Raw genomic sequence first — 57671 nt, forward strand, 5'->3', positions numbered from 1 at the left:
CTATCGCGTTTATACGCATCAACTCGAAGTGCTTTAAATAACCCATAAATAGAGGCCAATAACACCATCGCAAACGGTAGCGCACTGGCTATTGTCAGTGTTTGCAAGGCTTGCAAACCACCGGCTAACAGCATGGTAATGGCAACGACACCCATTAACCCAGCCCAAAAAATACGCTGCCAAATTGGGGTATTTGAGTCACCACCAGATGCTAGCGTATCAACCACCATAGCGCCTGAATCTGCTGAAGTAACAAAGAATACAATTACCATCAACATAGCAAAAAAGGAGAGCACAGAAGAAAATGGGAAGTAATTAAGAAACTCAAATAAAGCGAGAGACACATCAGCTTGTACCGTATCTGCTAATAGTGTTGCGCCTTTATTTTTGATTAAATCTATCGCCGTGTTACCAAAGAACGTCATCCACATCAATGTGAACCCTGCAGGGACGAATAATACGCCCATGACAAATTCACGGATGGTGCGGCCGCGGGAGATACGTGCAATAAACATCCCGACAAATGGTGACCATGATAACCACCAACCCCAATACAGTAAGGTCCAACCCCCTAACCAGCCACTGGACTTAGGTTCATACGCATATAAATTAAAGGTTTTAGTGACGATCTCTGATAGATAACCCCCCGTATTTTCAACGAAAGATTTAAGCAGAAGCACTGTTGGCCCTAAAGCAACAATAAGTACCAGTAATAAGAAAGCAAGGCCAAGGTTGAGTTCAGATAAAATACGGATACCTTTATCAAGGCCTGAAACCACAGAAAGTGTCGCTAAACCCGTAAAGGTGATAATTAAGATCACCTGTACAGTTTCATTCACAGGCCAACCAAACAAATGATTTAAACCTGCGTTTACTTGTAGCACACCGAACCCGAGAGAAGTGGCAACACCAAATACCGTACCTACCACAGCAAAGACATCAACCGCATGACCAATAGGGCCATAAATTCGCTCACCAATAATGGGGTAAAGGGCTGAACGTAATGTCAGAGGGAGGCCATGACGATAGCTAAAAAACGCTAAAATTAACGCGACAATGGCGTAAATCGCCCAAGCATGTAACCCCCAGTGGAAGAATGTTAAGCGCATAGCTTCTTTAGCGGCTTCAACCGTTTGTGCTTCACCGACCGGCGGGTTGAGGTAGTGCATGACAGGCTCAGCAACCCCAAAGAACATTAAGCCGATCCCCATACCCGCGGAGAACAACATCGCAAACCATGATACATAGCTAAAATTTGGCAGGGCATGGTCTGGTCCCAATTTTATTTGCCCGTAACGGGAGAGTCCCAGATAAGTCACACTCAAAAGAATAATAGCGACAGCAAGAATGTAGAACCAACTTGCGTTATTAAATAAATTTTGTTGAAGATGACTTAGATGAGATTCTGCGACTTCTGGCATCAAAGCGGCAAAGCCAACGATAACCAAAATAATAATGGCAGAGCTATAAAACACAGGGGGACTAATTTTAGAACGAACTTTTTTAGAATCAGTAGCAATTTGACTCATAACAACCTTCTTTTGTTTTATTTTATTTTTGGCATACCGAAATTGACAAAGTATGCAACGCGCTGTCCTTCTTAATGAAACAATGAATAATTGCGAAAAGGTTCCCTAAGGAAACAAGATAGAAAGAACAATAATATGGTGTTGATGACAGGCTAAACTGCCTAAAGTAGTAATGAAATCCGAGTCTTTGCCACCTTCATAAGTTAAAAAATAGGCGGTTATACTGCCATGATATAGATGAATGATCAACAAAAGTGGGAAATAAGATTAAATAAGGGATGAAAATATCATGTTAATTATCATTAAATTAATAGTTAATGATGCACTATTTACATGTTTTACCAATAAGTTAACGCAAATACGTGAAAGTAAGTGCTAGATAAGTAAAAAGCACAGATAAATTGGGATGAAAATGTAACTAACGTAATTGGCTATCCTTACTGCCACGTCGATTATAACCACTAAATGCAGATTGTTTTTTATCTAATTCATTTTGGCAGTTAATACAGAATTTAACGCCGGGCAATGCTAAGCGGCGGGCTTCAGGAATGGCTTCACCACACTCCTCACAAAACTCGGCGCTTTCACCGGAGTGTAATTGCCGTCGCGCTTTCGCTACCGCATCATCAAGAGTGGCATCAATTTGTTCTTGAACGGCATCTTCATTTGCCCAACCATTTGCCATTATTCACCTCTATTTGATTAAATCTTGACCTTCTATCAATATAGGGACGAGAGAATTTAATTCAAGGGCAATTATTACTCTAAAGATAATGTCATGTAAATGTGGTCCATTCCGTCCTCATCATACATTTCGCCTTCAGTTTGATACCCAAGGGTATGGTAAAAATCAATGGCCGTATGTTGTGCTGAAAGAGCAATTCTAGGGTAATGGTGGGAGCGACCATATTGTTCTACAAATTTCATTAGTTCACGTCCAAGCCCTTTGCCGCGGTGTGGCTTTTGTACTGCGACACGACCAACTTTGATGAGAGTGTCTTCAAGTAGTACGCAGCGTAATACAGCTGCTGGCTGATCATTTAAATACAAAACTACATGTAATGCGGATTCATCATATTCATCGACATCGATATCAGCGGGGAACCCCTGCTCTTGAGTAAAAACTTGTTGGCGCAGGCTGAAAGCATCGGTAAGGAGTTCTGGGTTTGCGTACCCAATACTGTGTTTAATTTGCATTAGTTTTCCTAGTTGCTAATGAATAAGAAGTATAATTATATCGTGGAATGGCGAACTAGTTAGGCGGGTTTTGTTGTTTTTTTTGGCACCAAATAAGAATGCAGGCATTTAAAGCCCACATTCTTGAAGAGAACTGAGGAGGAAATTATTTTTTATCAGTTTCAGCGTCATTTTCTGCTTTGAGCGATTCCGTTTTTTCTTTCATATCGGTTGCCACTTCATCGGCTTTATTAATCGCATCTGTTTTGACTTCTTGGCTTAGCTCTGACGCGTTTTGTTTCAACTCTTCAGCTTTATTTTGCGCATCTTTAGTTAGCTCATTGGCTTTTTGTTCACCATCTTCTTTTAATTGCTGGGCTTTTTCTTCTGCTTGTTTAACGGTATCACTTGGTTTGGATGAGTCATCACAACCAGCGATAACAGTAACAAGACCCGCGAAAAGAAGTGAAGTGATGAGTTTTATATTCATAAACATATCCTTAGCACGATGTAGGTAAAAACATTATTAAAGCCCGATATTGGCATGATTGCCAATGTGTATATTTAACTATAGTTGAAATTAAGAGTATTATAAAACAAATATATAACATGATGAAATATAAAGATATTTTTCGAATTTGGATTTGGGTTGAAACCTATTTTTTGGGAAAATAATCGTTTGTTCCATGCTATAGCGTTATAAAAAGTAGATAATCAAGCTAAACTGTTCGAAACTTAATAGTTAAATAAATAATGAAAACAAATGTATGTTTTAGATAACAAAGGAATAGCAATATGGCGTACTATTATTCGTTGATTATTTTAAAGTTTATTATCGGTTTTGCCATTGTTATCACTCATATGAACCTATCGGGAAAAACGCAGCTTTCTCAAATGACTCCTATTGATTTCATTGGTAATTTCGTCTTAGGGGGCATTATTGGCGGGGTGATTTACAGTGATACTATCCCATTGTACCAGTATGTGACTATTTTAATTATTGGTGTTTTGTTTATTAGCTTTTTAAACTTTTTAACAAAAAGATTTAATTTTTTTCGTAATGTGGCGATTGGTAATCCCATACCCATTATTAAAAAAGGCCAATTTATAATGGAAAACATTTTAGAGAAATCCAATAAGATAGACCTTATCAATATTTCATCTCGAATTCATGCGCAAGGAATCCACTCTTTTCAAGAAATTTATTATGCACAAATAGAGCCCGATGGGCAGTTAACTATTATTTGCGATGAAAAAAATATGCCATCAGTGATCCTGATAAAAGAAGGGGTTATTAGAAGCTATGGTTTGGAGTCCATCGAAAGAGATGAAAGCTGGTTAATGCAGCAAATTGAATTACAAGGCATTGAATCAATAAATGATATTTTCTTGGCTGAATTTTGGCGCGGTGAAGTCACGTTTATTTTGCGAGATGGTAAAATAAACCGCAAAAATGCACAGCATCTAAAAGTCATTGCTTAAATGAATAGGTCGGTGAAATACAAAAAATATTTCACCGACAGGGGCTTAATTACTTTTTCAAATCATCATAGAGCATTAATGAAGATTTATTATCTGGGTCACCAATATAACGAGGCTGAGGCTTAAATGACTCATTAAACAGGCTTTTTTCAGGTTCAAATCCAGTATAATTTAAACCTGCTAAATCAGACCATGCATAGATAAAGTCCATATTACTGAACGGTCGAGTTGTTTTATCATTCAAATCAAATTGATGAGTTGATAACCACTCGGGTGATTGCCAAACTAGGAAAGGCACATTATAAATGACCTTACTCGGCTTACCTTCACTACGCCCTAACATTTCATGAGGTGGGGTATCATAAACATCTTCACCGTGGTCCGAGAAAAATACCAAAAAACCATTTTCTTTTGAAGAATCAAAGTCTTTGATTAATGTTGAAACAACATAGTCATTATAATGTTGTGCGTTATCATACGCATTATAATCTTTTACTTCATCCTCATTTAAATTAGCGGGAACTACGCTATCTTTGTCTTTGAAAATAGCTTTATCTTCAGGATAGCGGAATTCATAGCGCATATGAGTCCCTAACAGATGAACAACGATAAATTTCTTTTCAGCAGGGTCTGCAAGTGCTTCTTTGAATGGAGAAAAAACCACGTCATCATAAATACGTGAGCTTTGAGCCATATCATTATTCAAATAATATTGCTTATCTGTTTGGCGAGAAAATGCGGTTAATAAGGTATTACGTTCAGTCATTGTCTGCTGGTTGGTGATCCAAAACGTTTTAAAGCCCGCTTGCTTCATCATATTCATGATAGAAGGGCGTGAATTGAACAATTCAGGTTCAGTTTGTGTCGCAAACGTCAGAATTTGCTGTAGCGCTTCAATGGTATAAGGTCGTGATGTCACAACATCATTGAATACTGATAAGTTGTTAGGATAATCCCTTGCAAGTTCTTCTAACTCAGGCGTGGTTGGGCGTGAATAACCATACAGGCTCATTCTATCGCGGCTGGTGGATTCACCAATCACTAATACAAATGTACGTGGAGTATCACCGTTTGCATCGACGAAGTTTTCTAGTGGCGGAATTTTACTGTTGTCACGGATTAGCTCTTCCATGTTTGCCAACTGGTTTTTATATAAAAAGTAACCGCTAACAAATTGCCATGGTGCAGCATAGGCGAGTTTACTATTCAAATAAGACGCAACATTAGCCATTGGTCGGTCTTGTTTTATCCCTTTGTTATAATAAGGAATTCCGAATAAAATAACTAAAATCAGTAATGAAATACCAATTCTCCCTGATTTGGGTAATGTGACAGGTTTTAGACGCGTCCAAAGGAAAATTGCCACGACAGTATAGGCGAGTATGACGCCTAGGACTTTGAAGCTAAAATATTGCTTAAGAAATTCACCAGCTTCATTGGTATTAGTTTCAAACATGACGAACATGACACTTTGCGATATTTGGTGGCCATAAACCACAAAATAGGCGAGTGCGACAACAGAGGATAGCCAAAGAACAATACCTATCACCCCAGCAACTAATTTGATTCTTTTTGGGAACAATAAAGCAGGAATTAGCCAAAGGGAGCTATAAAGTAGTGAGTCTCTAAGGCCAATGGAGTTACTTTGCCCTGTTACGAGCACATACAGCTGTAATAACGATGAAAAATACCAAAAGTAGATTAGTAACCAGAACAGAGAGGTCCAGCTAAACTTTTCCGAGTGTGTAGTGTTACTCATAGGTTTTTAAACTCTTGTTTTCTATTATTGTTAAGTCGAATTGAAAAATAATTGAGAAATCGATTTTTAGATATGAAGATGTAATTTAAGTTCCCCATACTCGTCATCTTTCAAGATGCAGGGGTGTTAACTGTACTCCGCTCGCCAAGTCACATAGTTTACCTATGCTCCTTGCCTATCGTCATTTGTCGCCTACCTGCCTCTCGAAATATTTAGAGTATGAATCGGCATCTTTCAAGATGCAGGGGGTTAACTGCACTTCTGAGCCAAGTTACAGCTCGAAACTGTTTCTATGATATTGCATTATAGACAATGTTTTATACGTTGATACTAAAACAGTAAAATCTTGAATTATTGTTTAATAATATTTCATTCAGTTGATATTATCTTTTAACCTATTTATGGTGTATAAAAATTTGACCAACATTATCAATAAAGGGTGAGAGCAACTTATGTTAGACAACTCATTTGTGGCTTTTTTGAAATCATCCTTATCAATCAGGGTGCTGCTCTCATTATTAATTATTATTGATGGCACAATGATTCTAAAGCCTGTGTTAAGTGCTTATACCGACTATATTGATTGGCGTGAGTCTGGGCTGACACAGTGGTTGAAATCACTCGGTTTTATGAAACTGCTGGATATTCCTCGTTTTCTATTGGGGATTTCGCTTATCTTCCTATCGCTATTTATGGTTAATGGAGCCCGTATCGCATGGGTGTTCTCATTATTTTTACTTGGAATTATTTCATTTGTTGATTTGAGGTTAGCGCAAGAAAACATTCACCAAGGTTATTTCTCGCTCTTCTTATTAATTGCATTGTGTGTGTTTTGGAAGCTATATCATCATCATAGCTTAACTAGTGCAGGGTTTGTGGCGATCACGTGTATTATCGCATTGTTGCTTTACTCCATTTTTGGCACTTTATACATTGGTAATGAATTTTCGCCAGTGGTTAAAGATGGCACTACGGCCTTTTATTTTGCTTTAGTATGCATGACGACGGTCGGGTTTGGTGACATTGTACCGGTCACCGTGGATGCGCGTGTGTTCACGGTGACAGTGATTATTTTAGGGATCACAATTTTTACCACTTCAGTGGTTTATATTGTTGGGGTGTTAGCAAAAGGCACGAAAGAAATTGTGCGTAAGAGGTTTTCTTATATGAAAAATCATTATGTGGTGATTGGTAGCACACCGATGGCCGTCAATGTTTATCAAGGGCTGAAAAAACGAGAGCTACCTGTAGCCGTGATTTGCCAAGAAAACCATCGTAGCCATTATCCAGAAAAAGATAACATTGTAACGGGCGACCCCACCAGTTCGGAATTGCTAGCAGCAGCAAACGTAAAACATGCTAAGTGCGTACTGGTGATGACGGATAGCGATTCGCTCAGCACTTTTGCCCTATTGGGCGTGAAAGAACAAGCGGGTGTTGAGGGCACGGTGAAAACCGTGGTATTAATTAATCAAGAAAGTAATATGGATAAAGTTCGCTTACTTAAACCTGATATGTTGTTTTCATTATCGACCTTAGGTTCAGAGGTTTTGATGCAAGTGCTTTGCGGTGAAGCAATATCGAGTGACTCTATTAGTGATATGCTGTTGAACAAAGTTGCAAAAAGCTAACCTCAAAATAAAAACAACAGGAATTGTGCTTCATGCTAAGTGCTCAACAAGTGAGTTGCCATCGGCAAAATAGGGTGTTATTCCATCAACTTGATTTTATTGTGCAGCCCAGTGAAATCTTACAAGTTGAAGGGCCTAATGGAGCGGGAAAAACAACCCTGCTACGTATGATGGCTGGGTTATTAAAACCTGATGAAGGTGCGGTCTGTTGGAATAATCAATCGATTGATAAGCTAAAAGAAGAATTCACTCGCCATTTACTTTATTTAGGCCACAAACCTGCGGTTAAATCGTTACTGACACCTTATGAAAACCTCAAGTTTTATTATCAAATGCACCATAAAGGGCATGAAGGCGAGCGGATTTGGTCTGCTTTAGAGGAAGTTTCATTAATCGGTTATGAAGATATTCCTGTTAGCCAACTTTCTGCAGGGCAACAACGGCGCGTTAATTTAGCCAGGCTATGGCTAAGCGAAGCCCCTCTGTGGATACTTGATGAGCCTTTCACCGCAATTGATGTGGCGGGAGTCGCTCGTTTAACAGAACGTTTTCATCAGCATGCAGAGCAGGGGGGGATTATTTTGTTTACCTCTCACCAAGCGATGTCAGGGCAATTTGGTTCACTAAAACTGACGGGTGGGGTTGAATCATGTTTTGGTTATTAATTAAACGGGAGCTTAAAATTGCTTTCCGAGGTTTTTCTGAGCTCGTTAACCCGTTGTGGTTTTTCTTAATTGTTATCACATTATTTCCGCTTAGTATCGGTCCTGAGCCTCAATTATTAGCGCGTATTGCCGTTGGGGTATTTTGGGTCGCGGCTATTTTGTCTTCACTATTATCACTAGAGCGTTTATTTAAGGATGACTATCTTGATGGCTCCCTTGAGCAATTGTTACTTGCGCCACATCCTTTATTTATAACCGTATTTGCTAAGGTGATCGCCCACTGGCTAGTAACTGGGTTGCCATTGATCTTGTTATCTCCGGTTGCGGCATTAATGTTGTCTTTTAGTGCAGACACGCTATTGGTGTTGGCGGGTACTTTATTACTAGGGACGCCGGTATTAAGTTTTATTGGCGCGATTGGTGCGGCATTAACGGTTTCCTTAAAAAAAGGCGGGGTTTTAGTTAGTCTGCTCGTTTTGCCGCTTTATATTCCAGTGCTTATTTATGCAACGGGTACGATGGAGGCACATAGCTTTAAAATGCCTCTCGATGGCTATTTTGCCATTCTTGCCGCGTTATTTGCAGCGAGCATTACCTTTTCTCCTCTCGCTATCGCCGCTGCATTGAAACTGAATATAAGTAATAGTTAGATATTTTTCCTTTCACAGAATATAAGGGCAAAGTAAAACTGCCCTTGAGGTTGTTGACAAAGCGGGATAAAGCGTATTTTTTCCCGCTTTGTGTTATCAGCCGAAAATCAATAAATTGTTTTTCCTTGTTTATTTTCTAGTCTTGGCGAACTGGCTTTAAACACAACGACCGTTATTAATCAACTTTCAGGTGAGATCAGTGGACAAAATACCCGGATAACTGCCAAAAATGATATTAACCTGACCAGTGCGACGAATACGCAAACGGTGGGTGGCAAAAATGAAAGTAAAGGTGGCTCAATCGGTGCGGGTATCAGTACAGGCGGTTGGAATGTCAATGCGAGTGTGAATAAAGGCAGCGGATTTGAAAAGAGTGACAGCCAGTTTTATACCGACACAGAAGTGACCGCTGGCATTCACGCCCAGCTCGATGGTGCGGTCATTAGCAGTTAGGCAAACAAATCACGGATATTGCGGGACGGATGCAAGTCTTAGAAAATACTGGGACTTGCATTAATAAACTTATCTCTCACCAGCCAAATAGCAAATTAGAAATTTGGGTGTTAAGTGATTTTGTAATAAATTTCTAGTTAAAATAAAATCTGTTTGGATATTATTAAAAATAAAGGAAAAAATTTATTCTTTTATATGCTTTATTTTAAAATAATTATTTTCGTAGGTTCTTATTATTATCTATTACATGGCTTATTAAAGACTCACCAGGAAAATCAGCCATAATTATCCCGACAGAGCGTTTCATATTTAGGCTATTATAATATTTTAATTTATCTCGAGTTAGAATATTTGTACCTTCAAAGGAAATTGTACAAATACCAGCACAAGATGTTCTAGGGAAATCCGGATAACTGTCTTTCCATCCTGGAGTGGTTAAGCCGGTAGAAAGACGGGGTGCTGAGGTACCTGGAGATGAATGCCCGCTTGCAACAAAATAAGGAAACGAACCGCCAGAGCCACTCAAGTAATTGATATAGATTCTATTATTATTTCCATTACTTGCACGGTCTAATTGTGTTTTTACTGCCTCCCATTTTGAATATAAATGCCAATTGGTTTTTAAATGGAAATTATCTTGTATACTTGTAAGTTCGTAAGCTAAACCATAATTATGAAAAGCAGCATTATTGCTAAGTATCATATATTTTCCCCTAACATCACCTAATTTTGTATCCATAGACTGTAAATTAAAATATTTATCTTTATATAATTAAATGTAATACTCTAATGTTTTATTCATGGGGCGAGTGTTATTATTGTCAGGGGCTATTTCTTGTTTTAACCTAAAAATAATGGTTTCAGAAGGGTTTTTTGATAAAAAAATATTAATGGAATTCATAAAATCACCAAACATAACATCAAGAAATATACTACCATGATGTAGGGCAAATGCATTACTCGTATGCCTCACCCTGATATCAAATACTCTAATACCATATTCTAATTGTTGGTCAAAATTTAATGCTTGTGTTGACACACTATCCACAAAATTTTTATATGCAGCACTATCATGAGTCCCAGGTAATGCTATTTCGGAAAGCATTATATCATCTCTAAGAGTATCCATCCATTTAGGCTTCGCCGTAAATCCATCAGAAGCGCTTCTGTAATAAGCAGAATCTAAATGAGCAAAAATTGAAGGCTAAATATTAATAAGAGTAAAAGATATAGTCTATTTTTCATTATGAACACCTTTAAGTTATATTAAACGACGTCGTTACTATAACGACAAGAATATTCACAAACAAAAAATTAATGCATAATAAAAAATAAAAGTAGCGTATATATATTGTATGGTTATTTTTTGTTAAATGAATACAGATTTTATTTTAACTACTTATTATTTTTCACACGTGTATTTTTTTATGATTAAATTTAACTCAACCAATTGATTTTTAGGTAATATTTAATTTATCAATAATATTGAACAACTAATGGATAAGAGGTGATATATTATCTGAAGCATCACTTCAGTATGTTAGTTCAAGAAAAAATGTATAAAAAGGTAGCGTATAATGCCTCATATCTTACAGTTAGATAGTGATAATTTCTCAAGCACACTTTACCCTCTAGGTCAGGAAGAGCATCAAACGGTAGTTGTTTATTTTTCGGCGTCTTGGTGTTTGCCTTGTAAAAGCATGCACCCTATTTTCATTAAACTTTCTGAGCATTTTCAACAAAATAATATTGTTTTTGGTCTTGTGGATATTGCTCAGTCACCCACTTTGGCTCCTAAATATGGTATAAAATCAGTGCCGACAATTGCGATTTTCCAAGATACTCGTTTAATCGATATTATTGCTGGAGAAGTGTCATTTAATTGTGCATTAATGGTATTGAATAAAGCACTTGGGAAGCGTTAATGCTCAGCGAATATATTTGAAAATAATGATAAGTCATTCACAATGCTAATACTGATATTAGAAGGGTTATTGATAGGTTGCCTACTTGGTTTAACGGGAGCCGGTGGTGGTATTCTTGCTGTTCCAGCGTTAATGGCAAGCCAAAATTGGAGTGTGGCATTAGCGGCACCCGTTGGTCTTTTAGCGGTTACAATTGCTGCATTTATTGGTGTTGTTCAGGGCCTTATAAAAAATAACATTCGCTATAAAGCGGCTATTTGGATAGCATTATTGAGCATTCCTTCCGCTAAATATGGTGTTTATCTTGCCCATGTTACCCCACCAATTTGGTTAACGCTTGCTTTTAGTTTCGTTATGATTTACGTCGGATGCCGTATATTTTTCAATCGAGCAGATGTGCAGAATGATGTTCATTGTATAATTAATAAAGACACTGGAAAATTTATTTGGAATACTAAAACTGCTTTAATCTTGGGGGGCATTGGTGTTGTTACTGGGTTACTTACTGGGCTGTTAGGTGTGGGAGGTGGTTTTATTATTGTTCCTGCATTGCGAAAATTCACTAATTTAAATATGAAGAGTATTATTGCAACATCATTAATGGTCATTTTTTGTATTGGTAGTATTAGTATTTTCATTAATGTCTGGAATGGGTTCCAGTACCCTAAAGAAATTAGTCTTGTTTTCATTGCTTCTTGTGTTATTGGTTTATTAATTGGTCGATTAATAACGCATTATATTTCCAATAAGGCTATCCAAATATTATTTTCAAGTGTTGTTATCTTTGTTGCTCTATGGTTGATTTTATCAGTACTGATTGAATTAAATATTATTTAAAATAGATTTTAAATATCAAGCAATTAAGTGGTTTTTTATAATTCATGCGGCATGTGTCACTATTTTGAATTATCAGTCATTTATTCTCCTTAATGAAAGTTAAATTGATTTATCTTCAAGCTCAAAGAGGTATAATGAATAATCGCATTTTATCTACCCAGATAATAGCAAAATGGATTGCTAATATATTCTTCCGGGTAATCATTAAAGGTTGACTAGTATAATTATGACAAAACAAGATAGCTCAACAACGATAATTGATATAGCAAAACGTGCTAATGTAACTGATATTACAGTTTCTAGAGCATTTAATCATCCTGAGATGGTAAAGAAAGAAACTCGAGATAAAATATTAGCTATTGCGCAAGAACTCAATTATGTCCCAAACCTTTTTGCGCGTAATCTGAAAAATAAAAATAGCCGTATAATAGGTGTGGTCACTGACAGTACATTTAACCCATTTTATGTGGTGCTTATTCAAACAGTTTCACGCTTAGCGAAAGAAAAAGGCTATCAAGTCATGATTTTTGATTCAGATAGCGATGAAAAAGCAGAAAAAACAGCAATTGAAACGTTAGTCAGTTACAAGGCGAGCGGTATTCTACTATCGCCAGTTCGTGACGATAAAGACTATCAACCAAGTTACTTATCATTAATTGACCAACACAATGTGCCTTTGGTTTTTGTTGACCGTTCAATTTATGGTTATCAAAATAAGTATTCGGGTTTATTCTTGAAAAACTTTGAAATAGGTGCTTTAACAGGAAAATTTCTTAACCAACAAAATAGTGAGAATACACTTATTGTTTCAGGGCCAGAAGGCTCCGAAATTAGTTTATCCCGTTTAGCGGGGATATATGAAAATTTTCCAAATAGAAAAAGCATCAATGTCTTATACAGTAGCTATATGTTTAATAAGAATGATGAAGATTATTTAAGGAAAAAAGTCCAAGAGCTGTACACACCTAATATGTATATAGTTGGGTTGAATGGAATTATTACAGCTGGAATGTATAAAATCATTTTAGAATTAGGCCTTTCTTGCCGCTATTTTTCTGTTGATTTACCTCCCTATGCAGATACTTACCATTTATCTATTTCTGGTGTACACCATGATTCGGTATATCTTGGTGAATTAACAACTGAGTTATTGTTTTCTGAGATAGAACGAGATTCACATAAAGATCATAAAACAAAACAAATATTTGTTGATGGGAAACTTGTTGTTTATTAATAAGAATCAGAAATAAAGTACGTTATGATTTTTATATGTACTCTAAAGAATTTGAGTTGCATATGAGCACAGTTAACATACATGTAATTTAATGTATGAAAAATATAAATAGGCAGGTAACGATACCTGCCTATTTTAATGGTTATGAGAAACTATTCATTTAGCGTTTCATTGAACTAATTAAGGTCGCCCCCCAAATAATTAGGCCTTTTACAATATATTGAACATAAGGTGAAATACCTAATAAATTTAAACCATTATTGAGTACACCTAAGATCATTGCGCCAATGAGTGTGCCAATGATCATACCACGGCCCCCTGCGATTGAAGCACCGCCGAGTACGACTGCAGCAATTGCATCTAACTCAAAGCCTACGCCTGCATTGGGTTGCCCGCTCATGACTCGAGAGGTAAATATTAACCCAGCGAAAGCCGCAGTAAAACCGCTAATGACGTAAACTAACATTTTATAACGTTCAACGCGGATACCACTGAGACGAGCGGCTTCTTCATTACCGCCTATCGCGTAAATATAGCGGCCAAAAGAGACATGATTTAGTACAACATAGAAAATAAGATAAAGGCCAAGCATTAATAAAATAGGAACTTGGATCCCCATTAATTCTTCTCGTCCCCAAAAAGCAAACTCTTGAGGTAATCCTGAAACTGGGTAGCCACCGGTATAAATTAAGGCGAGGCCTTTAGCAATGATCATGGCACCCAAGGTGACAATGATGGGCGGCATTTTACCATAAGCCGCTAAAATCCCATTAATAAAGCCAAAAGCAACACCGGATAATAACCCCAGAGCAATGGCTGCATAAGGATCCATTCCATAATATTTCATTAAGCCAGCCATCAAGGTTCCAGAAAGTGCCATAACAGCACCAACGGATAAGTCAATTCCACCAGTTAAGATAGCAAATGTCATACCGATAGCGATAATGGCATTAATAGAAACCTGACGAGCAATAGTAGAAAGGTTATTTACAGTTAAAAAATGTTCATTAAAAATGGACATGCAGACAAATAAAAGAATTAAACCAACAAGTGGTAAAAATGCAGGTATTTTAGTTAACTTAGAAAAACTAAACTTATTTTTAGTTAATGGAATTGCACTTTGATTAGACATAGTCGTTATCCTATATAATATTGCCGGCCGCATGTACCATGATCTGAGTTGAGTTTATTTCATCTCCAGTTAACTCAGCGGCAATTTCGCCATCTCGAAAAACCAAAACTCTATCACTGACACCAATAACTTCTGGTAGCTCCGATGAGATCATAATAATGGAAATTCCTTTTTCAGTTAGAGAGCGCATTAACTGATAAATTTCTGATTTTGCCCCGACATCAATTCCTCGAGTGGGTTCGTCGAAAATAAGAATTTTGGCTTGTTTATTTAGCCAGCGAGCAATAACAACCTTTTGTTGATTTCCACCACTTAAAGTAGAAACCGCAGTGTGAGGCTCTGGTGTTTTAACTTTTACTTGGGAAATTAGATCAATAGATAAAGTGAGTTCTTTTTTATTTTGAATTAAAAATAATTTTTGAGCGTGATTGTTTAACCATATATTTTCTTTAACGGAGAAGGGTAATACAAGACCTTGGGTTTTTCGGCTTTCGGGTAATAAACCGATACCTAATTGCAGCGCAGCTGCAGCCGATTTAACTTTAACTTCTTTGCCTTCTAAAATAACTTTTTTCTTGTATGCTTTGTCAGCACCAATCATGGCAAGAATAGTCTCTGTACGACCGGAACCGACCAACCCCGCAAGCCCCAGAATTTCACCTTTTTTTAATTGAAGGTGGTTAGTTGGGCTATATGAGAAGCGCTGAATTTCAGCATCTAAGATGACTTTTTGCTCGTTGAATTGGCGTTTATGAGGATAAATATTTTCAACTTCACGGCCAACCATCATTTCGATGATAACGTCTAAATCTGTTTCATCAACCTTACGTGACCCAATATATTGTCCATCACGCAGTACACTGATGGTGTCACAGATTTCATAAATTTCTTCTAAATGATGTGAAATAAAAAACATTCCAACCCCTTTAGCTTTTAAATCACGCATTACATCGAATAAATGATTTGCTTCATTGGGGGTTAATGTTGCAGTTGGTTCATCTAATACTAAAATTTTAGCGTCTAAAGATAATGCCTTTGCGATTTCAACAAACTGCTGTTCCGCGATACTTAAATGGCTAATAGGTTCATCAATATTAATGTTGACACCCAGCTCAGCTAAGATTTCCTGTGATTTTTTTCGCATTAATTTTCTATCTAATAAACCAAACTTATTTTTTAACTCTCGATTTAAAAATATATTTTCAAAAGCATTTAAATAAGGAATAAGAGAAAATTCTTGGAAAATAATACCTACGCCAGCTTTGATTGCATCTCTGTAGTTATGAAAGGTGTGCTCTTTGCCCTCAATCAGGATTTGTCCGCTGTCAGGTTTATGTATTCCACATAACACTTTCATTAGCGTTGATTTACCTGCGCCGTTTTCACCTAATAATGCGTGAACCTCTCCTTTTTCGAGGGAAAGATTAATATTATCTAACGCCTTAACCCCAGGGAAAGTTTTGCTGACATCTTTTAATGCTAATAATTGCATCATATTGCTTCCCTATATTTCTCAACTGCTTAAAAATGGGTAACAAAGCCATTTGGAATTTTTATTCCAATATGCATTTAATAATTAATATTTATGAAAATGTATTGCACCGAACATCAGAAATACAGGTGCAATACATCGGTTATTGATAACTAGCGATTACCAGTGGAAATCTTTTGCATTGGTTTTGTCGATCAATTTAACATCAATTGGGACTTCTTTAGGAACATTGGCACCCCAGTATTTTGCTAAGCCCATTGCTAAACCAATACGCACTTGATCACGAGGGAATTGCGCTGAAGTTGCAATAAATGGAGAGTTGCCTTTGGCAATTTCAGCAACAGCTTCAGGAGAACCGTCAACACTCACTAATTTGACATCACGGCCAGAAGATTCAATCGCTGCTAGTGCACCTAAAGAACCGACATCGTTAACACTGAAGATCCCATTGAGAGTTGGATTCGCTTGCAGCATATTTTCGGTAACGTTCATCGCAGTATCACGTTCTTGTTTACCGTTCAATTTAGTTACGATTTTAATATTTGGGTATTCTTTCATCGCTGCTTCAAAGCCGCGAACACGCTCAAGAATTGGTACGACAGGAATACCATCTAAAATAGCCACTTCACCTTTGCCGCCTAATGCTTCACCTAAACGTTTACCCGCCATTAAGCCAGCATCATAGTTTTTAGAACCGACGAAAGAGTCAATTGGGCCATTTGCTTGTGCATCAATAGCGATAACCACAACGCCCGCTTTTTTCGCAGCCAGTACAGCTGTTTCTGCACCAACGCTATCGGCCGGGTTAATTAACAGAATATCGATTTTTTTCTGTAACATATCTTCGATATCACTGGTTTGCTTTGATACATCATGAGCCGCATCAGAGATGTATAGTTGGGCACCCATATCACCTGTTGCGCTCTCTAAGGCTTCCTTCATGGTGACAAAATATTCATTGTTTAATTCTTGAAATGACATACCCACTGAAACTGGCTTAGCGGTAGCGTTAAAAGCCATACCTAAAGTCAGTACACTTGCAGCTACAGCCAACTTTTTAAATTTACTCAGCATAAGATGTTCTCCTAAAAGAGCGTTTAATTATATGTAGGGTTTTTACTTATTTAGTGTTTATTTGAATTATCAATTATTACTACCAGTTAAAAACATGTTTATGGCTTGATGACGACTTTAATTGAGTCTGCCGATTTCGCCATGACAAAAGCTTCTTCCCAATCATCGATGGAATAGAAGTGGGTAACGATATCATCAGCACTAACTAAGCCACGGCTAAATAGGTCAATAGCGACTTCATAACTATATGGGCCTAAGTGAGCTCCGCGGATATCAAGTTCTTTGCGGTCACCAATGATTGACCAGTCAACGGTTGTTTCTTTACCAAACACGCTAAACTCAACGAAACGACCAAGCTTACGGATCATTTCTAGCCCTTGAGTAACGCCAATTGGGGCGCCAGTTGCTTCAATATAAACATCGCAACCATAGCCTTCCGTCATATCTTTGACTAATTTGATGGCATCTTCTTTCAGTGGATTGATAACAACATCTGCACCAAATTTTTTCGCTAATTCAAGACGTTCATCAATCGCATCAATAACAACCAATTTTTTCGGTGTTTTTAATTTGGCGACTTGGATCATGCATAGCCCAAGTGGGCCTGCACCAGCAATGACGACGACGTCATTTAAATCGATATCACCACGGCGTACGGTGTGGATAGCACAAGCCATCGGTTCAATTAATGCGGCATCTTTATCAGATAGTTCATCAGGGATTTTGTGGATAATGGCACGCTCTGAAAAACGCATATATTCAGCCATACCACCATCGGCAACTTCTTTTTGGAAACCGTAAATATCATGGGTTTCACACATCCAATATTTGCCTGATTTACAGAAACGGCATTCCCAACACGGGACAATTTGCTCAGCTAAGATGCGGTCGCCTACCTTTAATTTGAATTTTTCAGCGGAACCTTCACCGAGTTCAGCAACGCGCCCATAAAATTCATGGCCAGGAACTACAGGTGCTTTAATCCATGGGTCATCACCCCAGAACATTTGAGCGCCATCATTGGCTTTACAGTCGCCAGCGCAGATCCCACATCCATCAACTTTGATGACAACTTCTCTAAATCCTGGCGTCGGTCTTTTAATGTTTTCAAAGCGATAATCATGCGGTCCATGACAAACAACAGCTTTCATTTTTTCAGGTAGGTTACTCATGTTCTAAAACCTCTTTCTAGTTGTTAACCCTAATGTTGACGTCAACATTAAGCGTTTTTTTATAACGCATTTGCTTTAGTTTTTTAACGCTTAACTATCAATAATGATATGTATGTAAGAAAAATGGTTGTTTAATGTTATAGATAAAATAAATTCTTTTTAATATGACGACGTCGTCATTTTTGAAAGTATGAATGTAAAAAACTAAAATTTGTGATTTAACCCCTAATTTTAGTCACCTAATTGAGTACTTTCATTGGAAAATGAGACTGTCAAAAATGATTTTGTAACACAATGAAAATTATAATAAAAATCTTATTTCATTCCTTTTTTTAGTTTTTCAAGAAATGAATATGAAGCCGAGTATAATTATTTTAACTATTTTCAGAAGTGGATAATTTATGCAAAAACATTTCAGCTCACATTTTTATATGAAAGCAAATTAAATTTACATTAAATAAAGAGACGCAAAATGGTTAATAGAACGTTATTTTTAATTTATAAAATTTAATTTAAAAAATTGAATAGAGTAATGGGGTATTTTTACGTGCTGTTAATTATATTTTCTTTGCAGATATACCTAATGAACATTGAAGAAGGCATAAAAAAACAGCTTTATACTTTGTTATTGTATTTTGCCAATCTTGCAAAGTATAAAGCCAAATAGAGCCAAAGTTTAACTTCATTTTGTCAATAAAATCATTTTGTTATCTTGTTATAAATATGTGGAAGCCTCACGTCTTTATGTTAGACAATCATTGGTGCAATGATAAAACCGAAGGCGACACCTGCAATAATTCCACCTAGGCCTGGTAACATAAAGGGATGATTTAAAATATATTTTCCAACCCGAGTAGACCCTGTTGAGTCGAATTCAATTGCTGCTAATGATGTTGGGTAAGTGGGTAAGACAAATACCCCGGTGACGGCGACAAAAGAGGCCAAAATTGCCCATGTGGGAACATCTAAGGCAATAGCTAACGGAATAATTAATGGTGTTGTGGCACCTTGTGAATATAACAATGCACAGGTAAAAAACAGAACTAAAGCTAATAAAATAGGATATGCAGATAACACATCTCCAGCTATCGCTTTAATTTGCTCCATGTGTGCATCAACAAATGTCGTCCCTAAGGTAACAATACCCAATATCACTGCAAGTGAACTCATTCCTGAACGGAAAGTGGGTGCTAGAACGATTGAGTTTGGTGATGTTTTACAGAATATCACCATCAAACATGCAGCACTTAACATGCAGATGATAATAATATCGCGAGTGCCCATAGGTTTACCGATATCAAAGCCGGGACGCAATTGCGGAAAGGCAGCAAGGATGACAATCGCGACAGTGGCAATGATAAACAAGACAACTGAAAACTTTTCTCTGGTGGTACTTTCACCTGTTTTTTCTTCGTATTTATGGACTAAGCCCTTTTGTAAGCGCTCAAGATAAACTTCATCGTCTTCTAGTTCACAGCCTTGGCGTGATGCGATAAATGCCGCAACCATGGCTGCAACAAAAGAGGCAGGTAAGCAGACTGACATGACAACGATGAAAGTAACGCCATTACCTTCCATTATTGTCAACATTGCTGCCATTGCGGCGCTGATTGGCGAACCTGAAATAGCAATTTGTGATGCAACCACTGAGCCTGCTAATGTTCGGGATGGGCGAATGCCTGAATCTTTTGCGATTTCGGCTATCACTGGTAGCATAGAGAAAACAATGAAGCCTGTACCAGCCATGATAGTCATCACCCAAGTGATGATTGGCGCTATAATATTCAGGTACTTAGGGTTTTTACGCATAAACTTACTGGCGAGGCGTACGAGATAATCCATTCCACCTGCAGCTTGTAATGCAGATGCTGCTACCACGACGGTCATAATAATTAAAATAACATCAACAGGTGGGGAGCCAATAGGTAAACCAAACCCAATGGTTAGAACTGCTAATCCTAATCCACCGCAGAGTCCTATACCAATTCCCCCCATCCTTATACCGAAGAATATTGCACCTAATACAACAATGATTTCTAGCCAAACCATAATCGTCTCCAATAGACAATATATTGTCATTAGTAATATTAAAAATTAATTTTTGATATTTGATATAAAATTAAATATTTTTATTTATCATTAAATTTTGTTTCCCGACTCTACTTTCATACCAGTGAATACTTGCTCTGACTAAGGTACTGGTTGAGTCGATATATTTATCTGGATAATTATTTATTTCATTTTCAAGAATGACGGGAACTTCAGTGCAGCCAAGAACAATAATTTCTGCACCTCGGGAGAATAATGCCTCAGCTTGTTTTTTCATAATGGCCTCAGCCATTTTTTTATTTCCTGATTTTAATAAATAAATGCTTTCCATAACTTTGTCTTGGCTTTCTTTATCAGGCGTGATGCAGTTTAAATATTTATTTTCTATATTTTTTTGATACAACCCCATATACATAGTGGCATTTGTTGCAAGTAATCCGATATTTTTTTTCTTGGTTGCTAGCACTTCTTTCATTGTTGTCTCAACAATACTTAGCATATCGACGTGGCAAATATCTTTCAGTTCACTAAACCAATAATGTGCGGTGTTACAAGGAATAACAATACATTCAGCACCTGCATTTTCTAGTTTTTTTAGATAGTCAGTCATTAAAGGTAGAGGAGATTCACCACGGTTTAATAGCGCCTCTGTTCGATCTGGTATATCAGGAATAGATGATATAATTAAAGGGATATGCTCTTGGTCTCTATTTGCTACGGTATAATTAACGAATTTATTAAATAAATCGACAGTAGCGGCAGGTCCCATACCACCTAATACACCAATTAAACCTTTCATTTTAATACCCCTGCATTTCATTAGCTTTTTTATAAAATAAAAATCAATAAATGCTTATATTCCTTCATTTATTTAACATATAGGTTGGCATTAAAATAATTATTAACCTAAATATTACTGCCATAACCTATGGCTAATATTTATCAATGTTTATCTTGGATGAGAAATGCAAGTAAGTATGGGTTGATGCAAGATATGCATTAAGTTTTTTATTCAAAATAAAGTTATTTTAATAAATTGCTCTGAGAGCCTGAATAGACTAGGTTTTATGATGTAAATAAATTAAATAAAATTAATTTTTGATTTTTGTTAATGTTTTAAATAGTAGGGCTATGCATAATACAAATAATGTATCTACAAATTTTGTTTGGTTGCTTAACTAATCATTAACTTAAAATATCAATAAAAATACTTTTAATTTCTTATATTTTAACAGCAAGTCAATTTAAGGCTTAATAAGATGAAGAATATAGAAACAAAATGGCTATATGATTTTTTAACACTAGAGTCGTGCCGACATTTTTCTCATGCCGCAGAACAACGAAATATTTCTCAGCCCGCGTTTAGCCGTCGTATTAAAGCGTTAGAGGAAGCTATTGGTGTTGAATTATTTGATAGAACGACTTCCCCTTTACAGTTATCTGAAGAGGGCAAAATTTTCCATTCCCAAGCACGTAGTTTACTACAACAACTGGAATGTAACTTAAATGAATTATCCGGCCATAATGTATTGAGTCTACCAAATATTAAAATTGCTGCCGCTCATTCGTTGTCATTAACATTACTACCTAAATTAGTCCATGGGCTGTCCGGTTACGGTGAGGAGTTTGTTTACCATGTTGAAGCCATTGATGTCGTACAAGTTGTCAACGCATTGAGAGAAGGGAAGAGTGACTTTATTATCTCATTTTATGATGAAGATCTCATGCAATCTCCATTTTCCTCATTGAATGTATTTGAATCTGAATTATACCCAATTTGTGCCGCAGATGAGCATGGTAAGCCGCTATTTGACATCTATCAACCTCAAGTGCCGTTGTTGAATTACACAAGTGCTTCATATATGGGAAGGTTAGTTAATCGTCGGTTAAGTGAATTTGGTACGATCAATTCGAAAACACTTTTTATGTCATCAATGAGTGAGTTATTAAAAAATATGGCTTTGGATGGTCATGGCATAGCATGGTTGCCTATTTATTCTGTAGTGAATGAATTGAAAGAAAAGAAACTCGTTTGTCTAGATACGCCTGAATTAACGATACCTATCCAAGCTTATATCTACCGTATGGATACAAGGCTAAATAAAACTGCAGAGGACTTTTGGCGCATTTTAAAAAAGAATATTCCAGAGGATTTACGGCACTTATAGTGTCGATGGGGAATTTATAGATAAATAACCTGCTAAAATAAACAGGTTATTAAAATAATTCACATTTTATTTAGCGAAAATATATCACTTTGAAAAAGAAAGAATTAGTGATCTAAAGAAACAGAGTGGACATACTCCAACTGTTTTAAGGAGCAGTAAAATTCAGGTAAAGTGATTTTTTGGCGTACTAATAGCTTTAAATTTACCTCGACACGCTCTTTCTTGATATCTCTGATGGTGAGATTCTCAATTAAGTCTTTGTGGCTTTTTAGGTACTCAATAAGCAAAGGAACACCTTTTTCATGAGTAAATAGCATTCGAACTTTAATTTTTCCTAGTTTTTGGTTTCTCATCTGAAATAAAGCAACTTGAGGACTGAGTTGTATTGCTAAGAAAAAAAGGATTGTAACGATGATAGCATGCCAGTAGAACCCTGAACCACAGGCAATTCCAACACCGGCTGAAGCCCAAACAATGGCTGCAGTTGTTAGACCTGAAATGGCATCATCACGACGATGCAATATAACCCCAGCGCCTAGAAAGCCCACTCCGCTAATTATTTGTGCAGCTAATCTCATTGGGTCGCTACGTATATTGTCAGAGATATTGGCGTAATATTCCGCTGACTGAATAGAAACGATGGTTAATAAACAGCTGGCAACGGCGATAATGACACAAGTTTTAAAACCAACAGGTTTTCCCTTTGATTCACGTTCTAAGCCAATTAAGCCGCCTAAAACGAAGGCGGCTAGTAGTTTAGCAATACTTGATAGTGATAAAGGGCCAATGGTGCCAACAAACTGTATAAATAAATCCATGGCTTGCTCCTGACGTGACCTTACCCTTTCCTTAATTATTATTGTGCTGTAACGCGATTTGCTGGTTTTTCATTTTCCCCATTTTTCTTTTTAGACACATCGTCTTTAAAGAAGAAGATAAAGAAAACGGTGACAACAGCGGCGACGATAGCTGGGTAATGCCAGAATGTTCCCCATTGTGGTAATGCTGCGCTACCTGCCTCTGTGACAGTTGAATTAAAGATTTCACCACAAATTGTTGAAGCAAATAATAAGCCAAAGCCATTTGAAACAATAAAGCGTAAACCCTGAGCTTGCGCTCTGATCTCAGGTTTTGCTTTACGGTCAACGTAGATATCACCTGCTGTAAAGAAGAAGTCCCAGCATAATCCTTGAAGCATCAATCCGAAAATAATGAAGTAGAAACCGGAATCTACTGCAGCATAGGAAAATAACATTGAACGAATAATCCAACTTACTGCGCCAAGAAGTAAGGTGATTTTGAAACCGAATTTCATTAAGAAGAATGACAGCACAAACATAAATAGGACTTCACATGCAATACCAATTTGCATGATAGATGCTGCATTATCGAATCCAAGTGTTTTAATAAATACAGGGATATAAGCGGAGTAAGCTGTTTTCGGTATCATTAATACAAAGATACTAAACATTAAGATAGCGAAATAACGGTCTTTAAATAATGAAAGTGCATCTAAACATAGAATATCTCTAGCGGAGAAAGGTTTACCTTTCGCTTTTGGTGGTGTATTTGGCAAAGTAAAGCAGTAGAAACCTAGTAATACAGCAACAGCGGATGCGATATACCAAGTCATAGTACTACCTGAGAAGCCCATTTCCCCTAATATAAATCCGATAGCCATAAAACCGAATGTGCCAAATACACGAATAATAGGGAAATATTTCACACCATTAATATGAGAGAAGCTGATGCTATTAGAAAGCGCAGTTGTTGGATAAAACAGTAGCCCAATAATAAAAATCATAAACAGGGTCATGCCGCTATTTTGTGCCTCAATAAATTGAGGAACACATAGAATAACGGCCGCATTAATTAAATGCAGTGTTCCCATTACTTTTTGTGAAGCAAAGAAACGGTCAGCAACCATACCAATGAATAAAGGGGAAATAATGGTTGCTACACCTAATAAAGCGTAAGCATTACCAATGATGTTTGCCATCCCATAAGTACTTAACACAAGTCCCATTGTCATATTCCATGCACCTTGCATGAAATATTGCACAAACATCATGATCAGTAAGCGAGAGGTTATTTTCATATCCATGATTAGTTTTCCTCTTAATATGCTTCTAGCGTTAATCCGTCATAAGCAACACGGATATTATAAGGTGCACAAACCGCTTCTAATTCATCATGAAGTAATTTGCCACTATGGGAAATATGTGAAACAGCAATTTGAGTTTCTGAATGCAGGCAGCCTTGTTGCTGCAGTTTTTCTTTAGCTGCAAAGACGGTTTCTAGGCTCATGTGATTATCTGTACGATTTTTCCCATTGAGCCCGTAAGTGCATTCAAATACGACAATATCAAGTTGTTTATTTTCTAACCATTTCCAGGTTAATTCAGGGAACCAACCTGAATCATGTCCATAAAAAATTGTTTTTCCATTCTTTTCAATATGATAGACATAGCAAAGTTCCCATTTAGCATGGTTTGCAAGTAATGGCGTAATTTTATAACCGTTCCTTTCGACGGTGACAAAAGGGATTAAACAGTGGAAATCGAAACGCTCTTTACTGTAGCCGGGTAGAACGTCAAGGCAGCCATTAATTGCTCGGTCATTACCAAAAATATGTAATGGATGGTGAATTTCAAAACCATAACCTTCCATGCGGCTGAATAAATCGCCGACATTAAAATGGTCAGGATGAGTATGGGTAAATAGTAAGCTTTCAAACTTAGTTGCATCCATTCCGTCACGCATTAACTGATAGCTAAATGTCGGGGAAACATCGATCAACATAAGATCATCCACAATGGCGGAAGAATGGGTTCTAATATCTTTTCCTCCAAGCTCTCTTGCTTTTTGGCAGTGCTCACAGCGGCAGAAAGGATTTGGTATGCCTTCAGAAGCCGCGGTGCCTAAAAAGTGAAGTTTCATAATAATTACCTGTATTTTATAGTTTTATTTTGGAATTTTTGATCCCTGGTGTTGGTGTTCAAACAAAAAATAAATCAATTTGAACGTTCCAATAGTAATGCTGGGGGTTGTTATTGCCAATAAATGTTATTTAGATCAGTGATCTCATTCAAAGATTATTTTTTATATAATTGATTTTATTATTGTTTAATATTGCCCTGCAAAAGAAAGGCAAGAAAAGTAATCTTTATTTTATTCGTTTGTTTTATAAACTAATTGAGAGTGGAACGTTCAAATAAATTATCGGTAGTCGCGATGAATAATTCAGGTATGCTATTGGCAGCAATAATCAAGGTGAAAAAGACAAATGGCAACAATCAAGGATATCGCAAAATTAGCAGGTGTTTCTCATGGAACCGTTTCTAATGTTTTGAATAAGCGGGGGAATGTGAGTGTTGAGAAAATTGAAGCAGTCTATAAAGCCGCCAAGCAAATGGGGTACCAGTTAAATACACAAGCTCAATTATTGAGAACCAATAAGAGCCAAAAGATAGCAATACTTTTACCGCAATTGGTGTCTGATAAGTATGCAATATTTTTTAATTCATTTAGGCAATCTATGGCTCAGTATCCAGAGATAACTTATGATCTATTCTTGACGGATGATCTGGAGACGACAGAACTCGATGCATTACAAAAAATTGCCGCTGGTGGCTATAAGCAAGTCGTAGCAGTCAGTTGTTTGCAGGATGCCGCTATCTATTTTGACACCTTAAAATTAGCCGCTTCTCAAATTATTTTTATTTATCGTCAGCCTGTAAACGCTTACCATTTTTTCACATTGGATTACTCTCAGGCAGCTGATGCCATTTGCCAACAAATTGCGACAAGTCGAAGCCAGCTAGTGGGTATTTTTAGCGATGATCATGGTGATTTAGAGCACGCCACCTTTGTCAGTGAGTTACAAAATAACCTTAAACAGCAGGCCCCGAATAAAAAATTTATTATTATTCGTGCTTCTAATGATGAATCTTATAAGGCAGCTTTTGATTTTTTCTCTGAGGAGCAAATACCCGATTTATTTGTTGCTGAAGACATTGAAAAAGCTAGTTTTTTAACCCAAGCTAGTTTTTTTGGTAGTGAAGGTGATTGCCCTGCAATTTTTGCTTTAAGTGGTAACATTCCTCCGATACTAAAAGGGTTACATTGTTTCCCAATGAACTATGCACAATTAGGGTTGGAAGTGGTCGATGAACTGATGAGAGAAGATCACGCAAAGAAAACGGTGGGGAAGAATACTGTCTACGTTCGTAATCAAAGTGGTAACCTTTATACGGCAACATCGGCAATAATTACTGACAATAAATCCGATCCAACCTTAAATTTACTCATTTTACCCAGCCCTTCAACAAACGCACTTAAAAAGCTACTGCCACATTTTTATCGACAAACAGGAATTAAGGTTAATTTAGCAGTTTATCCTTATGATGAAGTTTACCAAATTTTAGGGCAGCTCCATTTACATCCTTATTATGATTTACTACGTATCGATATGGCCTGCTTTCCTTGGTTTGCGGAACGCATCTTGCAACCGTTAGATAAAGTCGGGAATGGGGTGACTGATTTATTAAGTAACTTTTCCTTACCAACACAGCAAAAATTTAGTTTGGTGAATGATACTGCTTATGCAATGCCATTTGATGCCAGTGCACAAATGTTATTTTATCGTAAAGATCTCTTTGAAGATCCTATTTTAAAAAGAATGTATTACGAGAAAACAGGACAAGAACTAACAGTACCGACTTCTTTTGATGAATACGATCAGGTAACCCAATTTTTTACAGAGCTACATGAAGAAGGTGAGTTTTTACGGCCTATCGGTGCATCAACGACGTTAGGCAGTGCGGGGTTAATTGCCACTGAGTACTTATTAAGGTATTACGCGGCAGGAGGAAAGTTAATAAGTAATGGTAATATTCCTAGATTAGAAATGCCATTAGCGGGTCAGGTATTAGATGAATACCTCCACCAGGTTTCTATTACAGAAAATATTCATAATAAATGGTGGAGCGAATCAGTCGAACAATTTGAGCAAGGGAAACTTGCTATGCTGATTGCTTATATGAACCTATTTAACGATGTTGCTCACAGTAATATTTTCCCTAAAATTGGTTTTGCCCCTGTACCAGGGGGAGTCCCTCAATTGGGGGGTGGGGCATTAGGGGTATCTCGCTATAGCCAAAAAACACATTATGCAGAACAATTTTATCGTTGGCTTTATTCACCAATAGTAATGGATCACCTCATTTTGTTGGGTGGTAACAGTAATCATCAAGATTTCAGCCATAATCAAGAGGTTTGCTATCGCTACCCATGGATGCCACTGGCTTATCAAGAAATAAATCGAGGTATCCGTGAATCTTCAATTCCAAACGGTAAGTTGTTTAATTTGCGCCAAGCTGAAGTCATTATTGGGCAAGGAATTACTAATGTTGTGAATAAAATCATGACTATAGATGAGGCGATTGAGTATATTAACCAGCGCTTATTGGTTGATACGCAAGGTGAGAGGCAAATAACGGGTTAATTGGTATTTTAAATAAGCGGATAAACAAATGATAAGCTGTTACTAACTTTCAGTGTTATCCGCATAAGCTAGTTGCGATACAGGGCGTTTTGTTTAGTCATTTTTACCGGTAGGTATAAAGCAAAAATAGCTTTTGAAGTAACCCTCAATTGCCCTCTTGGGAGGGTTCTCGGCATTTAGTGGTTGGTTTATGTATCTTTAATTCATTTTTTTATTTCATTTCATTTTATAGGTTTAATAAACTTTCGATTTATCATTCGATTATTATTTAAAAAGAGTTATAGTAGTGATTAATTAATAAGTTAATTAATCATAATATGATAGGTGAGTTATCTTGAGCTTAATTAGAAAATATCGCCATATTATCAGCGTTAGCCTGCTATCCTTATTGTTAATGGGATGCAACCAAGGACATTCCCCATTATTCCCAATGTTAGGCGCTTATTTCCCTTATTGGATGCTATGTGTCTTAATTGGATTGGTTGGCGCTATATTATTGCGTGTTGTTCTCGTTTATTTAGAAATTGATGATAAGTTACCTTTTCCTCTGATGTTTTACTTTGGTGTCTTGTTGACAATCTCTATTACCATATCCTTACTTTATTTTTCTCATTAAATTATGAATATAAAAAATAAAAAAAAGATAGCCGTCATTCTCACAATCGGCATATTTGCGGCTTTATTACTATTACTATGGAAAAGCCTGCAATCATCGATTCTGAATCCACTAAGTGAAGAGGCCGTGATTGAGGCCAATAAAATTAACATTTCTTCTGTCGTTCCGGGACGGATAAGCCAGTTTTATGTTAAAGAAAATCAGGAAGTCAAAAAAGGCGATCGATTATTTACCATTGACCCGACTATGTATGCTCTACGAGTGAACCAAGCTAAAGCCGAGTTACTTGTTGCAGAAGCGGCGTTAAGCAATAAGAAGAGAATTATTGTCGCTGAAACATCAAATTCTGAAGTGGCTGAAGAGCAAATAAAACGTGCACAAGTTAACCTTGCACTGGCAACCCAGTCTTTAAAACGTTTAGAGCCATTGTTGGCGAAAGGTTTTGTTACCGCCCAACAAGTGGATGACGCCCGAACCTTAAAACGTGATGCAGAAGTCAGCTTAAAACAAGCTCAAAAACAAAATGTGGCATCAGAAGCATTAATTAATAACACCAAATCTGAAGAAGCACTTGTTGAGTCATTAAAAATATCACTCGCCATGGCTGAGTGGGAATTGGGTAACACGGAAATTAAGGCACCGAGTGATGGGTATATTGTTGGACTAACGATATCAGCGGGTGAGTTTGTCCTTTCAGGGCAATCTGTTTTTACCTTAATTGATACAGAGACATGGTTTGTGTCCGCATACTTTAAAGAAACAGAGTTAGATAACATCCAAATGGGCAGCTGTGCAGTTGTTTATTCAATGATTAATAACAAACAACCTATTAAAGGCCGAGTACAAGGTGCAGGTTGGGGAGTAATGTCTACTGATCTGTTGAATATACCTCGAGACTTACCTTATGTCCCCAAGTCTTTAAATTGGGTGCGTGTTGAACAACGTTTTCCTGTGAGAGTAATTTTAGAAAATCCACCGAAAAATCTGATGCGTGTTGGTGCGACTGCCACTGTTAATATTGTATCCCAAGATGATGACTGCTAAAGCTTTACTGGTTCTTCAACAAATAAAACAAGATTTGTTGCCATTTAATTTTCGTTTCGCGACAACATGGCGGATTGCTTTACTGTGCGCATTAATGGCTGGCATTGCGATGTTATACGAAATTCCAGAATCGGCGATTAGCTGCTATTTAATTATCTACCTTGTTAAAGCCAATGCGATTGAAAATATTCTGTTATGTATTGGTGTCATAGTGCTATGCAGTATAGCGGTTTGTGTAATCTTTATATTGTTTAACTTTACGATTCAAAATGTGATGTTGCGCTTTTTCTTTATGGCCCTTTTCTCAGGGTTATTTATGTATTTGTCTTCAGCGAGCAGCCTTGGTGATGTCGGTAACTTAATTGCCCTTGTAATTGCATTTCTAATGACATTGATTGATGATGTTCCTTTTGGCGATGCCGCAACAAGAGGGCTTTTATACGCACTATTAATGGCGGTATCCCCCATGTTATTGGTGGTTATCTTTAATTACTTTTTTGGGATTAGCCCTAAAAAATTATTAATGAATAAGCTAGCTGAGCGTTTTTTGGCTGCAAACCAATTTTTTTTAGGGAAAATGCCGTATTCAATTCAAATTAGTGAAGCTTTAAGTACGCAGGCTGAATGTAAACGGAACCTAATGCTCATCAAACTCTTTTTTCTAAAAGGAAAAAGGGAAATCCAGTGGCTAGATAGCATGGTTGATAATTCGTATGAAATACTGATCATGTCCTTAAATTTACCCGATGATACTTCTGCTGAAATTCGTCTATTACTTGCGGAAAAATGTCAATTTATTGCGCAGTGTTTGGAAAAAAACCAAATTGAACAATTGGAAACGCTAAAAAGCGAAAAAAATAGTTACCTTGAAAACCAGAAAATACTGGCTGATTTTCAAGATATTCTATTTAAGAAGAAAGTGGGGAGTGACCCTAAAGCTAAAAATCCCTTTTTTGTTAAAGACGCTTTTACAAATCCAAACCATAAATATTTCGCCATCAAAACAACCTGTGCTGCACTAATATGCTATGTTTTTTATGACTATTTTGAATGGCAGGGGATCCACACAGCGATGATCACTTGCTACGTTGTTGCATTGACTTCTGTTGGTGAAACAGTACATAAGCTAACGCTGCGTATTATAGGGTGTTTAATTGGTGCATTAATCGGGGTTATTTCGATTGTGTATATTATCCCTCATTTATCCGATATTTTTAGCCTAATGATACTCATCTTTTTCTGTATCTTGCCTGCTGCATGGGTGGCTGCGGGTAATGAGCGTATATCCTATGCAGGAGTCCAAGTTGGGCTGGCATTTTTATTAACCGTTCTTCATGGTTTTAAACCGAGCTATGATCTGGATGTTGCTTCCGATAGGATCCTCGGTATCCTATTAGGTAATGTTGTCATGTACATTATGTTCACTAAAGTGTGGCCGGTCTCTATCATGACTACAGTTAACTCTCAAATTAGAAATATTCTAGATAGTTATGCGGCACTTAAATTAAAATCTTATGATAACAATGTCGAGGCTCTCAGTTTGGTTGCTGCAATCAATGAGGGCGTTATTAAAACAAAAGATGATATTAATTTATTGATGTTCGAAACCCACTTTAAAGATAAAGGGGGGGCTTTAACTCATTTCTTAAACCAATTCTTAACCAAGGTTTCAGTAGATAGTTACCAAAATTATTCGTCTGAATTTATTCCTTTTAATCATAAAGATCATTTTGATTCGAATACAAATTTAAAATCTGCCAGTGATTTGAAATATGATGTCTTAAATACGATACCTTCAACTTTATCGGCTCAAGAAAAAGAGCAAGTCATTAAAGAACTAGTGAGCGAGAAGTAATGACAATGACCCAATCAATGAGATACGACAAAAAACGATATTTACTCATCTCGATATTCAGCATTTTTCTTGTCGGTTGTGTCGATACGAGCCGTTCATTTATGGATAAAGCGCCGCAGCCTTTACAATATGAAACTGACACATATATCTCTTCCCCTGAAGAGAATTTATATGCTGAACATAACGAAGTATTTAAAGATCAATATGACCTAGCAAGCCTTATCGATGTTGCACAAAAAAATAATCCTGAAACACGTATTGCTTGGGAGCTTGCTAAAAAAGCCGCAACCAATGTGGGAATGGTTGAAAGTACCTATTTACCCGTTATAACTGCAACAGCATTAAGTGGCTATCAACGTGGAACATTGAAGTTACCACATAATGATTTAGTCGATAAAATTGATGTTTCTAACCATGTTTTTATCCCTGCGATAACGTTTCAATGGCTATTGTTTGATTTTGGTCAGCGAGGAGCATTAACTGATGCAGCCAAACATGCATCTTTAGCTTCTGACCTTAACTTTAATTTACTTCACCAAAAAATTATTCATGATGTAACCATTGCTTATTATGCTTATGGTGCAGCACAGAAAAAAACAAAAATAACTTATGAAGCTTTGGAGCGAAGCCAGCGTTTATTGTATGCCGTAGAGCAAAAAAAAGCGCGTGGGCTAGCAACCGTACTGGATGTTGCATTAGCGAAGCAGCAAGTTTCACAATTAGAGTTTCAGAACGTATTAGCTAAAGGGAAAGAAAGAGATCAATACCAATTATTACTCTCTACCATCGGTATATCTCCACTGAAAACAATTAATATTCAATATAATGATAACGATGTTTTGCCTGATAATATCGCACCGTTGACCCATGAACGGATCAGAAATGCGTTAGCCCAGCGCCCTGATGTGCTTGCTAACTATGAACTTACACTGGCAGCGATGAAAACGACTCAATCTGTGGAATCCGACTATTTCCCTAAAGTCTATTTAGCGGGGGCAGTCGCGGGGGGAAACAGCCGTTTAGATGTGCAAGGACTACCGGGTATCAACCAAAGTTCTTCATCTTCAAATATTTTGATAGGTATCAGTATTCCGCTTTATGAAGGGGGAATAAGGCAAGCACGTATGAAGAATGCTCAGTCGGATATTCTTATTGCCCAAGAGAATTTGCGGAAAAGCCAAGAAATGGCGATTCGAGAGATGAGTTTAACTGAGAATGCACTAAAATCAGCGGTTGAGGCCAATAAAGCGGCGAAAAACCTAGTCGAAACAACTCAATTAAGTTATACCGCCAGTGTTGATTTTTATAAAAATGGTTTAGGAACAGTGACTGAAATTAATGCCGCAGAAATTGCATTATTAACAGCCGAGCTTGCTCATATTGATTCTTATACGGGTTCAGTTATTGCTGCTGTGGATTTAGCCTTTGCATTAGGTGAAATTGAAAGGGCTTTACCAAAATATGAAGACGCTACGATAAAATAGGTTTATGAGATAGCAGAAGATAACCTAGTATTTATCTTCTGCGATTATAAATTAATAAATATCCAGTTGTTGAAATACAGGTTTTCCTGCACTACTAAATTGGCTAATTGAATATTGGTTATAATTCATTTCGCCATAACCTCTAATATATATTACACCATTAGATAAATCAGATAAGCAGCTCCAAACAGTATATTCAGAAAGTAAACTATTTTGAGTGCCTTCTCCTTCCCCCATATTATCAACAGTCATATTTTTAGTACGGTCAAAATTATTCATAATGTGAGCGAGTGTAATCATAGCGTCTTTTGCATTGTCAACTTTTGGCGCATAAGTACTATAAAAAACCGCTCGAATGAAACGCCCAACAGATGTATCAGACGAAGGTAGATTTGATGTTGCAATACCACTATCAGGTTGAGTAACTCGAATATTACCCAGTAAACTTGTTGATATATCTAGGTTTGATAACTGAGTATAATTATTCAGGTTTTTTAAATGCCATTGAAAATCAGGCCCATTAGTCATGACACGAGTAGGGTTATCAAAAACCTGTAATTTGCCATTTACGGCTTCAACAATAATGCTACCACCGTGTTTATCATAAAAAGCATAGTGGAATGGTGATGTTAAATTCCTAAAGTTAACAAGAATAGGGGACCAAAAGTAACCATTTTCAACCGCTTTTTTAACGTCATCAACATGACTAAAAAGGGATAAAGCCCATTCGCCTAATGCGGTAACAGGCAATGATAAATAATAGTTTTCCGGATTAATTGGCGTAAGCTCTGCTTCAGAAATCATATTTGCACTAAACGTTAATCCTGCACTATTTAACCCTTGGAATATATTATGGTTATCTCCATCAAAATAAACTTCGGTCGTTATCGCAAGAATATCGAATTTAGATGTATAATTAATACCATTTTCCCCGTTAGGGGCTTTTTTCTGAAAAAAAGTATTCGCAGGATAATATGTTATCCAAGAGGGCAGGTCTTCCGTTAATTCTAATGTTCGCCCTTGGTAAATATTATTTTGGCTATCTGTTATTGATAAACTCGTACACATTCCATTTAACCTCGTTTTATGAAGTATTCGCGAATTTGTAGGCTACACTTCATTTTAATAAATGTGGGTCGTAAGGTAGCTAAATAAATATTACCTGATAATGAAGATTATTTATATTGAAATTGTTTTTCAATAATAGGTGACCCATTAAAATAATAACAGAATCCCAATTAAGGGCACTGTTGCAAATAAAGTGGTGAGATTGAGTTTTTCAACTCGAAATGGGCTACATACCAAAGAGTCGATTCACTAGGTGCATTTCGCTTAGCGGTTGAGCATAGTAACAAATGTTCAGCTTAACCCTTGCGAAGTGCATGCATTACCTCAATACCTTTAATAGTCGCATGTGCCGTTTTAATTGATTTAAATTCTAAGGTGGGATTTATCACGCGCTTCAATTTTCCATGATCGCATTCAATGACATTATTGTGAAATTTGATTTGCCGTTGCTCTACATGTGTAGGGCATTTTCCTTCTTTTTTTAGAGGGTTAAGAGCTCGACTATAAGGTGAGGCTTTATCTGTATTGATAACCCTGAGGATTTGCCATTTCTAACTCGATTGAATATTTTTCTTAAAAACCGATAGGCAGCTTTGGTATTACGATGTGGTGAGAGGTAAAATTCAATGCTGTGCACTCGGCTATCGACAGCTCGGTAAAGGTACGTCCATTTCCCATTCACTTTGATATAAGTTCCGTTTAAATGCCAATTGTTGAGGTCGGAGGGACTACACCTATACCAACATAACCGCTTTTCTATTTTTGGCGCATAACGTTGAATCCAGCGATAGATTGTCGTGTGAACTAAATTTACACCACCATCAGCCAACATTTCCAAGCGTTCTTGATAACTGATACCGTATTTGCAGTACCAATGCATAGCTCAAAGGATGATAATACCTGTGAAATGACGAGCTTTAAATGCATTCACCAAACAATTCTCAGTAACAAAATAATTAATTTAGCATACCTATTACTTAAATTTTGCAATAGTGCCAGATAAAGAGGGTACAAGATTCTATCGAACTAGTGTATACCCGCAATTGTACCTGCACAGTAGGGTTGATGTGGGTAGAGTCGAATAGAATTCAGTTGAGGTGAAACTTTGGCGGAGTGTTAATTTTAGCGGGCGTTACAAACAAAAACAGACGTCATTTGACGTCTGTTGAGAATTAGTGGTGCCCGGACTCGGAATCGAACCAAGGACACGGGGATTTTCAATCCCCTGCTCTACCGACTGAGCTATCCGGGCAACGGAGCGTATTAAACCTGATTTCATTGGTTGAGTCAAGGCGCTTTCAATAAACTTTTGACTGTATGCGCTTTTTTTCAACATGTTAGCCAGTTTTTAATCGAATATACATAAAATTATTAAGGTTAATAACAAATGCCAGCCTAAAAACCAATTTTGGCTGGCATGCAATATTGGAAAAATTTTAGCGGAGATAATTTTTCTGTGCTTTGTTCACTTTGATAAGATAATTACGTGACTCAGCCGCTGGGTGTTTAGTGGATAAAGTTTCATACACTTCTCCAGGCTCTAAATTATTAATACGTTGTGCTGCTTGTTTTTTATCACTGTGGAAGACACGTAATACGCTACCAGCTCCGCCATTATAGGCAGTGATGACCGCATAGCGGCGTGAGGTCTGGTTACGAATATCGCCTAAGTAGCTGTTTTGCAATATAGCTAAGTAAGCAGTGCCTGTATCAATATTTTTCTCTGGGTCAAATAAATAGCTACGGCTAGGAACACCGGATTTCCCTTGTGAGCGGAAAACATCTTTCCCTGCTGTATTTGGCATTATCTGCATTAAACCAAGTGCATCAGAACGGCTAACCGCATAAGGGTTGAAACTCGATTCAATTTGCATGATAGCTAGGATTAATGATTCATCAACACCATATTTGGCTGAAGATTTTTTAATATAAGGTAAATATTTATGAGCCCGTTTATCTAAATGGTTTGGTACTAGTTGCATAGTTACGGACCAAACAATATTCATACCAGACTGCCGGCGCTGCATTTTATTTTCTATCAGATAATCAGCAAACTTTGTGGCTCGCCATTCCCAACGAATAGCTTCTCCTGTGTTATCTAGCACTTGGCCAAATAAAAAGGGTTCTTTGCTATGAGGAATATCATTAATATCAGAATAGAGGTCAATGGAATTAGGGTCATCTCCCATTAATAAGGTGGTGACAATAGCTTTCTTTAGATGCTGTGAAGGTTCTATTGCTGAAATTGTCTCAACCGTGATGGTTCCCGCATCAAAATTAATATGGCTACGAGTTCGGTATTCATCGGTATATTTAACGTAGTCTTTTGGGCCTGCAATTAACACTTCTTTAATGCCCCAGATATTTTCAATATTGTGGGCAAATTGGCCCATTAAAATATCGAACCCATTGGTATCTTTGACATAATTAGGGTTAAAGTCAGATTTTTGCTTGCTAGAACAAGAAACAATTAAGGGAATTAACAAACTCAGCGCAAATAGTTTTTTCATACGATTCACAGTCTTGGGGCAAAAGTCTACCTACTTAGTAGGTAGACAAACAGATTATTTTTCAGGTGTATAGCCATCAATATGGATATCATGGCCTTCAAACAAGAAATTAATCATTTCTTGTTCTAACATTTTACGGTCGTCAGGGTTCATGGTATTGAGTTTCTTTTCATTAATAAGCATAGTTTGTTTTGCCATCCATTGACTCCATGCTTCTTTTGAAATCTCGTTAAAAATACGTTTTCCTAACTCACCTGGGTAAAGCTGAAAATCTTGCCCATCTGCATCACGTTGTAAAAATGTACAAAAAATGGTTCTACTCATTAATTTTTCCTCAAATATCAGGTAGTAAGGCGAGCTGTTTTAGTAAACTTTCAACTGGGGCTGCAAGGCCGATAGTTGCGCCTAAGTGTAAGTTATACCAGAGTCCTTTGCCTTCATCCATGGCAGAATTAAATGCCTGAATGTTAACTTTTACAGGGATAATATCTAAATGGAAATGGCTAAATGTGTGACGGAAGGAAATTAATTGCTCTAATTGAGTATATTCAAGGCCTGATTCTCTCAACCAATCATTGAGTTGCTCTAAAGAATTGAATTGTGGGAAGGCAAATAACCCCCCCCAAATACCGGATGGTGGGCGTTGCTCTAACCACACACTGTCACCGTGCTGCATAATTAGAAACCAAGCACTTTTTTCAGGAATTTTCTGTTTAGGCTTTTTGCCCGGGTAGTTTTGCCATGAATGATTGGCATAGGCCATGCAACCAAAAATAAGTGGGCACAGCTCACATTTTGGTTTACTGCGAGTACAGACCATCGCACCTAAGTCCATCATCGCTTGGTTAAAAAATTCAACTCCCTCTTTTGGCGTGACATCAGTACTGATTTCCCACAAGCGATTTTCGACTTCTTTTTTACCCGGCCAGCCATCAACCGCATAAGCTCGAGCTAATACACGTTTAACATTACCATCTAAAATAGGATAATGCTGTTTTTGCGATAAAGACAAAATTGCCCCAGCAGTGGACCGGCCAACACCGGGTAGCGCTAATACTTCATCAAATGTAGTGGGAAACGAGCCATCATATTGAGTCGCGATCACTTGTGCCGCTTTATGGAGGTTCCGAGCCCGAGCGTAATAGCCGAGTCCTGTCCATAGGTGTAAAACTTCATCAAGAGGTGCGTTGGCAAGGGCGGTAACATCCTCAAAACGAGAGATAAACTTCTCAAAATAGGGGATTACAGTACTCACTTGGGTTTGTTGCAGCATGACTTCTGATAACCAAACATGGTAGGACGATTTTTCCTGTTGCCATGGCAACGTTTTACGACCGTATTTGTGATACCAGTCAAGCACTGCAGATGAAAATTGTTGAGCTTCCATTGATAATTTTATTTTTTATTGATATTTCCAGTCATGGCAGGAATTGCAACATAGACGAAGAGGGCTGTAAACCGCTATTGTGTTGTTTAGTGTAAAGTTAGCTAATTATCAACTGCATCCTTGTGGAAGTTTTGCTAAACTCCGATATCCATCATGCTTCAAGGGTAAGGGTACTCACTGTAACTTGGGCATTTAGGGCTGTAAATTGATAAATTTGGTAACCAATCACCTTATAAACTTGATTGTTGGCACACTAACTTAATTGGGCATTCATTTTAGAACCTTTATTATGATCAATAATGTTATCTCCCCCGAATATAATGAAGATGGGCGGGTTATGCGCCGAGTCCGTAGTTTTGTCCGCCGTCAAGGGCGTCTGACAAAACGTCAGGAAGACGCATTAGAAAAAGAATGGGCAGAAAAAGGCATCGATTTTATCAATGAGCCTTTTGATTTTGCCAAAGTATTTAATAACTCAAATCCAGTTACCTTGGAAATTGGGTTTGGGATGGGCGCCTCATTGGTGACCATGGCATCTCAAAATGCAGATAAAAACTTTTTAGGTATCGAAGTTCATGCTCCCGGTGTTGGCGCATGTTTAGCATCAGCAAAAGAAGAAAATGTCACCAATTTGCGGGTGATGTGCCATGATGCAATAGAAGTTTTAGACTGCATGATCCCAAATGGAAGCCTTGAAATGGTTCAGTTATTTTTCCCTGACCCATGGCATAAAGCGAAACACAATAAGCGCCGTATTGTGCAAGTTCCGTTTGCAGAAAAAATTCGTAGTAAACTAGCTATCGGTGGTGTTTTCCATATGGCAACGGATTGGCAGCCTTATGCAGAGCACATGCTTGAAGTGATGACGAGTGTCGAAGGGTATAAAAACTTATCGCCATCAGGTGATTACGTTCCTCGTCCAGAAACAAGACCAGAAACAAAATTTGAAAAGCGCGGCCAGCGGTTAGGGCACGGTGTATGGGATTTAATGTTTGAGAGGATCAAATAATGGCTAAACAACAACGTAGTCGTCGTTTACGTAAAAAATTACGCTTGGATGAGTTCCAAGAGTTGGGCTTTACCGTTAAGTGGAGCTTTAAAGAAGGTACGCCGATTGAGGAAGTTGACAGCACCGTTGACCAACTGATTGCAGAAGCGATTGAACCGAATGGTTTAGCATTTGAAGCAAGTGGCTATATGAGCTGGGAAGGGATCGTTTGCCTACAAAAAATTGGCAAATGTACCGAAGAGCACCGTCAAATTGTTGAAAACTGGTTAAAATCAAAAGGTATGAATGACGTCGTCGTTTCTGAGCTTTTTGATGTTTGGTGGGAAGAATAATTTTATTGAGTCAACCTCAATAAATAAACTGAACTTTCAGTCGCTTGAAGAGGCATCCAAAAATTGGGTGCCTTTATTTTCTGTTGCAAATACTATCTGGAGTCAACGTTTTGAGCGCCATGTTTTCTAACCAGCTACTCAACGATATCCTAGACCAAGTTCGCCCACTGATTGGGCAAGGTTGTGTTGCAAATTACATTCCTGCTTTAGGTTGTGTGCCTTCCCGCCATTTAGGTATTGCTGTATCCACAATCGATGGTGATATTTTTACCGCAGGGGATGCATATCAACGCTTTTCAATTCAATCTATTTCAAAAGTATTAAGCCTTACGCTTGCAATGACGCGTTATGAGGAAGAGGAAATTTGGAGCCGAGTAGGTAAAGAACCCTCCGGGCTACCATTTAATTCGCTAATTCAAATTGAAATGGAAAAGGGGATACCTCGAAACCCGTTTATTAATGCGGGAGCCATTGTTATCGCTGATATGCTGCAATCACGCCTTAGCGCACCAAAACAGCGTATGTTGGAGTTTGTCCGAAAGTTGTCTTGCGAACCGGATATTAGCTATGACACAGTTGTCGCTCGCTCAGAACTGGAACACGCCAGCCGTAATGCGGCCATTGCTTATCTTATGAAATCTTTTGGGAATTTTGAAAATGATGTTTTAACAGTTCTCGAAACTTATTTTCATTATTGCTCTCTAAGTATGAACTGTGTTGAATTAGCGAGATGTTTTTCTTATTTAACATCGCAAGGAATGTCATCTTGCTCTATTGACCCCATCATCACACCGCTGCAATCAAGACAAATCAATGCATTAATGATGACTTGTGGTATGTATGACGGCTCTGGTGAGTTTGCATTTCGGATAGGAATGCCCGGTAAGTCTGGCGTTGGCGGGGGTATTGTCTGCGTAGTACCAAACCAATTTACGGTCGCGGTTTGGTCACCTGAGCTAGACTCGGCGGGGAACTCTTTAGTCGGATGTGCGGCTTTAGAGTTATTATCGAAACGAATTGGGCGTTCTGTTTTTTAATTAATGCTCTACTAGGAGATTTTATGTTACGCCGTACATTAATTGCATTTTCACTCCTTGCTTGTGCGACGAGCCAAGCTGCAGATTATAACTGTTCTGTAACACCAAAGGATGACATCTTTATGACACCCGAAAGTGTGCAAGTCATTGGTGCGAGTGGTGATTTAAAAATTACGCCAAACGGTGAAATCACACTTAACGGTAAAAATGTGGCTGCAACAGAGGCGCAAAAGCAGCAAGCTATTCGTTATCAAGCCGATATTCGTCAGGATTTACCTTGGATAAAACAAGAATCAGAAAAAAAATTATCAACTTCAAGGGAAACGATAGACAAAGTTGTCGTTAAAGTGGTTGGTAGTGACAGCAATATCCGTAACCGGTTAACAAAATTAGAAAAAGATCTTAATGGGCAAATCAACCAAATTATTGAGACTCGTCCCAATGGTTATGTGTTTCACCATAAAGCCATGAAAACGGTTGAAACGAAAGGGCGCGAGTTAGTCAATGAAAGCTTAGGCGGTATTTTACAAGACAGCATTAATGAGATGGGGCGTAAGCAATTATTATCGGGTGGTGATGCCAATAAAGCGTTACAAGGTATGCTAGGTAACTTAGGCGGGTTACAACAAGAACTTGAATCTGAATGGAAAAAACAAGAGAAAAGCTTCCAGCAATTCGGCCAACAAGTTTGTTCTAAAGTGACTTCAATAGAGCAACAACGCGTCTCATTACTTAATTCAATCAAAAGTCACTGATCGATTTAAAATCAATAATAACCTTATGAACAGTAGTGTATTTTTGTACATTACTGTTTTTTTATTTATCTATATTATCGTTATCATCAATTTGTGTGATATTAACTCCATTAATGGGAATGAAAATGAAATTGATTCTTATTTGATTGACATCTAAGCCACTCACTTTACAATGCGGGTTTGGCTTAATGACTAAATTGGGATCATTTAAATGAAAAAATTCATTCCTGCTCTGCTTGTTTCTGTGTTGTCATTCTCTGCGCCTTTTGCTCTTAGCGCTGAATCTACCACTTTCACTCCAAATGCGGTTACAGCACAAGGCGTTGAAAAAGTGACGATCAAACACCTATCAGGTGAAACTGAAGTCATGAAAAAACCACAAAAAGTGGTTCTGTTTGATTTCGGTGTTTATGACTCAATGCAAAAACTCGGCTTAGGTGACAAGGTTGTTGCACTACCAACTGGCAATGCTCCTGCTTATATAAAAGGCAGTATTCCTGCATCAATGGAAAACGCAGGTGGAATGAAACAACCTGATTTAGCCAAAATCGCACAATTAAAACCTGATCTGATTGTGATCACAGGTCGTCAAGGTAAGTCTTATGATGAGTTATCAAAAATTGCACCCACTATCAATTTAGGCTCTGATAGCAAACACTATATTGATTCTGTAAAAGCCAATATTAGTGTGATTGGTGAGCTCTACGGTAACCAAAAAGCAGTTGATGAGCAGTTAGTCCAATTAGATAAAGTCATCGCAGACGCCCAGAAGAAAGCGGCTGATTCCAATAAAAAAGTTTTAGTATTGATGCATAATGACGGCAAATTAATTCCAAATAGCCAAGCCGTTGTTTACAACGTTGTGAAAGCAAAACGCGCTGACCTACCGGTTGATGAAAGTGCAGATAAAGCAAAACGCCGTGTTGTGGATACCAAAACTATTGCTCAAGCTAACCCAGATGTGATCCTGATTGTTGACCGTAGCGAAGCGATTGGTGCAGGTAAATTGGATAAAACAGTATTTGAAGATAGCAATATTCAAGAAACCAAAGCTTATAAAGATGGCAAAATTACTTACCTGCAATCTGACTTATGGTACTTGTCAGGTGGCGGTTTAGTTAGCTTAACAGAGCAAGTTAATGCGGTGGTGAATGCTCTATAACAGATATCTGCCACTGTCTTATTGATGGTGGCAATATGTATTACCTCAATTGTTATTCTTGTCTATTTCATTTTTATCTCTAAACAAAAGCCCACTTCGTTTGAAGTGGGCTTTCATCTAATTTATCAGTGAAGTAATTTATAAATGAACCGAATAGCCGCTATTCTTCACCTAAAAATAGCTCTAATAGCGAATTGAGAAACAACTTTCCATGCTCTGTAATCTGCCATTCATTCACGGTTTCTGTGATATAGCCTTTAGCTAAAGCTTCATCAATAGCCGCTCTAACTGTTGATTCTGGTAACCCTGTATATTGGGTAAATTCAGCGCGTGGCATGGCTTCAAGAAGGCGAAAGCGGTTCATGAAGTATTCAAATGGTCTATCGGAAGCGCCAACGTCATAGGATTGGTGCATATAACGGCCCTCCATATAACCTCGAGGATGTTTTGTTTTTACGGTTCGTAAAATTTGACCATCTTCAAAAGAAATTTTTCCATGAGCGCCGCAACCGATACCTAAATAGTCACCAAAGCGCCAGTAATTGAGGTTGTGTTGGCATTGGTAACCGGGTTTAGCATAGGCGGATGTTTCATATTGCTGGTAACCTGCCGCACTCAATAATTTATGGCCTTCAGTGTAAATATCCCACAGTGTATCGTCATCGGGTAATACCGGAGGGCGTGAGCCAAATTGAGTGTTAGGTTCAATAGTGAGTTGGTACCAAGACAGGTGCGGAGGGGCAAGTTCAATAGCTTGGCGCAGGTCTGATAAACCTTCAACCTGAGTTTGCGCGGGTAACCCATGCATTAAATCGAGGTTAAAGCTTCTTAAATTAAGATTAGCGGCTAACTGAGCAGCACGCTTCGCTTCATCAGCGCCATGAATACGCCCTAAAGTGATTAGTTTATCGTTACCGAAGCTTTGTACGCCAATAGAAATACGATTAATTCCTGCGGCTTGGTAACCTGCAAAACGACCAGCTTCAACAGTACCAGGGTTTGCTTCCATGGTAACTTCTGCATGTGGGTCTAAATCAACTCGCTGACGTACGCCATCCATTAAAGCTTGCATTGACTCAGCACTTAATAAACTGGGTGTTCCGCCCCCAATAAAAATAGTTTTCACCGAACGTCCTGCAACTAATTTTGCATCGGTGTCTAAATCGGCCAATAAGTGTGCCACATATTCTTGCTGAGGGATCTCACCTTTAAGTGTGTGTGAGTTGAAGTCACAATAAGGGCACTTTTGTACACACCAAGGGATATGGATATACAGGCTCAGCGGGGGTAATTTAAGCATTCTTTAGCGCATCCAACATCATTGTGAGTGCTTTTCCACGATGTGAAACGGCTTGCTTTTCTGCTTTCGTTAGCTCTGCTGAGGTGCAACCTAATTCAGGAACATAGAATATGGGGTCATAACCAAAGCCGCCTTGGCCTTTGCGTTCACGGGTGATGATACCGTGCCAACGGCCATGGAATACTAATGGCGTAGGGTCTTCTGCATGCCGCAAATAAACTAACACACAGTTGAATTGAGCCTGACGTTGGTCGTCAGGCACATTTTTCATTGCTTCTAATAGCTTAACTAGGTTTTGCTCGTCTGTTGCTTCTTCACCTGCGTAGCGGGCAGAGTAAATCCCCGGCGCGCCACCAAGGGCATCAACGGAAATTCCTGAATCATCAGCAATTGCGGGTAACCCGGTTTGTGCTGCTGCATGACGCGCTTTTAGGATTGCATTTTCAATAAAAGTTAAGCCCGTTTCTTCTGCGGACTCAACGCCTAATGAGGTTTGTGCGACGATATCCATCCCAAAATCACGTAGTAGGCCAGCTAACTCATTCACTTTTCCGGGGTTACCGGTGGCTAAAACAACTTTTTGCATTATTTAAAACTCGTTTTTACATAATACCAATGGAATACATCATTGCAGTCAATGATGGGTCAATCATCAGTGAGATATCTACACGCAGGTAATTCAATGCGATTAAAATAAACATCACAATCATTGCAGAGAAATCTAACCCGCCCATAGCAGGAATGATGCGACGGATTGGCGCCATTAAAGGTTCGGTTAATTGGTATAATAAATAATCTACTGGGTTACGGCCTTGGCTAACCCAGCTTAGAATTGCACGGATTAAAATCATCCAAAAAATTAATTTACCGGTATAGGTTAATAATAAAATCAATCCCATAGGTAAAATGCTTATACCTAAAATAGGGAGTAAGTTTGTTGCCCACATACCAAAGATAATGGCTGCAATGGCTAAAACAAACGCAACAACCACTGAAGCGGTATCTATCGCGCCAAAAGAAGGAATGATTCGGCGTAATGGTGCGACGATAGGCTGTGTTGCTTTAACGACAAATTTCGAAAAAGGATTATAAAAGTCTGCGCGTACCCACTGCATCCATACGCGCAGTAGTAATACAAAAATATACAGTTGGATCAGGGTAGTAACGACGAATACTAAGGTCTGCATGGTGAATTCCGCGATTAATTTAAAAAAGTTTTTCCATTTCTTCTGCTCTGTGTATTGCGCTTTGCATTGCATCGGCAACAATTTGCGGAAGATTTCCATTATAAAATTGCTCTAAAGCCATCGCGGTGGTACCGCCTTTAGAGGTGACTTGTTCACGTAAAGCCGAAAAGTCCGTGTCACTTTGTGACTTAGCTAGTTCTACAGCCCCTTCAATTGCATTCAGAACGAGCTCGCGAGCTTGTTGCTTATCATAACCGAGTTGTTCTGCTTTTTGCTGCATTGATTCCATAAACAGAAAGAAATAGGCAGGGGAGCTACCAGTAATGGCAATAATCTTATTGATGTCTTGCTCTTGTTGGCACCAAATCGTGGAGCCAACACTTTGCATCAGCTCTTGAGCAAACTGTTTGTCTGGCTCAGAAACCTTCCCTTGAGCAAATAACCCGCTAACACCTTTACCCACCAACGATGGCGTATTTGGCATGATGCGTACTAAATTCAGTTGGTGTGCAAAGTAATCATTATAACGCTCTGCAGGGATCCCCGCGGCGATTGTCAGCACTAATTTTTGGTCAAAGTTTGTGGCATTTTGCAGCGGTTCACACACTTCTTTCATCATTTGTGGTTTAACCGCTAGGATAATGACCTCAGCGGCTTTGACCGCAGCTAAGTTATCATGACTGCTGATAATGCCATATTGCTCGGCCAGTTTGTCTCGACGTACAGGTGTAGGAGAGCACACCGTGATCATCGATGCAGGGTAACCATGGTTAACCAGCCCAGCAATGATGGCGTGAGCCATATTTCCGGCGCCGATGAAGGCAATTTTACGATGTTGCATTCTGTTCTCCTATCTTATTGGTGATATTGGCGAGCGCCAAAAATAGCGGTTCCTATGCGAACAAGTGTTGAGCCGCAATGGATTGCTGCACGCATATCGTCAGTCATCCCCATTGAAAGAGTGTCAACAGTGGGGTAAGTGGTTTTTAATTGCTTAAATGCCTCATTCATTTGATGAAACACAGCACATTGGCGTTCATAATCCGTTTCAGGTGCAGGGATCGTCATCAGGCCCCGTAGCACAAGGTTTGGCATCGTAGCGACTTGCGCCGCAAGGTCTGCAACTTCTGCGAGTGTTATACCTGATTTACTGTTTTCATCGCTGATATTGATTTGAATTAGCACATTGAGGGGCGCTTTTCCACTTGGACGTTGGTCATTTAAGCGCTGAGCGATTTTGGCTCTGTCTAAGGTATGGAACCAATCAAAGTGCTCAGCAACAAGGCGGCTTTTATTCGATTGTAATGGGCCGATAAAATGCCAAACTAAGTCATTTCTATCAGAGAAATATTGAATTTTCTCAACGCCCTCTTGCACATAGTTCTCACCAAACTGGCGTTGGCCTGCCTCTATAGCTTCTAAAATAGCCTCACAAGGTTTGGTTTTACTTACCGCGAGTAGCGTAATGTCTTGTGGTGAGCGCTGACACTCTGCGGCAGCATGCTCAATACGCGCGGTGACATCAGAGATATTATTTTGAATGGTCATTATTTTATTCAATATGGTTTATTCAATACTATTTTATTCATGTCTTACATGAATAGCGGCTATTGACCATAGTGTAAAGCAAATTACATCAGAACGGCACCATTGCATGAGGTTAAGCTAAAAATAACCACGTAAAATACGCAATGCTTAAATATGTTGCTCAAACCAGCTTTCAAGGATCACAACAGCAGACGCAGAATCTACTTTTCCTTTACTCAAAGCTCGATAACCACCTTGTTCAAAAAGGCCTGCTTTTGCTTCAACCGTGGAAAGACGTTCATCATGTAATTCGACTTTAACACCAAAACGGCCATGAATTCGATTTGCAAAATTACGGGCTTGGCTTGTAACCAGTTGTTCCGTGCCATCCATATTAAGGGGAAGGCCAACAATAACCAACTGAGGTTGCCATTCTTTAAGTAACTTTTCGATTTGTTGCCAATCAGGGCGGCCATCGCTGGCTTTTAGTGAGGTTAATGGTCGCGCGGTACCTGTAATTTCTTGTCCAACGGCCACACCGATGCTTTTGGTTCCAAAATCAAAGGCTAACAAAGTTCTTCCAGACATTAAGCATGCCCCGCTTGCATTGAAATAGTATGAATATCAATACCAATTAATTTAGCTGCAGCAGTCCAGCGTTCATGAATTGGTGTATCAAAAATAAGCTCAGGAGAAGCTTCAACGGTCAACCAGCTATTTTCCATGATTTCACGTTCAAGTTGGCCTGGTTCCCAGCTTGCATAACCTAGTGCAACTAAAGAGTTTGAGGGGGAGTGCTCACTTCCTAAAGTCTCTAAGATATCTTTTGACGTTGTCACCATCACTTCATCATTTAAGTGCAGACTCGATAAAAAACCTTTTATCGGTGTGTGTAAGATGAACCCATGCTCTTCAGCCACGGGACCACCCGCAATGACAGGCTTCTTTAAATTACGGTTATCAATTTTATCTGAAATCGTAATTTCGAGTTTTTTAAGCATCTTATCGACAGAAAAATCATCAATAGGCTTGTTAATCACAATCCCCATCGCCCCTTTTTCATTGTGCTCACACATATAAACGACTGACTGCTCAAAATAAGGGTCTGTTAAGGATGGCATGGCGATAAGAAAATGGTTTTGCAGATTCAAACTTAGACTCCAGCAAATTTAAAACAATTGAGAGAACACAATAAAAGGCAAACTTATAGGTGGTAAATAAAACGGATGACTTTTATTGTGTGAAAATAATAAAAGCCATCAGTGAAGATAAACCACCACTATAAATTATTTATTGAGACGGCGTTCAATGGCATCCATTAACATACCTGTAATGGAGATATCAAATGCGGCTTCAATTTCCCGTGCACACGTTGGGCTAGTCACGTTAATTTCGGTTAAACGGTCACCAATGATATCAAGGCCAACAAAAATTAAGCCTTTTTCTTTTAATGTTGGCGCTACGGCACGCGCAATGGCCCAGTCACTTTCACTTAATGGACGAGCTTCCCCACGGCCACCCGCTGCAAGGTTACCTCGGGTTTCACCTTGAGCTGGAATTCGCGCTAAGCAATAAGGAACAGGTTCACCATCCACCACCAAGACACGTTTATCACCATCTTTAATTGCTGGTAGGAAGTTTTGGGCCATGCAGTAACGGGAGCTATGTTCCGTTAGCGTTTCGATAATTACGCCCACATTTGGGTCATCTTGTTTAAGACGGAAAATCGAAGCGCCACCCATACCATCTAGTGGTTTGAATATGACATCGCCATGTTTTTGGTGAAATTCTCTTAACTTTTGTGGGCTGCGCGTGACCAATGTGTCAGGTGTTAACTCAGCAAACCAAGCAGTAAAGAGTTTCTCATTGCAGTCACGTAAGCTTTGCGGTTTATTCACAATTAAGGTGCCAGCTTGTTCCGCTCTTTCTAAAATATAAGTCGCATAGATAAATTCAGTATCAAAAGGCGGGTCTTTCCGCATTAAAATGGCATCAAGTGAACTTAGGGGGATATCTTGTTCCCCATGAAATTCGTACCATTTTTCTGGGTTTTCTTCGACTGTCACGATTTTTGTTTGTGCGCGAGCTTCACCTTGGTGTAAATACAGGTCATTCATTTCCATATAATGGATTTCATAACCTCGACGCTGAGCTTCCAGCATCATTGCAAAACTGGTGTCTTTCTTGATTTTGATGGATGAAATAGGATCCATCACTATACCGAGCTTGATCATTTTTTCTCCTTACCCCAGATCACCTAAGCGCACTTGTAGTGCTGTGATAGCGGTTAGCGCAGTCGTTTCTGTTCGTAATACTCGAGGCCCTAACAGTATATCGGTAAATTGATAATTTGCTGTCATGGCAATTTCGTCTGCTGACAAGCCACCTTCCGGGCCAATCAACAATCGTACTTTCTTCAGTTCAGTGGGTAACGTATTAATACTTTCTGTTGCTCGTGGGTGCAAATTGACTTTAAATGCACCGTCAGTTTCCGCGCACCATGCTTCAAGGGTTTGTACTGGGCGAATTTCTGGAATTCGGTTGCGGCCACATTGTTCGCAGGCAGCAATCGCAATTTTTTGCCATTGAAGTAATTTTTTATCGAGCCGTTCGCCATCTAGGCGAACACCACAACGTTCTGATAACAAAGGTGTTATTGTATTAACTCCGAGTTCGACAGATTTTTGGATAGTAAATTCCATTTTTTCCCCACGAGACATGACCTGCCCGAGGTGTAAATCGAGAGGGGATTCTCTATCGTCAACTTGGCTATTTTTAATGTGTACGAATACATTTTTTTTAGTTGCTTCAGTAATTTCAGCACTAAAGGTTTTATTGCTGCCATCAAAAAGTTCGAGTTTTTGGCCTGCAGTCATGCGCAGTACTCGACCTACATGGTTTGCAGCATCATCACCAAGAGAAATTGTTGTGTTTATTTGAAGAGGCTCTGGGTGATAAATGCGTGGAATGCGCATAGCTTTTCCTTAGTACAGACTGGGTTAATAAATAATATAACTTTGATGAATATGGGGGTTGAATTGTTAAACTCAAGCGCTGCTACCTAGTTTATAACGAAATACTGACCTTTTATAGTATGTCTGTGCCATAGGTGACATCTTAAACAGTGATGAAAGTAAACTAGAAGATCATGATATTCGAATAAACCGACTCTACTCAACGGAATTAAAGTGTTGGGGATAGCAGAAATTCACAGTATATTTATTTTTATCTCCATAAAGGAATAAGGAGTTAATATGAGGGAGTTACTCTGTACTTTAATATCATCGGTTATATCTATTATTTCGCCGTCTGAGCAATTTACATTATCATGTCAAAATGATAAATCTATAAATATAATTGATTTTATTTGTGTTTTTTCTTCTTTTTTTATGCTGCTAATATCCTTTTTTACGACTAAAAAACTACTTATTTATTTACCCGTTGTTCATTTTGATAAATCCAAAATTATTATTAAAAATACTGTTTTGCTTCTAATATATAGTGTACTAATTTTTATAATATATTATTCATCTAATAATTTACGTATTATTTTATTTTTAACATTATATATTAATTTAATAATACCATTATTTATCATTGATAATAAAATAGGTTATCTCCCTGATGTTCTTACGTACCCATTATTATGGGTGGGGTTGCTATATCAAATTCACTTACCAAATGGGAATGTAGTCTCAGCTATTTATGCAGTACTGATCAGCTACTTAGTGATGTTAATGGTGGTTACACTGGTTGAAAAACAAACTTATCAACCACAAATGGGGAGAGGGGATTTTAAACTCGTTGCCGCTTGTTCGGCTTGGCTTGGTGTTTGGGAGTTACCTTACTTTTTGGCCACCGCTGCAGGGTTGGGGCTATTACAATACTGGGTTAACTTTGGGCTATGGCCTAAAATATACCAAAAAAAGCAACTGGTAAATCTAGCCCACGCCGAGATATTATCTGGGGTGCAAATAGCTAAAACAACGAAGACGATTCCATTTGGCCCCGCGTTAATTATTAGTGCTAGCACATGGTTGTATTTATCAATAATTGAATATTAAATTAAATGACAACCTTATGCGCATATTTGAAAGGTGGCTTATTAAAAAGGGTGATTATTAAGACGCTGCGGTTACCAAAGAATCTAAAAATTGCTGCCATTTACTCGGCTCACCGAGGTAATTCTGTAATGGAACTCGTAACCATTTCCCCTGTTGTTGTATTAACAGAGTTGGAAAACCGGATGCACCTGACTGCGCTAACAGAGCCTTACTTGTTTCAATGTGGGCCGCAGTTTCATGTTGCTCACACTCACTGTAGTCGGACACATACTGGGTTACATCGAGGCCAATTTCTTTGGCGAGCTCAAGAAGTACCGCGGTATCTTTAATATGGCGTCCTGAAATGTAGTGTGTTTTTTGAATGGCTTTAAGCATCTCAAAGCCTTTGCCTTGCTTGGTTGCCGCTAATATAGCGGTTTGCGGTGGTGTTGAGTCCATAACCAAATTAGGTTCGTGTAGCATTTTTATATAGTCATCGCCAAATACTTGCCCTGTCATGGATGCAATGCGCTTATCAGCTTGCAGAATATATTGGCGAAAATTATCATCTAAATGTAGGCGTGCATTGCCAGCTAACATACCACCACCATGCATTTCAATGTTGATACTTGGATGTTGGTTGGCAATTTCGATTAAAGGCGCAGCGGCATAGCACCAGCCGCAATAAGGGTCATAAATATAATGTAGGGTGATATTGCTCATAATCGTTCTCTCTATTTGATCTTTTTAAATAATTTTAGTTAAGTTGTATCATTATCATCAAAAAATTAATACCACTATCATTCGGTGAAATCAGCCAAATTGCTTTTAGTCATTCAGTGAGTTGCTACGGAACATACCGCGCAAAATGGCTGCAATAGTGAGTATCACTTGGTTATTGAGGCCACTGCATTTCGCCTTTAACAACTTTTGCACTAAGTTCTAAACTTGATTTGTCATCCAATTGTGGATATTTTACCGCAATTTTTTGGATGAGTTCATCTGAGTTTTTACTTGTTTTTGCTGCATTTTCAAAATCTTGTAAGTATTTTTGAGTAAAAGAAACTGTGCTTGTATCTAATTTAGATGCTCCCGTAAAGTGACCGGGAACAACGGTTATTGGGTTCAGTGCTTTGATGTCTTTTAATGTTTGCTGCCAATTTTTACGTGACTCTTCTGTTTGTGTATCTGCTACCCAAACATGAATATTGTCAGAAACAATAACGCCCCCTACAACGGCTTTTAATGATGGAACCCAGACATAAGTTCTATCTGGTGATGCGCTATCAAGGCCTTTAATTTCAAGTCGTTCACCATCAACTGTGAAGCTATCTCCTTTAATGACCTCAGGGACGATAATATGGGCAGGTGCCTCATCTTTTAATACACCACCCCAGTAAGCCAGTTTGCCATCTTTAGTTGCTTTAATGGCTTCAACTGTGTTTGCTGTCGCGACCACTTTAGCTTCAGGGAAGGCGTTTGTTAGGGTATCGAGCCCAAAATAGTAATCTGGATCTGAGTGGCTAATATAAATCGTGGTTAATTTCTTGTTGAGCTTTTTAATTTTATCAACCAATTGTTGTGCATCATTTTTTTGAAATTGTGCGTCAATTAACACCACTTCACTTGAACCGCTAATAATTTCAGAGGAAACCGGAAATACGCTGTTATTTCCAGGATTATAAACATCTAATGTTAGTGTTTCAGCTTGGGTCATATTTATCGTAGTGGCGAATAACGCGGTTGCAGCTAATAAGGTAAATTTCATTTTGTATCCTAAAATAAAGTTATACAGGAACGCTTGTTTTTTGCATGGTGTGTATATTAAATTGCAATGATAAGATGAAAAACCCCATAATTAGGTGTTGTTTGTTGCACAATTCGGTCAAATGAGAGTGGTATGGATAGATTAAAGGCAGCAGAAGTATTTATTACTATCGTTGAACAAGGCAGCCTAAGTGGAGCAGCAGAAAAATTAGAGATGTCGAGAGCGATGGTGACTCGCTATTTGTCGGAAATGGAACAATGGGCGGGAGTGCGTTTATTAAATCGTACCACGCGGAAATTAAGTTTAACTTCAGCGGGGGAAGGGGTATATCAACAATCTTTGCAACTTAATGCTATTTCCCAAATGGTCCCTGTGCAGCAAGAGCTTGATGCAAAAGCATTATCCGGTTTAGTGCGCATTAGTTGCTCACAATCTATTGCCCAAAGTGCACTTTCTGTGGCTATTGCTGAGTTTATGAAACTCTATCCGAATATGGCTATAGATATGCAAATATCGAATAAATCAGTTAATTTAATAGAGGAACGAATTGACTTGGCTATCCGTATTACTAATCAGCTGGAGCCGAGTTTAATCGCAAAACCATTGTCAACTTGCCATTCTGTCATTTGTGCTTCACCTGATTTTTTAAAAGGGAAAAAACATCCCGAAAAACCAGAAGATTTAGTTTTACTCGATTGCTTAACCTACAATTTTTTTGGTCGTAGCTTATGGGTCTTTGAAAAGGCAGGTATGCAGCATAGTGTATTGGTTGATGGGCGATTAAGTGCGAATGAATCCGTATTTCTCGCTGAGGCAACATTGCAGGGCGCGGGTATCTCTATGCAACCATATTATTCTGTTGCTGATCATTTGGCCTCAGGGGCGTTAGTTCAACTATTACCTGAATATACGCCAATGCCTCTAGGTATTTACGCTGTGTATACGAGTCGGCAAAAAATGCCAACTGCATTGAGGGTGGTGATTGATTATCTCGCTAATTGGTTTGCAACTTCACCTCACTGGCAGTTATTGATGCAACAGCGCGGAAATTAGCTGGGTTTTTATTTGATTAAAGTTATCCTCTAAATGTTGAGTAAAAATATTGGTCAATTGTGATGAAGGGCGGTGAATAGGTTTTATCAAGCTAACGGTAAAAGGAATGGAAAAGCTGAGTGGGCGCAGAGCCAACTTCCCAGCAGATTGTTGATGAAAATCTAATGCAGTTAAAGGGTTAACAATAGAAATCCCAATCCCTTTTAGTGCCATAGCGCAAATAGATGATGCTGAATGCGTCTCCATGACCATTTTGCGCTCGACATGGTGCTCCGCAAATGTTGAGTCAATCAACTGACGATAGCTGTCAGTTAATGATAGGCTAATAAAACGTTGGCCTTGAAAATCATTGGGGATTAGGACTTCTTTTTGGGCTAAAGGGTGGTTTGCGGGTAAGACACACACTTCATTTAAACTTCCCAGTGTTTGTTGTTCAGTGCCCGGAGGCATTTGCAAATGTTCTGTTAAACCGAAATCGTAACGCTGAGCGGACAACCATTCTTCAAGAACAGGAGACTCTTGCGGGATCACTGTGATGCTGACATCAGGGTAATTTTCCATAAACGATTGGCAAACATGGGGCAATAAAGATTGCGCGAAAGCAGGTAAACAGGTTATCGAGATTTGGGCATGTTCGAAGCGTCGGATAGTTTCCGCTGAGTTTTTAATGCGTTCCAAACCATAATAAGAGCGTTCGACTTCTTCAAGAAACCGTAATCCTTGTGCTGTTGGCTGTAGACGTCCTTTGACCCTATCGAATAACTTAAACTGTAAAAGGTATTCTAAGCGAGCAAGTTCACGGCTGATAGTTGGTTGTGAGGTGTTTAGCAGTGCAGCGGCTTCCGTCAGGTTGGGGGCTGTCATTACTGCACGGAATATTTCAATGTGCCGCCATGAAATGGCTTGCATAGGAAGTCCTTAAATAAAGTCTATATCAAATATGAATAGACTTTAGCAAAATAGATATTTTTTTTCCCGTATTATTCTTTGAATAATAGCTTTTAATATAATAAAAACTTGCAAACGAGAAAGACAATGACTTCATTCGCAACGACAACAAGCCAATATTTAACATCTGAATATTTACGTGTATTACCTGAGCAGTATGGTAGCCCTGTTTGGGTTTATGATAGCGCGGTGATTATTGAGCGTATCAAGCAATTACAAGTTTTTGATACTGTCCGCTTTGCACAAAAAGCATGTTCGAATATTCATATTCTGCGCTTAATGAAACAACAAGGCGTTAAAGTCGATTCTGTTTCTTTAGGGGAAATAGAACGTGCGCTGGTGGCAGGGTTCCAGCCTGGACGTGAGAACTCAGAAATCGTATTTACAGCAGATGTGCTCGATAGAGCCACATTAGCGAAAGTGACTGAGCTAGATATCCCTGTGAATGCAGGCTCAATTGACATGCTTGAGCAAATTGGCGAACAAAAAGCTGGCCATCCTGTTTGGTTACGCATCAATCCAGGTTTTGGTCACGGCCATAGCCAAAAAACCAATACTGGTGGTGAAAATAGTAAGCACGGTATTTGGCATGAAGATTTACCTGCAGCGTTAGAGAAAATTCGCCATTACAATTTATCGCTAGTTGGTATCCATATGCATATTGGCTCAGGGGTTGACTATCAACATCTTGCCGATGTGTGTGATTCTATGGTGGCGTTAGTCACAACCGCAGGGGTTGACCTTCATGCCATTTCAGCAGGCGGTGGGTTATCAACCCCTTATCGTGAAGGTGATGAATTAATCGATGTACCGCATTATTACAGCCTATGGGATAACGCTCGCCAACGCATCGAACAACACTTAGGGCACAAAATTGAACTTGAAATAGAACCCGGCCGCTATTTAGTTGCTGAGTCTGGGGTACTATTAGCAGAAGTGCGAGCCGTTAAAGATATGGGTAGTCGCCACTATGTGCTTGTAGACAGTGGTTTTAATGACCTAATGCGTCCAGCGATGTATGGCAGTTATCACCATATTTCGGTATTACCGATGGATGGACGTAACCTTGATGGGGCCCAACTAAAAGACACAATTGTTGCTGGCCCACTGTGTGAATCAGGAGATGTATTTACCCAGTTAGAGGGCGGTTTAGTGGTAACCCGCGCTTTACCCGAGGTGAAAGTTGGCGATTTTCTGGTTTTTCATGACACTGGCGCTTACGGTGCATCCATGTCATCAAACTACAATAGCCGTCCATTATTGCCGGAAGTGATGTTTGTTGATGGTAAGCCACAATTGATTCGCCGCCGCCAAACGATTGAAGAGCTATTGGCTCTGGAGCTGTAAGTCTTCCTTTCATTATAGATAACTGCATCTTACTCATAGGGCTATTATTGTAAGATGCGGTTATTCTGATTCACCACATCTATATTCCCATGTACTTTACCTACCTTGTATAAATTCTACGCAACATAATAAAAGCTAGAAGGTAAAAATCAGTGCAAAAAGTGATGAGGGTTCTTCGTAAACTGTATAAGTACGAAAATAGCCAATATGACGTTGGTCGTGAGGTTTCTGTTTATAGTCAAAGTACACTGTCAGCCAAAGAACAATTGGAACTCGCTCGAATTAATTGGCAAGTGAATCACATTGAGTCTTTCAATGACCATGCTGATATTATGCACAAGTTCAACAGTTTAAAAAAAGAGGAAAAACTCAGCCAAGAGCGCTGTTTTGATACTTTTATTGCAGGTGTTGGCGGAAGTTATTTACGAGGACGTTCAGTGCTAGGTGCTTTTCATAAGCTCAAAAATATACAGATTCATGACTATATAGAAAAACCACAATTAGCCTGTTGCTGGGTATGCAGTGATTACAATCGAAAAATTCACATCAACGATAGTTACTTTCAATATTGCTTGTATTACGGAAATTCCTATACAGGTAATACCTCATATGCTTATTTAAATTTAAAACACTTACTTAATGTTGAGCCAGTACAACCGCTTGGGGACGATAAAATTAAATTTAACCAGTTATTGGATTTATTTCGTTCTGCTAAGGATGATGAAACCCCCGGCCATTTTGAAAAGCGTTTGGCTGAAGCCAAAATAATCCCGGGTAATAAATATACACATAGAGGGGTTTTACAATCTCTAGCATTGATCGGTGTGATACCAAATCAGTTTATTCCTTTATCATTAGCGTCGAGGGTTAATTTTGGTGACCTTGTGAGTACTGAGTCCCAGTTAAACAATACTAAAGGTCGCTCAGATATGGAGATGCCATGGGCTGGCTGGAAGGGGCATTTAGGTATTGATGAAGACAAAGTAGCCGAATATTTCAGTGATTATTTGCTTTAAATCTAAATGACAAAGGGAACTCTTGAGTTCCCTTTGATTTACTAGCTAAAATTAATCAAGCCGCTTTCTTTTTCTTACTAGTTTCTTCATTTGAAGGTTCATCTGGTGACTTTTTTGTCGGAAGTACACCCAAATCATCAAACTCAAACTCATCGACGTTAATCGTCCGTAACCGGCTTGCTTCTGCTTTACGCAAGATATCAGCTTCTTCTTGCGTAATTACGTTTTCAGGAAGTAGTTGGTCAGCAAGTTTATCTAAGCGAGTAAAGCTGAGTTTACGCTCTTTTAAGCGGCAGATACGTTCGAAAATAGGTTCAGCAGCAATGATATCGAGCAGAGCTTGGTTTACAAGGCCATGAGGGTTGTTTTCCGTAGGTGTTAAATACTGCCCACGGCCCAACCTATCACGTGTTTCTGATGGTTCCATCAGGATTTGAGTCAGTTTATGGTCTAGTCGGTCTGATGGTGTTGACATCGCACGGCCAGTAGGGAATAGGGTGATGCGCATTACCCCCGCAACCAACTTGTTAGGGAAGTTTTTCAGGAGATCATCCATCGCTTTTTCTGATTGATATAAACAATCTTCAACCGCCCATTTCACTAATGGTAAGTCTGCTTTTTGGCGACCTTCATCTTCATAACGTTTTAAGGTTGCAGATGCGAGATACAAGTTGCTTAAAATATCCCCTAAGCGAGCAGAGATACGTTCGCGGCGTTTCAAGCTACCCCCTAACACACCCATGGCAACATCGGATAGTAATGCTAAGTTGGCACTTTGGCGGTTTAGCATTTGATAGTAACGGCGCGTTTCATCTTTGGTTGGTGCATGACTTCCGCGACCATTGGTTAAACCAAGCCAGAAGCTACGGAATTGATTACTAACCACATGACCTATATGCCCAAATACGGCTTTATCGAATTTATGTAAGTTATTATCTTGTGCTGCGGCCATTTCTTCTAATACGAATGGATGGCAACGGATAGCCCCTTGACCGAAGATGATCATACTGCGGGTTAGGATATTTGCCCCTTCAACCGTAATGGCGATAGGTGCGCCTTGGTAAGCTCTGGCAACAAAGTTTGAATCCCCAAGACAGATGCCTTTACCACCCGTAATATCCATGGCATCAATAATGGCGCGCTGGCCACGGTGTGTACAGTGGTATTTAACAATAGCGGATAAAACGGCAGGTTTCTCACCTAACATAATTCCAGAGGTGATGAGAGTTGCTGCTGCGTCCATCAGATAGGTATTACCTGCGATGCGAGCTAGTGGTTCTTCAATACCT

General features: G+C 38.5%; 56 protein-coding genes, 1 tRNA gene and 1 pseudogene (2 of these 58 only partly in view). 23 read left to right on the forward strand and 35 right to left on the reverse strand.

What is annotated here, in order from left to right; translation table 11 throughout:
* From FVA69_RS04280 to FVA69_RS04295, 4 genes are all read right to left on the reverse strand, one after another.
* Positions 1-1529 carry the 5' portion of a BCCT family transporter gene (locus FVA69_RS04280; protein WP_004914264.1) on the reverse strand. The gene continues 478 nt to the left of window position 1, outside the view, so only the first 1529 of its 2007 coding nucleotides appear in the window; the start codon lies at positions 1527-1529; its stop codon lies off the left edge, out of view.
* A gap of 418 nt (positions 1530-1947) precedes the next feature.
* Entirely contained in the window at positions 1948-2214 is a 267-nt protein-coding gene (locus FVA69_RS04285; RefSeq protein WP_109911943.1) for a DksA/TraR family C4-type zinc finger protein, read from the reverse strand.
* Between the two features lie 74 nt (positions 2215-2288).
* Complete coding sequence (locus tag FVA69_RS04290) at positions 2289-2726, reverse strand: GNAT family N-acetyltransferase (RefSeq protein WP_004914258.1); 438 nt, start codon at positions 2724-2726, stop codon at positions 2289-2291.
* A gap of 145 nt (positions 2727-2871) precedes the next feature.
* Entirely contained in the window at positions 2872-3195 is a 324-nt protein-coding gene (locus tag FVA69_RS04295) for a hypothetical protein (protein WP_004914251.1), read from the reverse strand.
* Between the two features lie 305 nt (positions 3196-3500).
* On the opposite strand from FVA69_RS04295, the gene FVA69_RS04300 reads away from it, so the two are divergent.
* Positions 3501-4187: a DUF421 domain-containing protein gene (locus FVA69_RS04300; protein WP_004914249.1), complete on the forward strand. Its 687-nt coding sequence runs from the start codon at positions 3501-3503 to the stop codon at positions 4185-4187.
* A gap of 49 nt (positions 4188-4236) precedes the next feature.
* On the opposite strand, the gene cptA is transcribed toward FVA69_RS04300, so the two are convergent.
* A complete protein-coding gene (cptA, locus tag FVA69_RS04305; protein ID WP_109911944.1) occupies positions 4237-5946 on the reverse strand; it encodes a phosphoethanolamine transferase CptA in 1710 nt (569 codons plus the stop codon).
* A gap of 452 nt (positions 5947-6398) precedes the next feature.
* Here cptA and FVA69_RS04310 point away from each other — a divergent pair, with 452 nt between their 5' ends.
* The 4 genes from FVA69_RS04310 to FVA69_RS04325 all read left to right on the forward strand — a co-directional run bounded on the left by FVA69_RS04310 (position 6399) and on the right by FVA69_RS04325 (position 9345).
* Positions 6399-7577 carry an ion channel gene (locus tag FVA69_RS04310; protein ID WP_004914242.1) on the forward strand — a complete coding sequence of 393 codons (1179 nt, stop codon included), beginning with the start codon at positions 6399-6401 and terminating at the stop codon, positions 7575-7577.
* A 32-nt stretch (positions 7578-7609) separates the two neighbouring features.
* On the forward strand, positions 7610-8242 hold the full coding sequence (gene ccmA, locus FVA69_RS04315) for a cytochrome c biogenesis heme-transporting ATPase CcmA (protein WP_004914240.1): 633 nt from the start codon (positions 7610-7612) through the stop codon (positions 8240-8242).
* Positions 8227-8892, forward strand: a complete 666-nt coding sequence (gene ccmB / locus FVA69_RS04320) for a heme exporter protein CcmB (RefSeq protein ID WP_004914238.1) — start codon at positions 8227-8229, stop codon at positions 8890-8892. Before ccmA ends, ccmB begins: the two co-directional genes overlap by 16 nt.
* A 195-nt stretch (positions 8893-9087) precedes the next feature.
* The gene (locus FVA69_RS04325; protein WP_238564678.1) at positions 9088-9345 is read left to right on the forward strand and encodes a hemagglutinin repeat-containing protein; all 258 of its coding nucleotides are present in this window, start codon (positions 9088-9090) and stop codon (positions 9343-9345) included.
* Between the two features lie 214 nt (positions 9346-9559).
* On the opposite strand, the gene FVA69_RS04330 is transcribed toward FVA69_RS04325, so the two are convergent.
* Both FVA69_RS04330 and FVA69_RS04335 read right to left on the reverse strand, forming a co-directional pair.
* Positions 9560-10048, reverse strand: coding sequence for a hypothetical protein (locus FVA69_RS04330; RefSeq protein ID WP_164528464.1), 489 nt, complete (start codon positions 10046-10048; stop codon positions 9560-9562).
* Between the two features lie 69 nt (positions 10049-10117).
* Positions 10118-10474, reverse strand: a complete 357-nt coding sequence (locus FVA69_RS04335; RefSeq protein ID WP_164528465.1) for a phosphatidylinositol-specific phospholipase C domain-containing protein — start codon at positions 10472-10474, stop codon at positions 10118-10120.
* Positions 10475-10922: 448 nt separating this feature from the next.
* On the opposite strand from FVA69_RS04335, the gene FVA69_RS04340 reads away from it, so the two are divergent.
* The 3 genes from FVA69_RS04340 (at position 10923) to FVA69_RS04350 (ending at position 13341) form a co-directional block, all read left to right on the forward strand.
* Complete coding sequence (locus FVA69_RS04340; RefSeq protein ID WP_117162832.1) at positions 10923-11270, forward strand: thioredoxin family protein; 348 nt, start codon at positions 10923-10925, stop codon at positions 11268-11270.
* Positions 11271-11312: 42 nt separating this feature from the next.
* Positions 11313-12107, forward strand: a complete 795-nt coding sequence (locus FVA69_RS04345; protein WP_164528466.1) for a sulfite exporter TauE/SafE family protein — start codon at positions 11313-11315, stop codon at positions 12105-12107.
* 226 nt (positions 12108-12333) lie between these two features.
* Positions 12334-13341 (forward strand): LacI family DNA-binding transcriptional regulator, encoded by a 1008-nt coding sequence (locus tag FVA69_RS04350; protein ID WP_109911949.1) that lies wholly within the window; start codon positions 12334-12336, stop codon positions 13339-13341.
* A gap of 160 nt (positions 13342-13501) precedes the next feature.
* Here the strand turns inward: FVA69_RS04350 and FVA69_RS04355 are convergent, their stop codons facing one another.
* The 6 genes from FVA69_RS04355 to FVA69_RS04380 form a co-directional block, all read right to left on the reverse strand.
* Entirely contained in the window at positions 13502-14473 is a 972-nt protein-coding gene (locus FVA69_RS04355; protein WP_004905244.1) for an ABC transporter permease, read from the reverse strand.
* A gap of 10 nt (positions 14474-14483) precedes the next feature.
* Positions 14484-15968, reverse strand: a complete 1485-nt coding sequence (locus FVA69_RS04360; protein ID WP_164528467.1) for a sugar ABC transporter ATP-binding protein — start codon at positions 15966-15968, stop codon at positions 14484-14486.
* 156 nt (positions 15969-16124) lie between these two features.
* Positions 16125-16985, reverse strand: a complete 861-nt coding sequence (locus FVA69_RS04365; RefSeq protein WP_370661211.1) for an ABC transporter substrate-binding protein — start codon at positions 16983-16985, stop codon at positions 16125-16127.
* A gap of 152 nt (positions 16986-17137) precedes the next feature.
* Entirely contained in the window at positions 17138-18211 is a 1074-nt protein-coding gene (locus tag FVA69_RS04370; protein ID WP_004914213.1) for a zinc-binding dehydrogenase, read from the reverse strand.
* Between the two features lie 747 nt (positions 18212-18958).
* Entirely contained in the window at positions 18959-20260 is a 1302-nt protein-coding gene (locus FVA69_RS04375) for an anaerobic C4-dicarboxylate transporter (protein ID WP_164528468.1), read from the reverse strand.
* Between the two features lie 70 nt (positions 20261-20330).
* Positions 20331-21059, reverse strand: coding sequence for an aspartate/glutamate racemase family protein (locus tag FVA69_RS04380; RefSeq protein WP_109911951.1), 729 nt, complete (start codon positions 21057-21059; stop codon positions 20331-20333).
* A gap of 460 nt (positions 21060-21519) precedes the next feature.
* Here FVA69_RS04380 and hypT point away from each other — a divergent pair, with 460 nt between their 5' ends.
* The gene (gene hypT / locus FVA69_RS04385) at positions 21520-22428 is read left to right on the forward strand and encodes a hypochlorite stress DNA-binding transcriptional regulator HypT (protein WP_004914205.1); all 909 of its coding nucleotides are present in this window, start codon (positions 21520-21522) and stop codon (positions 22426-22428) included.
* Between the two features lie 104 nt (positions 22429-22532).
* Here the strand turns inward: hypT and FVA69_RS04390 are convergent, their stop codons facing one another.
* From FVA69_RS04390 to FVA69_RS04400, 3 genes are read right to left on the reverse strand one after another with little or no spacing between them, the layout of a single operon-like run.
* On the reverse strand, positions 22533-23246 hold the full coding sequence (locus tag FVA69_RS04390) for an MgtC/SapB family protein (protein ID WP_109911952.1): 714 nt from the start codon (positions 23244-23246) through the stop codon (positions 22533-22535).
* A gap of 38 nt (positions 23247-23284) precedes the next feature.
* A complete protein-coding gene (locus tag FVA69_RS04395) occupies positions 23285-24532 on the reverse strand; it encodes an MFS transporter (protein ID WP_109911953.1) in 1248 nt (415 codons plus the stop codon).
* A 14-nt stretch (positions 24533-24546) separates the two neighbouring features.
* Complete coding sequence (locus FVA69_RS04400) at positions 24547-25368, reverse strand: MBL fold metallo-hydrolase (protein ID WP_004914200.1); 822 nt, start codon at positions 25366-25368, stop codon at positions 24547-24549.
* 346 nt (positions 25369-25714) lie between these two features.
* Here FVA69_RS04400 and FVA69_RS04405 point away from each other — a divergent pair, with 346 nt between their 5' ends.
* From FVA69_RS04405 to FVA69_RS04425, 5 genes are all read left to right on the forward strand, one after another.
* A complete protein-coding gene (locus FVA69_RS04405; protein ID WP_004905219.1) occupies positions 25715-27934 on the forward strand; it encodes an extracellular solute-binding protein in 2220 nt (739 codons plus the stop codon).
* A 334-nt stretch (positions 27935-28268) separates the two neighbouring features.
* On the forward strand, positions 28269-28550 hold the full coding sequence (locus tag FVA69_RS04410) for a YtcA family lipoprotein (RefSeq protein WP_004905217.1): 282 nt from the start codon (positions 28269-28271) through the stop codon (positions 28548-28550).
* A gap of 3 nt (positions 28551-28553) precedes the next feature.
* Entirely contained in the window at positions 28554-29594 is a 1041-nt protein-coding gene (gene mdtN, locus FVA69_RS04415) for a multidrug transporter subunit MdtN (RefSeq protein WP_123382467.1), read from the forward strand.
* Positions 29581-31449, forward strand: coding sequence for an FUSC family protein (locus FVA69_RS04420; RefSeq protein WP_110732244.1), 1869 nt, complete (start codon positions 29581-29583; stop codon positions 31447-31449). The genes mdtN and FVA69_RS04420 overlap by 14 nt, the downstream gene beginning before the upstream one ends.
* Complete coding sequence (locus tag FVA69_RS04425) at positions 31449-32933, forward strand: TolC family protein (RefSeq protein WP_004905211.1); 1485 nt, start codon at positions 31449-31451, stop codon at positions 32931-32933. Before FVA69_RS04420 ends, FVA69_RS04425 begins: the two co-directional genes overlap by 1 nt.
* Before the next feature lie 51 nt (positions 32934-32984).
* Here the strand turns inward: FVA69_RS04425 and FVA69_RS04430 are convergent, their stop codons facing one another.
* The 6 genes and pseudogenes from FVA69_RS04430 to mutY all read right to left on the reverse strand — a co-directional run bounded on the left by FVA69_RS04430 (position 32985) and on the right by mutY (position 37898).
* Positions 32985-34001, reverse strand: a complete 1017-nt coding sequence (locus tag FVA69_RS04430; RefSeq protein WP_004905208.1) for a linear amide C-N hydrolase — start codon at positions 33999-34001, stop codon at positions 32985-32987.
* Positions 34002-34227: 226 nt separating this feature from the next.
* A pseudogene (locus FVA69_RS04435) lies at positions 34228-34881 on the reverse strand (IS6 family transposase).
* Positions 34882-35177: 296 nt separating this feature from the next.
* A tRNA-Phe gene (locus FVA69_RS04440) sits at positions 35178-35253 on the reverse strand.
* A 184-nt stretch (positions 35254-35437) separates the two neighbouring features.
* Positions 35438-36511: a membrane-bound lytic murein transglycosylase MltC gene (gene mltC / locus FVA69_RS04445; protein ID WP_109911957.1), complete on the reverse strand. Its 1074-nt coding sequence runs from the start codon at positions 36509-36511 to the stop codon at positions 35438-35440.
* A 54-nt stretch (positions 36512-36565) separates the two neighbouring features.
* Positions 36566-36835, reverse strand: a complete 270-nt coding sequence (locus FVA69_RS04450; protein WP_004914180.1) for an oxidative damage protection protein — start codon at positions 36833-36835, stop codon at positions 36566-36568.
* Between the two features lie 10 nt (positions 36836-36845).
* The gene (gene mutY / locus FVA69_RS04455) at positions 36846-37898 is read right to left on the reverse strand and encodes an A/G-specific adenine glycosylase (RefSeq protein ID WP_109911958.1); all 1053 of its coding nucleotides are present in this window, start codon (positions 37896-37898) and stop codon (positions 36846-36848) included.
* A gap of 289 nt (positions 37899-38187) precedes the next feature.
* Here mutY and trmB point away from each other — a divergent pair, with 289 nt between their 5' ends.
* The 5 genes from trmB to FVA69_RS04480 all read left to right on the forward strand — a co-directional run bounded on the left by trmB (position 38188) and on the right by FVA69_RS04480 (position 42193).
* A complete protein-coding gene (gene trmB, locus FVA69_RS04460) occupies positions 38188-38907 on the forward strand; it encodes a tRNA (guanosine(46)-N7)-methyltransferase TrmB (RefSeq protein ID WP_109911959.1) in 720 nt (239 codons plus the stop codon).
* Positions 38907-39239: a YggL family protein gene (locus tag FVA69_RS04465; protein ID WP_109911960.1), complete on the forward strand. Its 333-nt coding sequence runs from the start codon at positions 38907-38909 to the stop codon at positions 39237-39239. The genes trmB and FVA69_RS04465 overlap by 1 nt, the downstream gene beginning before the upstream one ends.
* A gap of 110 nt (positions 39240-39349) precedes the next feature.
* On the forward strand, positions 39350-40276 hold the full coding sequence (gene glsB, locus FVA69_RS04470) for a glutaminase B (protein WP_164528469.1): 927 nt from the start codon (positions 39350-39352) through the stop codon (positions 40274-40276).
* Positions 40277-40299: 23 nt separating this feature from the next.
* The gene (locus tag FVA69_RS04475; protein ID WP_004914162.1) at positions 40300-41031 is read left to right on the forward strand and encodes a DUF2884 domain-containing protein; all 732 of its coding nucleotides are present in this window, start codon (positions 40300-40302) and stop codon (positions 41029-41031) included.
* Positions 41032-41242: 211 nt separating this feature from the next.
* On the forward strand, positions 41243-42193 hold the full coding sequence (locus FVA69_RS04480) for a siderophore ABC transporter substrate-binding protein (RefSeq protein ID WP_004914159.1): 951 nt from the start codon (positions 41243-41245) through the stop codon (positions 42191-42193).
* 160 nt (positions 42194-42353) lie between these two features.
* On the opposite strand, the gene hemW is transcribed toward FVA69_RS04480, so the two are convergent.
* The 9 genes from hemW to rsmE form a co-directional block, all read right to left on the reverse strand.
* Positions 42354-43493 carry a radical SAM family heme chaperone HemW gene (hemW, locus tag FVA69_RS04485; RefSeq protein WP_004914156.1) on the reverse strand — a complete coding sequence of 380 codons (1140 nt, stop codon included), beginning with the start codon at positions 43491-43493 and terminating at the stop codon, positions 42354-42356.
* Positions 43486-44079, reverse strand: coding sequence for an RdgB/HAM1 family non-canonical purine NTP pyrophosphatase (rdgB, locus tag FVA69_RS04490; RefSeq protein ID WP_109911961.1), 594 nt, complete (start codon positions 44077-44079; stop codon positions 43486-43488). Before rdgB ends, hemW begins: the two co-directional genes overlap by 8 nt.
* Before the next feature lie 16 nt (positions 44080-44095).
* The gene (locus FVA69_RS04495; protein ID WP_042851654.1) at positions 44096-44680 is read right to left on the reverse strand and encodes a YggT family protein; all 585 of its coding nucleotides are present in this window, start codon (positions 44678-44680) and stop codon (positions 44096-44098) included.
* Positions 44681-44699: 19 nt separating this feature from the next.
* Positions 44700-45521, reverse strand: a complete 822-nt coding sequence (proC, locus tag FVA69_RS04500) for a pyrroline-5-carboxylate reductase (RefSeq protein ID WP_109911962.1) — start codon at positions 45519-45521, stop codon at positions 44700-44702.
* A 14-nt stretch (positions 45522-45535) separates the two neighbouring features.
* Complete coding sequence (locus FVA69_RS04505) at positions 45536-46228, reverse strand: YggS family pyridoxal phosphate-dependent enzyme (RefSeq protein WP_164528470.1); 693 nt, start codon at positions 46226-46228, stop codon at positions 45536-45538.
* A 147-nt stretch (positions 46229-46375) separates the two neighbouring features.
* Positions 46376-46795, reverse strand: a complete 420-nt coding sequence (ruvX, locus tag FVA69_RS04510; RefSeq protein WP_004914142.1) for a Holliday junction resolvase RuvX — start codon at positions 46793-46795, stop codon at positions 46376-46378.
* Positions 46795-47358 (reverse strand): YqgE/AlgH family protein, encoded by a 564-nt coding sequence (locus FVA69_RS04515; protein WP_004914139.1) that lies wholly within the window; start codon positions 47356-47358, stop codon positions 46795-46797. Before FVA69_RS04515 ends, ruvX begins: the two co-directional genes overlap by 1 nt.
* Before the next feature lie 135 nt (positions 47359-47493).
* The gene (gene gshB, locus FVA69_RS04520) at positions 47494-48441 is read right to left on the reverse strand and encodes a glutathione synthase (RefSeq protein ID WP_004914137.1); all 948 of its coding nucleotides are present in this window, start codon (positions 48439-48441) and stop codon (positions 47494-47496) included.
* Between the two features lie 9 nt (positions 48442-48450).
* Positions 48451-49182 carry a 16S rRNA (uracil(1498)-N(3))-methyltransferase gene (gene rsmE, locus FVA69_RS04525; protein WP_164528471.1) on the reverse strand — a complete coding sequence of 244 codons (732 nt, stop codon included), beginning with the start codon at positions 49180-49182 and terminating at the stop codon, positions 48451-48453.
* 279 nt (positions 49183-49461) lie between these two features.
* Here rsmE and FVA69_RS04530 point away from each other — a divergent pair, with 279 nt between their 5' ends.
* Positions 49462-50271: a prepilin peptidase gene (locus tag FVA69_RS04530; protein ID WP_227024214.1), complete on the forward strand. Its 810-nt coding sequence runs from the start codon at positions 49462-49464 to the stop codon at positions 50269-50271.
* A gap of 57 nt (positions 50272-50328) precedes the next feature.
* On the opposite strand, the gene FVA69_RS04535 is transcribed toward FVA69_RS04530, so the two are convergent.
* On the reverse strand, positions 50329-50973 hold the full coding sequence (locus FVA69_RS04535) for a DsbA family protein (RefSeq protein WP_004914127.1): 645 nt from the start codon (positions 50971-50973) through the stop codon (positions 50329-50331).
* 172 nt (positions 50974-51145) lie between these two features.
* The gene (locus tag FVA69_RS04540) at positions 51146-52018 is read right to left on the reverse strand and encodes an MBL fold metallo-hydrolase (protein WP_004914125.1); all 873 of its coding nucleotides are present in this window, start codon (positions 52016-52018) and stop codon (positions 51146-51148) included.
* Positions 52019-52150: 132 nt separating this feature from the next.
* On the opposite strand from FVA69_RS04540, the gene FVA69_RS04545 reads away from it, so the two are divergent.
* Positions 52151-53071: a LysR family transcriptional regulator gene (locus FVA69_RS04545; protein ID WP_164528472.1), complete on the forward strand. Its 921-nt coding sequence runs from the start codon at positions 52151-52153 to the stop codon at positions 53069-53071.
* Here the strand turns inward: FVA69_RS04545 and FVA69_RS04550 are convergent.
* Positions 53045-53980 carry a LysR family transcriptional regulator gene (locus tag FVA69_RS04550; protein ID WP_109911967.1) on the reverse strand — a complete coding sequence of 312 codons (936 nt, stop codon included), beginning with the start codon at positions 53978-53980 and terminating at the stop codon, positions 53045-53047. The two genes, FVA69_RS04545 and FVA69_RS04550, sit on opposite strands and share 27 nt — an antisense overlap.
* 126 nt (positions 53981-54106) lie before the next feature.
* On the opposite strand from FVA69_RS04550, the gene lysA reads away from it, so the two are divergent.
* A complete protein-coding gene (gene lysA / locus FVA69_RS04555; RefSeq protein ID WP_109911968.1) occupies positions 54107-55366 on the forward strand; it encodes a diaminopimelate decarboxylase in 1260 nt (419 codons plus the stop codon).
* Between the two features lie 152 nt (positions 55367-55518).
* A complete protein-coding gene (locus FVA69_RS04560; protein WP_227024213.1) occupies positions 55519-56382 on the forward strand; it encodes a hypothetical protein in 864 nt (287 codons plus the stop codon).
* Positions 56383-56437: 55 nt separating this feature from the next.
* Here the strand turns inward: FVA69_RS04560 and fadE are convergent, their stop codons facing one another.
* Positions 56438-57671, reverse strand: partial view of an acyl-CoA dehydrogenase FadE gene (fadE, locus tag FVA69_RS04565; RefSeq protein ID WP_164528473.1) — the 3' portion only. The gene runs 1232 nt beyond the window's last position; 1234 of the gene's 2466 nt are visible here — the last part of the coding sequence; its start codon lies beyond the right edge, outside the window; the stop codon is at positions 56438-56440.

The sequence above is a fragment of the Providencia sp. PROV004 genome (genome assembly GCF_011045615.1).
GTDB classification, from domain to species: domain Bacteria; phylum Pseudomonadota; class Gammaproteobacteria; order Enterobacterales; family Enterobacteriaceae; genus Providencia; species Providencia rettgeri.

Coding starts and splice junctions, on each gene's coding strand:
- FVA69_RS04285 (WP_109911943.1), bottom strand. CDS start 2,214: ATGGCAAATGGTTGGGCAAATGAAGATGCCGTTCAAGAACAAATTGAT.
- FVA69_RS04290 (WP_004914258.1), bottom strand. CDS start 2,726: ATGCAAATTAAACACAGTATTGGGTACGCAAACCCAGAACTCCTTACC.
- FVA69_RS04295 (WP_004914251.1), bottom strand. CDS start 3,195: ATGAATATAAAACTCATCACTTCACTTCTTTTCGCGGGTCTTGTTACT.
- FVA69_RS04300 (WP_004914249.1), top strand. CDS start 3,501: ATGGCGTACTATTATTCGTTGATTATTTTAAAGTTTATTATCGGTTTT.
- cptA (WP_109911944.1), bottom strand. CDS start 5,946: ATGAGTAACACTACACACTCGGAAAAGTTTAGCTGGACCTCTCTGTTC.
- FVA69_RS04310 (WP_004914242.1), top strand. CDS start 6,399: ATGTTAGACAACTCATTTGTGGCTTTTTTGAAATCATCCTTATCAATC.
- ccmA (WP_004914240.1), top strand. CDS start 7,610: ATGCTAAGTGCTCAACAAGTGAGTTGCCATCGGCAAAATAGGGTGTTA.
- ccmB (WP_004914238.1), top strand. CDS start 8,227: ATGTTTTGGTTATTAATTAAACGGGAGCTTAAAATTGCTTTCCGAGGT.
- FVA69_RS04330 (WP_164528464.1), bottom strand. CDS start 10,048: ATGATACTTAGCAATAATGCTGCTTTTCATAATTATGGTTTAGCTTAC.
- FVA69_RS04335 (WP_164528465.1), bottom strand. CDS start 10,474: ATGGATACTCTTAGAGATGATATAATGCTTTCCGAAATAGCATTACCT.
- FVA69_RS04340 (WP_117162832.1), top strand. CDS start 10,923: ATGCCTCATATCTTACAGTTAGATAGTGATAATTTCTCAAGCACACTT.
- FVA69_RS04345 (WP_164528466.1), top strand. CDS start 11,313: ATGCTAATACTGATATTAGAAGGGTTATTGATAGGTTGCCTACTTGGT.
- FVA69_RS04350 (WP_109911949.1), top strand. CDS start 12,334: ATGACAAAACAAGATAGCTCAACAACGATAATTGATATAGCAAAACGT.
- FVA69_RS04355 (WP_004905244.1), bottom strand. CDS start 14,473: ATGTCTAATCAAAGTGCAATTCCATTAACTAAAAATAAGTTTAGTTTT.
- FVA69_RS04360 (WP_164528467.1), bottom strand. CDS start 15,968: ATGATGCAATTATTAGCATTAAAAGATGTCAGCAAAACTTTCCCTGGG.
- FVA69_RS04365 (WP_370661211.1), bottom strand. CDS start 16,985: ATGGCTTTTAACGCTACCGCTAAGCCAGTTTCAGTGGGTATGTCATTT.
- FVA69_RS04370 (WP_004914213.1), bottom strand. CDS start 18,211: ATGAGTAACCTACCTGAAAAAATGAAAGCTGTTGTTTGTCATGGACCG.
- FVA69_RS04375 (WP_164528468.1), bottom strand. CDS start 20,260: ATGGTTTGGCTAGAAATCATTGTTGTATTAGGTGCAATATTCTTCGGT.
- FVA69_RS04380 (WP_109911951.1), bottom strand. CDS start 21,059: ATGAAAGGTTTAATTGGTGTATTAGGTGGTATGGGACCTGCCGCTACT.
- hypT (WP_004914205.1), top strand. CDS start 21,520: ATGAAGAATATAGAAACAAAATGGCTATATGATTTTTTAACACTAGAG.
- FVA69_RS04390 (WP_109911952.1), bottom strand. CDS start 23,246: ATGGATTTATTTATACAGTTTGTTGGCACCATTGGCCCTTTATCACTA.
- FVA69_RS04395 (WP_109911953.1), bottom strand. CDS start 24,532: ATGGATATGAAAATAACCTCTCGCTTACTGATCATGATGTTTGTGCAA.
- FVA69_RS04400 (WP_004914200.1), bottom strand. CDS start 25,368: ATGAAACTTCACTTTTTAGGCACCGCGGCTTCTGAAGGCATACCAAAT.
- FVA69_RS04405 (WP_004905219.1), top strand. CDS start 25,715: ATGGCAACAATCAAGGATATCGCAAAATTAGCAGGTGTTTCTCATGGA.
- mdtN (WP_123382467.1), top strand. CDS start 28,554: ATGAATATAAAAAATAAAAAAAAGATAGCCGTCATTCTCACAATCGGC.
- FVA69_RS04420 (WP_110732244.1), top strand. CDS start 29,581: ATGATGACTGCTAAAGCTTTACTGGTTCTTCAACAAATAAAACAAGAT.
- FVA69_RS04425 (WP_004905211.1), top strand. CDS start 31,449: ATGACAATGACCCAATCAATGAGATACGACAAAAAACGATATTTACTC.
- FVA69_RS04430 (WP_004905208.1), bottom strand. CDS start 34,001: ATGTGTACGAGTTTATCAATAACAGATAGCCAAAATAATATTTACCAA.
- mltC (WP_109911957.1), bottom strand. CDS start 36,511: ATGAAAAAACTATTTGCGCTGAGTTTGTTAATTCCCTTAATTGTTTCT.
- FVA69_RS04450 (WP_004914180.1), bottom strand. CDS start 36,835: ATGAGTAGAACCATTTTTTGTACATTTTTACAACGTGATGCAGATGGG.
- mutY (WP_109911958.1), bottom strand. CDS start 37,898: ATGGAAGCTCAACAATTTTCATCTGCAGTGCTTGACTGGTATCACAAA.
- trmB (WP_109911959.1), top strand. CDS start 38,188: ATGATCAATAATGTTATCTCCCCCGAATATAATGAAGATGGGCGGGTT.
- FVA69_RS04465 (WP_109911960.1), top strand. CDS start 38,907: ATGGCTAAACAACAACGTAGTCGTCGTTTACGTAAAAAATTACGCTTG.
- FVA69_RS04475 (WP_004914162.1), top strand. CDS start 40,300: ATGTTACGCCGTACATTAATTGCATTTTCACTCCTTGCTTGTGCGACG.
- FVA69_RS04480 (WP_004914159.1), top strand. CDS start 41,243: ATGAAAAAATTCATTCCTGCTCTGCTTGTTTCTGTGTTGTCATTCTCT.
- hemW (WP_004914156.1), bottom strand. CDS start 43,493: ATGCTTAAATTACCCCCGCTGAGCCTGTATATCCATATCCCTTGGTGT.
- rdgB (WP_109911961.1), bottom strand. CDS start 44,079: ATGCAAAAAGTTGTTTTAGCCACCGGTAACCCCGGAAAAGTGAATGAG.
- FVA69_RS04495 (WP_042851654.1), bottom strand. CDS start 44,680: ATGCAGACCTTAGTATTCGTCGTTACTACCCTGATCCAACTGTATATT.
- proC (WP_109911962.1), bottom strand. CDS start 45,521: ATGCAACATCGTAAAATTGCCTTCATCGGCGCCGGAAATATGGCTCAC.
- FVA69_RS04505 (WP_164528470.1), bottom strand. CDS start 46,228: ATGACCATTCAAAATAATATCTCTGATGTCACCGCGCGTATTGAGCAT.
- ruvX (WP_004914142.1), bottom strand. CDS start 46,795: ATGTCTGGAAGAACTTTGTTAGCCTTTGATTTTGGAACCAAAAGCATC.
- gshB (WP_004914137.1), bottom strand. CDS start 48,441: ATGATCAAGCTCGGTATAGTGATGGATCCTATTTCATCCATCAAAATC.
- rsmE (WP_164528471.1), bottom strand. CDS start 49,182: ATGCGCATTCCACGCATTTATCACCCAGAGCCTCTTCAAATAAACACA.
- FVA69_RS04530 (WP_227024214.1), top strand. CDS start 49,462: ATGAGGGAGTTACTCTGTACTTTAATATCATCGGTTATATCTATTATT.
- FVA69_RS04535 (WP_004914127.1), bottom strand. CDS start 50,973: ATGAGCAATATCACCCTACATTATATTTATGACCCTTATTGCGGCTGG.
- FVA69_RS04540 (WP_004914125.1), bottom strand. CDS start 52,018: ATGAAATTTACCTTATTAGCTGCAACCGCGTTATTCGCCACTACGATA.
- FVA69_RS04545 (WP_164528472.1), top strand. CDS start 52,151: ATGGATAGATTAAAGGCAGCAGAAGTATTTATTACTATCGTTGAACAA.
- FVA69_RS04550 (WP_109911967.1), bottom strand. CDS start 53,980: ATGCAAGCCATTTCATGGCGGCACATTGAAATATTCCGTGCAGTAATG.
- lysA (WP_109911968.1), top strand. CDS start 54,107: ATGACTTCATTCGCAACGACAACAAGCCAATATTTAACATCTGAATAT.